The 57671-nt window shown below is 59.8% G+C and carries 45 protein-coding genes (1 of these 45 running past the window's edge); 21 read left to right on the top strand and 24 right to left on the bottom strand.

What is annotated here, in order from left to right; all coding sequences use genetic code 11:
* Positions 1–3: the 5' portion of a phospholipase D-like domain-containing protein gene (locus ACP7AJ_RS20040; protein ID WP_426061984.1), read on the bottom strand. The gene continues 1908 nt to the left of window position 1, outside the view; the window shows 3 of its 1911 coding nt (coding positions 1–3); its start codon is at positions 1–3; the stop codon falls past the left edge of the window.
* A gap of 20 nt (positions 4–23) precedes the next feature.
* On the opposite strand from ACP7AJ_RS20040, the gene ACP7AJ_RS20035 reads away from it, so the two are divergent.
* Entirely contained in the window at positions 24–209 is a 186-nt protein-coding gene (locus ACP7AJ_RS20035; RefSeq protein WP_426061983.1) for a hypothetical protein, read from the top strand.
* 355 nt (positions 210–564) lie between these two features.
* Here the strand turns inward: ACP7AJ_RS20035 and ACP7AJ_RS20030 are convergent, their stop codons facing one another.
* Positions 565–1575 carry a fibronectin type III domain-containing protein gene (locus tag ACP7AJ_RS20030; RefSeq protein WP_426061982.1) on the bottom strand — a complete coding sequence of 337 codons (1011 nt, stop codon included), beginning with the start codon at positions 1573–1575 and terminating at the stop codon, positions 565–567.
* A gap of 121 nt (positions 1576–1696) precedes the next feature.
* Positions 1697–2737: a UDP-N-acetylmuramate dehydrogenase gene (gene murB / locus ACP7AJ_RS20025; RefSeq protein ID WP_426061981.1), complete on the bottom strand. Its 1041-nt coding sequence runs from the start codon at positions 2735–2737 to the stop codon at positions 1697–1699.
* A 69-nt stretch (positions 2738–2806) separates the two neighbouring features.
* Here murB and ACP7AJ_RS20020 point away from each other — a divergent pair, with 69 nt between their 5' ends.
* A complete protein-coding gene (locus ACP7AJ_RS20020) occupies positions 2807–3352 on the top strand; it encodes an RNA 2'-phosphotransferase (protein WP_426061980.1) in 546 nt (181 codons plus the stop codon).
* 130 nt (positions 3353–3482) lie between these two features.
* Here ACP7AJ_RS20020 and ACP7AJ_RS20015 read toward each other — a convergent pair whose 3' ends face one another.
* Positions 3483–4886 (bottom strand): sugar MFS transporter, encoded by a 1404-nt coding sequence (locus tag ACP7AJ_RS20015; RefSeq protein ID WP_426061979.1) that lies wholly within the window; start codon positions 4884–4886, stop codon positions 3483–3485.
* 71 nt (positions 4887–4957) lie between these two features.
* Between ACP7AJ_RS20015 and ACP7AJ_RS20010 the strand changes: the two genes are divergently transcribed.
* The 7 genes from ACP7AJ_RS20010 (at position 4958) to ACP7AJ_RS19980 (ending at position 12861) form a co-directional block, all read left to right on the top strand.
* Positions 4958–6181 carry a THUMP domain-containing class I SAM-dependent RNA methyltransferase gene (locus ACP7AJ_RS20010; RefSeq protein ID WP_426061978.1) on the top strand — a complete coding sequence of 408 codons (1224 nt, stop codon included), beginning with the start codon at positions 4958–4960 and terminating at the stop codon, positions 6179–6181.
* Positions 6182–6283: 102 nt separating this feature from the next.
* A complete protein-coding gene (locus tag ACP7AJ_RS20005; RefSeq protein WP_426061977.1) occupies positions 6284–6745 on the top strand; it encodes an endonuclease domain-containing protein in 462 nt (153 codons plus the stop codon).
* Positions 6746–6761: 16 nt separating this feature from the next.
* On the top strand, positions 6762–8993 hold the full coding sequence (gene recQ, locus ACP7AJ_RS20000; protein ID WP_426061976.1) for a DNA helicase RecQ: 2232 nt from the start codon (positions 6762–6764) through the stop codon (positions 8991–8993).
* Positions 8994–9106: 113 nt separating this feature from the next.
* Positions 9107–9781: a DUF2306 domain-containing protein gene (locus ACP7AJ_RS19995; protein ID WP_426061975.1), complete on the top strand. Its 675-nt coding sequence runs from the start codon at positions 9107–9109 to the stop codon at positions 9779–9781.
* Positions 9778–10641, top strand: a complete 864-nt coding sequence (locus tag ACP7AJ_RS19990) for a hypothetical protein (protein WP_426061974.1) — start codon at positions 9778–9780, stop codon at positions 10639–10641. The genes ACP7AJ_RS19995 and ACP7AJ_RS19990 overlap by 4 nt, the downstream gene beginning before the upstream one ends.
* 456 nt (positions 10642–11097) lie before the next feature.
* On the top strand, positions 11098–11931 hold the full coding sequence (locus ACP7AJ_RS19985; protein ID WP_426061973.1) for a helix-turn-helix domain-containing protein: 834 nt from the start codon (positions 11098–11100) through the stop codon (positions 11929–11931).
* Positions 11932–12138: 207 nt separating this feature from the next.
* Positions 12139–12861 (top strand): pirin family protein, encoded by a 723-nt coding sequence (locus ACP7AJ_RS19980; RefSeq protein WP_426061972.1) that lies wholly within the window; start codon positions 12139–12141, stop codon positions 12859–12861.
* Between the two features lie 217 nt (positions 12862–13078).
* On the opposite strand, the gene ACP7AJ_RS19975 is transcribed toward ACP7AJ_RS19980, so the two are convergent.
* Positions 13079–13936 (bottom strand): hypothetical protein, encoded by an 858-nt coding sequence (locus tag ACP7AJ_RS19975; protein ID WP_426061971.1) that lies wholly within the window; start codon positions 13934–13936, stop codon positions 13079–13081.
* Positions 13937–14196: 260 nt separating this feature from the next.
* Here ACP7AJ_RS19975 and ACP7AJ_RS19970 point away from each other — a divergent pair, with 260 nt between their 5' ends.
* Together ACP7AJ_RS19970 and ACP7AJ_RS19965 are read left to right on the top strand one after the other, a co-directional pair.
* Complete coding sequence (locus tag ACP7AJ_RS19970) at positions 14197–15192, top strand: fasciclin domain-containing protein (protein ID WP_426061970.1); 996 nt, start codon at positions 14197–14199, stop codon at positions 15190–15192.
* Positions 15193–15419: 227 nt separating this feature from the next.
* Positions 15420–16823 (top strand): alpha/beta hydrolase, encoded by a 1404-nt coding sequence (locus ACP7AJ_RS19965; protein ID WP_426061969.1) that lies wholly within the window; start codon positions 15420–15422, stop codon positions 16821–16823.
* Between the two features lie 149 nt (positions 16824–16972).
* Here ACP7AJ_RS19965 and ACP7AJ_RS19960 read toward each other — a convergent pair whose 3' ends face one another.
* From ACP7AJ_RS19960 to ACP7AJ_RS19935, 6 genes are all read right to left on the bottom strand, one after another.
* On the bottom strand, positions 16973–18829 hold the full coding sequence (locus ACP7AJ_RS19960) for a M2 family metallopeptidase (RefSeq protein ID WP_426061968.1): 1857 nt from the start codon (positions 18827–18829) through the stop codon (positions 16973–16975).
* 138 nt (positions 18830–18967) lie between these two features.
* Entirely contained in the window at positions 18968–19909 is a 942-nt protein-coding gene (locus ACP7AJ_RS19955; protein ID WP_426061967.1) for a zinc-dependent peptidase, read from the bottom strand.
* Positions 19910–19964: 55 nt separating this feature from the next.
* Positions 19965–21236, bottom strand: coding sequence for a hypothetical protein (locus ACP7AJ_RS19950; RefSeq protein WP_426061966.1), 1272 nt, complete (start codon positions 21234–21236; stop codon positions 19965–19967).
* 99 nt (positions 21237–21335) lie between these two features.
* Positions 21336–22616 carry a hypothetical protein gene (locus ACP7AJ_RS19945; protein WP_426061965.1) on the bottom strand — a complete coding sequence of 427 codons (1281 nt, stop codon included), beginning with the start codon at positions 22614–22616 and terminating at the stop codon, positions 21336–21338.
* A 370-nt stretch (positions 22617–22986) separates the two neighbouring features.
* Positions 22987–24426: a DEAD/DEAH box helicase gene (locus ACP7AJ_RS19940; RefSeq protein ID WP_426061964.1), complete on the bottom strand. Its 1440-nt coding sequence runs from the start codon at positions 24424–24426 to the stop codon at positions 22987–22989.
* Positions 24427–24540: 114 nt separating this feature from the next.
* Positions 24541–25491, bottom strand: a complete 951-nt coding sequence (locus ACP7AJ_RS19935) for a YihY/virulence factor BrkB family protein (RefSeq protein WP_426061963.1) — start codon at positions 25489–25491, stop codon at positions 24541–24543.
* A gap of 91 nt (positions 25492–25582) precedes the next feature.
* Here ACP7AJ_RS19935 and ACP7AJ_RS19930 point away from each other — a divergent pair, with 91 nt between their 5' ends.
* Both ACP7AJ_RS19930 and ACP7AJ_RS19925 read left to right on the top strand, forming a co-directional pair.
* On the top strand, positions 25583–26104 hold the full coding sequence (locus ACP7AJ_RS19930) for a DUF2062 domain-containing protein (RefSeq protein ID WP_426061962.1): 522 nt from the start codon (positions 25583–25585) through the stop codon (positions 26102–26104).
* A gap of 219 nt (positions 26105–26323) precedes the next feature.
* Entirely contained in the window at positions 26324–26872 is a 549-nt protein-coding gene (locus ACP7AJ_RS19925; protein WP_426061961.1) for a DUF2062 domain-containing protein, read from the top strand.
* Positions 26873–26933: 61 nt separating this feature from the next.
* Here the strand turns inward: ACP7AJ_RS19925 and ACP7AJ_RS19920 are convergent, their stop codons facing one another.
* Positions 26934–27461 (bottom strand): NADPH-dependent FMN reductase, encoded by a 528-nt coding sequence (locus ACP7AJ_RS19920; protein ID WP_426061960.1) that lies wholly within the window; start codon positions 27459–27461, stop codon positions 26934–26936.
* 101 nt (positions 27462–27562) lie between these two features.
* A complete protein-coding gene (locus ACP7AJ_RS19915) occupies positions 27563–28792 on the bottom strand; it encodes an MFS transporter (RefSeq protein WP_426061959.1) in 1230 nt (409 codons plus the stop codon).
* 223 nt (positions 28793–29015) lie between these two features.
* Between ACP7AJ_RS19915 and ACP7AJ_RS19910 the strand changes: the two genes are divergently transcribed.
* Positions 29016–30188: an MFS transporter gene (locus ACP7AJ_RS19910; protein ID WP_426061958.1), complete on the top strand. Its 1173-nt coding sequence runs from the start codon at positions 29016–29018 to the stop codon at positions 30186–30188.
* 92 nt (positions 30189–30280) lie between these two features.
* On the opposite strand, the gene ACP7AJ_RS19905 is transcribed toward ACP7AJ_RS19910, so the two are convergent.
* From ACP7AJ_RS19905 to ACP7AJ_RS19895, 3 genes are all read right to left on the bottom strand, one after another.
* Positions 30281–31036 carry a succinate dehydrogenase/fumarate reductase iron-sulfur subunit gene (locus ACP7AJ_RS19905; RefSeq protein ID WP_426062030.1) on the bottom strand — a complete coding sequence of 252 codons (756 nt, stop codon included), beginning with the start codon at positions 31034–31036 and terminating at the stop codon, positions 30281–30283.
* Between the two features lie 157 nt (positions 31037–31193).
* The gene (locus tag ACP7AJ_RS19900; RefSeq protein WP_426061957.1) at positions 31194–33128 is read right to left on the bottom strand and encodes a fumarate reductase/succinate dehydrogenase flavoprotein subunit; all 1935 of its coding nucleotides are present in this window, start codon (positions 33126–33128) and stop codon (positions 31194–31196) included.
* A 101-nt stretch (positions 33129–33229) separates the two neighbouring features.
* Positions 33230–33985: a succinate dehydrogenase cytochrome b subunit gene (locus tag ACP7AJ_RS19895; RefSeq protein WP_426061956.1), complete on the bottom strand. Its 756-nt coding sequence runs from the start codon at positions 33983–33985 to the stop codon at positions 33230–33232.
* Positions 33986–34281: 296 nt separating this feature from the next.
* Between ACP7AJ_RS19895 and ACP7AJ_RS19890 the strand changes: the two genes are divergently transcribed.
* The 3 genes from ACP7AJ_RS19890 (at position 34282) to ACP7AJ_RS19880 (ending at position 39572) form a co-directional block, all read left to right on the top strand.
* On the top strand, positions 34282–37251 hold the full coding sequence (locus ACP7AJ_RS19890) for a gliding motility-associated C-terminal domain-containing protein (RefSeq protein WP_426061955.1): 2970 nt from the start codon (positions 34282–34284) through the stop codon (positions 37249–37251).
* 143 nt (positions 37252–37394) lie between these two features.
* Complete coding sequence (gene fabD / locus ACP7AJ_RS19885) at positions 37395–38330, top strand: ACP S-malonyltransferase (RefSeq protein ID WP_426061954.1); 936 nt, start codon at positions 37395–37397, stop codon at positions 38328–38330.
* The gene (locus ACP7AJ_RS19880; RefSeq protein ID WP_426061953.1) at positions 38331–39572 is read left to right on the top strand and encodes a hypothetical protein; all 1242 of its coding nucleotides are present in this window, start codon (positions 38331–38333) and stop codon (positions 39570–39572) included.
* Positions 39573–39741: 169 nt separating this feature from the next.
* Here ACP7AJ_RS19880 and ACP7AJ_RS19875 read toward each other — a convergent pair whose 3' ends face one another.
* The 4 genes from ACP7AJ_RS19875 to ACP7AJ_RS19860 all read right to left on the bottom strand — a co-directional run bounded on the left by ACP7AJ_RS19875 (position 39742) and on the right by ACP7AJ_RS19860 (position 47187).
* Positions 39742–40713, bottom strand: a complete 972-nt coding sequence (locus ACP7AJ_RS19875; protein ID WP_426061952.1) for a PorP/SprF family type IX secretion system membrane protein — start codon at positions 40711–40713, stop codon at positions 39742–39744.
* 74 nt (positions 40714–40787) lie between these two features.
* Entirely contained in the window at positions 40788–45323 is a 4536-nt protein-coding gene (locus ACP7AJ_RS19870; protein ID WP_426061951.1) for a gliding motility-associated C-terminal domain-containing protein, read from the bottom strand.
* A gap of 485 nt (positions 45324–45808) precedes the next feature.
* Complete coding sequence (gene folK, locus ACP7AJ_RS19865; RefSeq protein WP_426061950.1) at positions 45809–46330, bottom strand: 2-amino-4-hydroxy-6-hydroxymethyldihydropteridine diphosphokinase; 522 nt, start codon at positions 46328–46330, stop codon at positions 45809–45811.
* Entirely contained in the window at positions 46327–47187 is an 861-nt protein-coding gene (locus tag ACP7AJ_RS19860; RefSeq protein ID WP_426061949.1) for an alpha/beta hydrolase family protein, read from the bottom strand. The genes folK and ACP7AJ_RS19860 overlap by 4 nt, the downstream gene beginning before the upstream one ends.
* Positions 47188–47311: 124 nt before the next feature.
* Between ACP7AJ_RS19860 and ACP7AJ_RS19855 the strand changes: the two genes are divergently transcribed.
* Entirely contained in the window at positions 47312–48319 is a 1008-nt protein-coding gene (locus ACP7AJ_RS19855) for a polyprenyl synthetase family protein (protein ID WP_426061948.1), read from the top strand.
* A 170-nt stretch (positions 48320–48489) separates the two neighbouring features.
* Here ACP7AJ_RS19855 and ACP7AJ_RS19850 read toward each other — a convergent pair whose 3' ends face one another.
* Entirely contained in the window at positions 48490–48786 is a 297-nt protein-coding gene (locus ACP7AJ_RS19850) for a hypothetical protein (protein WP_426061947.1), read from the bottom strand.
* Positions 48787–48940: 154 nt separating this feature from the next.
* Between ACP7AJ_RS19850 and ACP7AJ_RS19845 the strand changes: the two genes are divergently transcribed.
* On the top strand, positions 48941–50356 hold the full coding sequence (locus tag ACP7AJ_RS19845; RefSeq protein WP_426061946.1) for a cytochrome P450: 1416 nt from the start codon (positions 48941–48943) through the stop codon (positions 50354–50356).
* Between the two features lie 350 nt (positions 50357–50706).
* Here the strand turns inward: ACP7AJ_RS19845 and ACP7AJ_RS19840 are convergent, their stop codons facing one another.
* The 3 genes from ACP7AJ_RS19840 to ACP7AJ_RS19830 all read right to left on the bottom strand — a co-directional run bounded on the left by ACP7AJ_RS19840 (position 50707) and on the right by ACP7AJ_RS19830 (position 54124).
* Positions 50707–51582, bottom strand: a complete 876-nt coding sequence (locus tag ACP7AJ_RS19840; RefSeq protein WP_426061945.1) for a universal stress protein — start codon at positions 51580–51582, stop codon at positions 50707–50709.
* A gap of 243 nt (positions 51583–51825) precedes the next feature.
* Positions 51826–52683 carry a universal stress protein gene (locus ACP7AJ_RS19835; protein WP_426061944.1) on the bottom strand — a complete coding sequence of 286 codons (858 nt, stop codon included), beginning with the start codon at positions 52681–52683 and terminating at the stop codon, positions 51826–51828.
* Between the two features lie 139 nt (positions 52684–52822).
* The gene (locus ACP7AJ_RS19830; RefSeq protein WP_426061943.1) at positions 52823–54124 is read right to left on the bottom strand and encodes a peroxiredoxin family protein; all 1302 of its coding nucleotides are present in this window, start codon (positions 54122–54124) and stop codon (positions 52823–52825) included.
* 262 nt (positions 54125–54386) lie between these two features.
* Between ACP7AJ_RS19830 and ACP7AJ_RS19825 the strand changes: the two genes are divergently transcribed.
* Together ACP7AJ_RS19825 and ACP7AJ_RS19820 are read left to right on the top strand one after the other, a co-directional pair.
* The gene (locus tag ACP7AJ_RS19825) at positions 54387–56678 is read left to right on the top strand and encodes an aconitate hydratase (protein WP_426061942.1); all 2292 of its coding nucleotides are present in this window, start codon (positions 54387–54389) and stop codon (positions 56676–56678) included.
* A gap of 104 nt (positions 56679–56782) precedes the next feature.
* A complete protein-coding gene (locus ACP7AJ_RS19820) occupies positions 56783–57238 on the top strand; it encodes a hypothetical protein (protein WP_426061941.1) in 456 nt (151 codons plus the stop codon).
* Positions 57239–57671 lie beyond the last annotated feature (433 nt).

Below are 57671 nucleotides of genomic sequence, written 5' to 3'. Positions count from 1 at the left end.
CACAAGCTTCCGCGTACGCGGCGGTGAAGTTGGCAGTGGTGAAGACCACCGGCGCCGGCAGCGGCCGGTTGCCGGCCAGCACATCCAGCGAAATAACCGGGTCTATTTCCAGCAGGCCCCGGAACATCTTCAGCCCACCGGTCACGATGATGCTGTCGCCGGGCACCAGCGCACTCACCAGCGGCCCGCTGGTGCCGCCCGCCGAATAAACGGCGATACCAGCCGAGCCGTCCTGAATGTAGCGGATAATGCTCACCGATGAGCCCAGCTCCTGGCCGTTGGTCACGATGCCCCGCACCGTGACGGTGGGACCCTGCGTGCCGTTGGTTGCAGGAGCCTGAGCCCGGGCCGCGGCGATGGAAATAGGAGTTTGAGCTTGTGCCGCCTGCCACGAAGTAGCAAGCACCAGCAAGGTCAGCAGAGTAAATTTCTTCATATGGACTGAGAAAGGGTTGGGGTAATAATCTGAGAATGAGGCCGAATTACGAATGCGCTGAATTGGAGCCCACCCAGCAGCCCCAGGCTTGGTGTGCACCGGCACAGTGGTCTTAAGTTGTGGCGGCGTTAATTTTTGGAGGTGGTGCGGCCGCGATTGCCGCTGCTGGTGCTGACCGGCACGAGCGGGGCCGTTTCGGTGCCAACCGCATTGCGCGAGCTTACTTTCACGTAGTAGGTGGTGCCCGGCAGCAGGCCGGTCAGGGTGAGGCTGTGGCGGGTGGTGAGGGCCGCATCGGTCTTGCTTTCCTTGAGCTCCTTCGGGTTCAGTCCGTAGCGAATGCGGGTATCTCCTGGGTTCAGGGTGGAGTATGCGATGGTAAAACCGGTCGGGGTGATGTCAGCTGGCACAGGCTCATTGGTGAGGCGGGGCAGGCCGCCGCCCAGCACTACGTCGGTGGCCAGGCGGGGCAGCAGCTGATATCCGCCGGTGCCACCGGGTGCAAACTGACTCATCACGCCGCGCACGTCGAACGTTTCGCCGGTGGGGAGTGCGGTGTCAACGAGCCCGTTGGGGCCGGTGCTGGCCGACCCCACGCGCAACAACGCGTCGGGCTGGCCATCGAGCAGGTAATTGGCATTGGCGGCAAGCCGGGTGGCGGGGGTGCCGGCCATGTTGGCCAGACGACTCACGCCTTTTATCTCCAGCAAGCGGCTCTCGTTCGCTTCGGCGAAGGCCGCCGTGGCCTGCTCCACGGGCACCTGCACCGCGTGCAGGCTCCGGCCAGCGGCCAATTTTTGCAACGATGTAATCGGGTCCATTTCCAGCAGGCCGTTGTAGGCTTTAAGCTGGCCCGTAACCTGGATGCTGTCGCCGGCCCGGAGCTCGCCGTAACCCGGCAATTTGGTGGGCTGAGCGTAAAGGGCCAGCCCGGCTTCCGCGTCCTGGATGTAGCGGATGTTGCCCATTTCGGCACCGTTCAGCACCACGGCCCGCACCATAACGGTGCTGCCCGCGCCCAGGGCCCGCGCAGCTTTCACGGTGAGCACCGCAGGAGCCGCCGTTTGGGCGGGAGCGCTGCTGACAATAGAAAAAGACAAGCCCGCTAGGCAGCCAGCTAACAGCAGCAGTTTGGTCATCGCCGTAAATTGTAGAAAAAGCAGACGAACAGAATAAGCCCCATCGCAAAGTTGAGAAAAAAACCCTTATTAAGGTTAATCTTGGCTTCGCAAAGGGGGGCTAACCCAAAATGCTACTCAATCATAAAATGTTAACTTCCGGGTGAAGCTCGATGCCAAACTGCTGCCGTACGGAGGAGATTATCTCCTCGGCCAGCTGGCGCAGGTCGTTGCCGCTGGCGCCGCCGTGGTGCACCAGCACCAGAGCCTGGCGGTCGTGTACGCCGTGGGTGCCTTCGCCGGGCCCGCGGCGCAGCCCCTTCCAGCCGGCCCGCTCGATAAGCCAGGCGGCGGGCACCTTCACGCCGCCTGGCACGGGGTAGCCGGGCAGGTCGGGGTGGTCGCTTTTGAGCTGGTCGAACTTGGCTTGCGAGACTTCGGGGTTCTTGAAAAACGAGCCCGCGTTGCCCACCTGGGCCGGGTCGGGCAGCTTGGAGCGGCGAATGTGCACCACGGCCCGGCTTACGTCGTGCGGAGTGGGTTCACCTTCGATGCCCAGCTCGGCCAGCGTTTCGGTGATGGCGCCGTAACGCACGTTAGGCTGGGCCATGCGGTGCAGGCGCAGCGCCACGGCGGTAACCACAAACTGGTTTTTGAGCGTGTTTTTGAACACGCTCTCGCGATAGCCAAAGCCGCACTCGGTGGCATTGAACAGGCGCACCTCACCGGTAGCGAGGCTCAGCGCTTCGAGGTGCTCGAAAGTGTCGCGCAGTTCGGCGCCGTAAGCCCCAATGTTCTGGAGCGGCGCGGCGCCCACCGTGCCTGGAATAAGCGAGAGGTTTTCAATGCCGCTCAGGTTCTGGTCGAGGGCGTATTCCACGAGGCCATGCCAGCTTTCGCCGGCGCCGGCCCGCACCAGGGCGGTGTGGGTGTCGGCGTCTTCGCTGATGATTTCCAGGCCGCGGATTTCGTTTTTGAGCACCACGCCGTTAAAATCTTGGGTGAACAGCAGGTTGGAGCCGCCACCTAGAATCAGCTTCTCGAGGCCTTGCACTTCGGGCAGCTGCAGGAGTTGGCGCAGCTCATCGGCCGAGCTGAAGCGGGCGAAGTAGCGGGCCTGCACGTCGAGGCCGAAGGTGTTGTAGGGGCGGAGGGAAACGTGTTGTTCGAGCAGAGGCATCATGCCGTAAAGGTAGGAGCGGGGCTTCGGCCTCGTTGCTTTGCCACCGTTTTTTGCCCCAACATTAGCCCCATGGACACCAAAGAAGCCATTCGGTTGAGCAAGTTTCTGAGCCGGCACCTGCGCCACTCACCCCAAGCCATTGGCCTGACGTTGCAGGAAGGCGGTTGGGTGGGCGTAGAGGAGCTGCTGGCCGCCTGCGCGGCGCACGGCGTGCCAATCAGTCGCGAGCAGTTGGCAGCGCTGGTGGCCGGCAGCGACAAGCAGCGCTTTGCCTTCGATGCGGCTGGCACCCGCCTTCGCGCCCAGCAGGGCCACAGCATAGCCGTTGATTTGCAGCTTAAGCCCACGACGCCCCCGGCGGTGCTGTATCACGGCACGGCCCCGGCCGCATTGCCGGCCATTCGCCGCGAGGGCCTGCAAAAGATGAAGCGCCATCACGTGCACCTCTCGCCCGATGTCGAAACGGCCCGGCGCGTGGGCGCCCGCCGTGGCAAGCCAGTTATTCTAACTGTGGACGCCCAGAGGCTGCATGAGGCCGGTGGGATTTTCTACCAATCCGGCAACGGCGTGTGGCTGGTGGAGCAGGTGCTACCGGAGTTTCTGCGGGAGCTGTGATTGCAGTAAGAACATTTGTAGAGACGCCACACTTGGCGTCTCGGCGTCCGCGCCGTTATAGAATCGTTTGGGTACCGTTCAACGACGAGACGCCAAGTGTGGCGTCTCTACATCGTAGTAAACTGCTACTCTACCGCACGCGGTAGCCCCGCAAAGCGTAAAATAGTAGGTATAGGTAGCACAGCGCTGGGACTACAAACGCCACGCGTAGACCGCCACCGTGCGTGGCGAGCCAGCCCATGAGTAGGGGAAGTAACGCACCTCCTACTATGGCCATAATCAAATAGGAAGAGCCCTGTTTGGTGAATGGCCCCAGGCCTTTAATAGCTAATGGGAAAATAACAGGCCACATGATGGAATTACATAGGCCGCAGAGTACAATAAGCCACAAAGCAGTTTCGCCCTGTGTGAAAATTGAAGCCGTTACTAGGACTGCGCCCATGGCGCATACTCCAACCAACATAGGCCGGTCCGGGTAACGCCGCAGTAAGGGGATACCGACAATACGACCCACCATCAGGCCAAACCAATACGAAGCGGCCATTACGGCTCCTACGGCTGCCGTAAAACCGTGGGCGGTGTCAATAGGCAATGGTTTCTGACCAATTAGAAAGCGGCCGTAGTCAGTGATAGCATTAAGCTTCTGCACGAGCACCTGAGTGAAAGGGCTGAGTTGCGCAATATTCTGCGACTGCCCATAGCGAATCATAAAGTCGCCAAGGCCTACTTCGACCCCTACATAAACGAAGATGGCCCCAACCCCTAGCACCAAGTGGCGGAAATCTAGCGCAGAGTGCCGGCCGGCTAGTAGCGCCGCATCGGCTTGGTCGGTTTCTTCATCGACTGGAATGCTTTCCAGCTTGGGCAGGCGCACTACGAAGAAGAGCAACGCCAGCGCAGTCAGAAAGCAAGCTAAACCAACATAAGGCATCCGAACCAAATCAGCTTCCTGCGCCAGCCGTTGGCTAATGGGTAAGGCAGCTAACTGTTTTTTCAGCAGCTCGGTGCTGCCAAACAGCAACAGCCCCCCTACCAGTGGCGAGAGGGTACCGCCAAGCCCATTGGCCACGCCCACGATGCTGATGCGACTAGCGGCTTGCCGGGCTGGTCCCAGCACCGACACATAAGGGTTGGCGGCTACTTGCAGCAGCGTAATACCCGCACCTAGTAAACTCAATCCACCCAGAAACAGGCTGAAGGCGCGCGTTTCAGCCGCTGGCACAAATAGCAAGGCTCCGCTGGCCATTACCAGCAACCCCACTACAATGCCGCGCTGGTAACCAATGCGGTTAAGAGCCCACCCCGCAGGTAGCGACATGAGAAAGTACGCGGCGAAAAATGCGAAGGGAATGAGCGAGGATTGAAAATCACTGAGTTGGCATACATCTTTAAGGTACGGCATCAGAACGCCGTTGAAGTTGGTGACGGCGCCGAACAGAAAGAACAGCGTCGTCATCAGCACCATGGGCCCGGCGTAGGAGCGGGTGGGCGCCGTAGTAGCAGTGGAAGGAGTGGTAATAGGTGCGGTGGCCATACAGGGAGTTTTTGGGATGCTAAAGGTAGAAATAAGTGGCACTCCGTCTTCGCTACCCGACCTTTGTAGTTATGCACCTTACCGCCACCACCCAGTTCGGCCTGGAAGAATTGCTCGCCGACGAGCTCTACAGCCTCGGGGCTGACATCACGCACATTGGTTCGCGCGCCGTTGAGTTCATTGGCGACCAGCGCCTGCTCTACGAAGTGGCCCTGTGGAGCCGCCTCTCCATGCGCCTGCTACGCCCGTTCGCGGCCTTCTACGCCGCCGATGAAAAGGCCTTATACCGTGAGGTGAGCCGCATCGACTGGCAGGACTTCATCGGCCCTGGCCAAACCTTCGCCATCACCTCGGTGGTCAACCGCTCCACGTTCGAGCACTCGCTCTTCGTGGCCCAACTTACCAAAGATGCCATCGTGGACCAGTTCCGTGAGCGCACCGGCGAGCGGCCCAGCGTGGACACCCGCACCCCCGATATCCGTCTGCACCTGCGCATGTCGGAAAACGAAGTCATACTCAGCCTCGACGCGGCCGGCGACTCCCTGCACCGCCGCGGCTACCGCCAGCACACCAACGAAGCGCCGCTCAACGAAGTGCTGGCCGCTGGCCTGGTCATGCTCTCCGGTTGGGACGGCAAAAAGCCGCTCATCGACCCCATGTGCGGCTCAGGTACCATCCTCACCGAGGCAGGCCTACTAGCTCAGCGCATTGCCCCTGGCCTGTTTCACCAAGGCAAGTTCGGCTTCGAAAACTGGTACGACTTCGAGCCTGAGCTCTGGAATCAGGTGCGCGAAGAAGCCAAAGGCCAGCGCCTGGAAGAACCTCAGGCTTACATCGCCGGCTCCGACCTCGACCCCAAAGTCATCGACATGGCAGCAGCCAACATCACCGCCGCGGGCCTAGAGGACTTCATCCGCCTCTCGGTGCGTGACGTGAAAGACGCTGTGGCCCCGGCCAAGGAGGAGCCTGGCATCGTCATCACCAACCCGCCTTATGGCGAGCGAATAGGGGAGGAGGCAGAGATGACCGCGCTTTACAAGACCATTGGCGACTCGCTGAAGTCTAACTTTCAGGGGTACGATGCCTTTGTGTTTACCGGAAATCTGGAGGCGGCGAAGAGCATTGGGCTAAAGGCGGCTCGGCGGACGCCGCTGTTTAACGGGCCGATTGACTGCCGGCTGTTGAAGTATGAGCTGTATCGGGGGAGCCGGCGGGCGCCATCACCTCATCCCCCGGCCCCCTCTCCCGCGGAGAGGGGGAGCCACGGCGGCGCAGTAGAAGAGGGTGGAGAATAACAACGCAGGAATAAAAATAAAAAAGTCGTCAGGCTCCCCCTCTCCGCGGTAGAGGGGGCCGGGGGGGGGAGGTGAGCCAGTCGCGCCGCATTATTTACCCCCATGGAAACCCCATCCGGCCCCGAAGACATCGCCAGCTTTGTTTTCACCACGCAAGTACGTCCATGGCGCAAGCAGCTGAAAGAATATGCACGCCAAAACCGGCGTCAGCCCACGGACGCCGAGGCTCAATTGTGGCAAGCATTACGCGGTTCGAAGCTAGGCGCTAAGTTCCGCCGCCAGCACGCCATTGGCTTTTTTATTGTCGATTTTATCTGCGTTGCCGCCAACCTTACCATAGAGCTTGACGGCGAAATACACGCCACTCCCGAGCAGGCCGAATACGACGCCGGCCGTACCTTCACACTAACGGAATTAGGATACCGCGAACTGCGTTTCACCAACGAACAAGTGCTAACTAGCTTGGACGAAGTCCTTGCTGCCATCACCGAAATTCTACAAGACATAATACTCCCCAACGAGTCATCTGGCTCCCCCTCTCCGAGGGAGAGGGGGCCGGGGTGAGGTTACCCAGAATACCATGCCTACAACCCTTGCTGCCGCCAAACCCGACCTGCTGCCCGCTGCCCGCCAGGCCCTGAAACGGTATTATGGCTACGACAACTTCCGCCCCATGCAGGGCGAAATCATCCAGCATATCCTGGCCGGCAACGATACCGTGGTGCTCATGCCGACCGGTGGCGGCAAGTCGGTCTGCTTCCAGATTCCGGCGGTAGTGTCGGAGGGTACCTGCATTGTGGTTTCGCCACTCATCGCCCTGATGAAGGACCAAGTGGAGGCGCTGAAGGCGAACGGCATTGCAGCCGCCTACATCAATAGCAGTGTGGGCCAGAGCGAGGCGAATGACATTGCCCGGGCAGCTGTGGGTGGCTACCTCAAGCTGCTCTACGTTTCGCCGGAAAAGCTGCTTTCTGAAGGGTTTTTGCAGTTTTTGAACCGGGTCAACATCAGCCTTTTCGCCATCGACGAGGCGCACTGTATTTCGAGCTGGGGCCACGATTTCCGGCCCGAATACACCCAGTTGGGCGCCTTGCGGACGCACTTTCCCAACACGCCCATTATTGCCCTCACGGCCACGGCCGACCGCCTCACGCAGCGAGACATCAAAACCCAGCTCAATTTGCACGAGCCCAAGGTGTTCCTGTCCAGCTTCGACCGGCCGAACATCAACATGCTGGTGCGCCCCGGCCAGGACCGGGTGGGCTCGGTGCTCGACTACATCACCCGCCATCCGCAGAACCCCGGTATCATCTACTGCCTTTCTCGCAAAACCTGCGAGACCATTTCCCAGAAGCTGCAGGCAAAGGGCATCAAGGCTGCGCACTACCACGCCGGCCTTACGCCCTTGCAGCGCGGCAAAGCCCAGGAAGCCTTTTTGCAAGATGATATTCAAGTAATTGTGGCTACCATCGCCTTCGGCATGGGCATCGACAAAAGCAACGTGCGTTGGGTGATGCACTACAACCTGCCTAAAAACATCGAGGGCTACTACCAGGAAATCGGCCGCGCCGGGCGCGATGGTGCGCCCTCCACAGCTATCCTGTTCTACAGCTTTGCCGACGTGATGCAGATGCGCGAGATGGTAACCAAAGACGTGCCCGCGCGCCAAGCCCAGCTCAACACCGCCAAGCTTGAGCGCATGCAGCAGTTTGCGGAAGCCGCTTCCTGCCGCCGCAAAATTCTGCTCAACTACTTCTCCGAAACCCTGGGCGACGACTGCGGCAACTGCGACATCTGCCGCAACCCACCCACTACCTTCGACGGCACCCTAATTGCCCAAAAAGCCCTTTCGGCTGTGTTCCGCAGCCGCGAGCGGGTGGCCATCAACCTGCTTATCGACATCCTGCGCGGCATGCGCAACCAGGCCGTGCTGCAAGGCGGCTACGACCAAATAAAGACCTACGGCGCGGGCCGCGACCTGCCTTACCTCGACTGGTACAGCTACATCCACCAGATGCTGAACGACGGCCTGTTCTACATCGCCTACGAGGAAGGCTACGCCCTGAAAATCACCGAGCGCGGCCACCAGGTGCTGAAAGGCCAGCTGACTTTGCCGCTCAAGAAATTCCAGCCTTCGGAGAAAGCCGAGAAGCCCACCCGCGCTAGCAAAAAAGCCGCCTCCACCACGGCCACCATCGGCACGCCCGAGGCCCAACTGTTCGACAAGCTGCGTAAGCTCCGCAAACAGATTGCCGACGAGCAAGGCGTGCCGCCCTATGTGGTGTTCTCCGATGCCACGCTGCAGGAAATGGCCGCCGAGCGCCCCGTGAGTCGCGTGGGCATGCTGGGCATCTCGGGTGTGGGCATGAAGAAGTTCGAGACCTACGGCGAGTCCTTCATCAAGCTGATTCTGGAGCACGGCGGCGCCAACGCCACGCCCTCTGATTCCGACAACGTGTTCGTCCCGCCGCCACGCCCCCGCACCCCCGTGGGCGAGCAGCCTGTGAGCGACTCGGAGGATGCTACCATCCAGTTTCACCAAATGGGCCTCACGCCCGAGGATATTTCCGAGCGCCGCGGCCTAGCCCTTAGTACCGTGAAAACGCACCTCTTCAACGCCTACGCCAAGGGCCGCGAGCTGCGTATCCACGACTTTGTGAGTGACGCAGAACTGGCCGAAATCTTCACCGCCCGCGCCCAGCTTGGCGGCGACCCCACGCTGCGCGACCTGTTCGACCACCTGCGCGAGAAGTACGACTACTTCCAACTGCGTATGGCGGCGCTGTACCACAAGCGCTTGCGGGGACAGTAAGCATTGACTGGGTTGAATCTCAAGCCGCTTTGGATACCCTGGAAACGGCCTGACCCCCGCACAAGTACTCCGCGAACTTCTGCGTTACTCTCCGCGCACCTCAGCGAGAAAATATGCCCCGACGTCTGCTCCTCGCCCTCGCGGCTATACTCATCGCTGCCTTCGCGGGGCTGATGCTCACCAAAACGCTGCCTTACTACACCTTTGAGAAGGGTGTTCACTTTCTCACTACCAAGAGCGACGAAACCAACGACAACCCCGTTTTCCGGTTGGGGTTCTACGTGCACATCACCACCAGCCTTGTGGTGCTGGTGCTGGGGCTGCTCCAGTTTCTGCCGGTGCTGGCGCGGCGCGGGCCGGGGCTGCATCGGCAGCTAGGCAAGGGCTATATCATCGGGGTTTTGGCGCTGGCGGCTCCTTCGGGCCTCATTCTGGCCCGCTTTGCCAATGGCGGGCTGGCGGCGCAGGTCGGCTTCTCCTTGCAATGCCTGGTGTGGTGGCTCTGCACTTGGAAGGCCTACCAGGCGGCCCGCCAGCGGCAGTGGAGCCTGCACGTGGAATGGATGCTGCGCTCCTTTGCCGTGACCTTGGCTGCGTTGGCCCTGCGGGGCGAAAGCTATGTGATGTACTATGTGTTCGAAACCAAGCCCATTGAAACGTATTTGACCGTAACGTGGCTCTCGTGGGTCGGCAACCTGATTCTGGTGGAATTGATGATTGAGATAGGGTTAGGGCGGTATTTTCTGCGTGAGTTTATGCCGGAATTGCGGGGTAAATTGGCAGCATGAAAAAGTGGGTCTATCTATATTTATTGGCCTTGCTGGCCTTGGCGTGTCAGCAACAAAAACCAGTTGCAAATGCTTTGAAGGACGCCGAAGTGCGCACCACAACGGCAGACTCGATAAAGACGGGGACCGTTTCGACGGTATCTTCTGTAGCTGCCGATTCGCTGATGCCCGCAACACGGACCCTGTTGCAGCAATACGACTTAGCTCCGCTCTGGAAGGGCTACGCACAACAAGGCCGTGCAACCCAACCAATGGAAGGGTTTTACGGCCCGCCACACTATCGCATCTCATTTTACTTTAGCAAAGTAGAGCGCGACCCGGCTCAGCCAAACGTCTTCCACGTCATGGGGCTCGACCGATATAAAAAAGTCATCACGCCTTTTAGCGGTACCATTACGGTGCACTCGCTCCGGCCCTTCAGCAAGGAAATGTTTATTGATGCCGAGCCGGCCGACTCGGTTGCGCCGGCTTACACGGCTGTTGCGCGGTTTGTGCTCAAGGAAGACCCCAGCACCAAAGGCGCCGGCAATTACAGCGGGCAAGCCTTGCTTGATTTCTACATCGATGGCCAGCAACACCTTAAACTGGCCGTCAGTCATCCCATGGCCAGCGAACACAACCCAACCGGTGGTGCTGGACTCATTTTCAAGGGATACCACATTAGTAACCAGACAGGCCAGCGCAAGTCAGTAGCATTTTCTGCCGACTATAGCGTGGTGGTGCCCCAGACTTTGGCCAAACTGGGCATCGGTGACCGAAGCGAAGGAGTAAATCCTAACCTGGCCAAACTGGGCTGGAACGAAGCCTGGGAAAACGACGAATGGTGGGCTAAGTCGCCTAAGCCCTCTTTGAATCTCTAGGTCTGGTCAATCCCTCGTTCCTCAACCCTCTAGCATGAAAACAGCGCTTTCCTTTTGCTATATGCCATGCAGGGTTGGAACAGCTATTGGGAGAACGAGGAATGGTGGGCTGGCTCGAAGCGCTTGGTCCCGCCTCAGATGCCACACGTACCGGTTGGCATGGCAGCAGAGCCAACTGTTGTGGCCGATAGCGTCATATTGCCGTGAAAAATCACCCACTGCCACGCTTCGTAATCATGTACGGTGAGACGTTAAATCAACCCTGAATAGGCTGGCGTAGGCTGGAAAACAGTGCCGAAAACAAAGAAAGTTGGCTTAATAAATTTGTAGCTTAACGCTAAAGTGGTGGGCAGAAAATTATTAGCTAAGTGAATTAGTAACTTTGCGCTTGCGTTGCTAACTTCACCAGCCGAATCTGCGTTGAAACCAACGCCATTCCCGGCTGCTGCCTCCCCGATGATTAATACTAACCTCAAGTTTTGCCGGCGCGAGCTCGCCCTCACGCAGGCCCAGATGGCCGATAAGCTCGGCATCAAGCGCTCCTTGGTGGGAGCCTACGAAGAAGGCCGCGCCGAGCCCCGCCTCGCTACCCTTGTCAACATGGCCCGCTTGTTCGGCATCACGCTCGACCAACTCGTGACCACTGACTTTAGCAAGCGCAAGAACGCCAAAGCCATCGGCGCCATGCGCGCCCAGGAGCCCGCCGCTGCCGGCACCGATACCGACGACGATACCGACCCGCCCACGACGCCCGCTGGCGGCAAGCTCCGCATCTTGGCCCTTACCGTGGACAAGGACCAAAACGAAAACATTGAGCTGGTGCCCCAAAAAGCCGCGGCTGGCTACCTCAACGGCTACGCCGACCCCGAGTACCTGGAAGTGCTGCCCAAGTTCCGGCTGCCCATGCTCTCGCAAACCGGCACCTACCGCGCCTTCGAAATTGCCGGCGACTCCATGCTGCCCATTGCCAGCGGCACGGTCATCGTGGGCCGCTACGTCGAGGATTGGGCCACCATCAAGGACGGCACGCCGTGCATCGTGGTGAGCAGCAAGGAGGGCATCGTGTTCAAGCGCGTCTTTAATAAGCTACGCTCGGGTGCCATGTTTGTCCTGCACTCCGACAACCCCAGCTTCTCGCCTTATGACATTAACGTCGACGATGTGGTGGAAATCTGGGAAGCCAAGAGCTATATCAGTAGCACCTTCCCCATTGCCGAGCTCTCGCTGGAGCGCGTGGCCAGCCTCGTGCTCGACCTGCAGCAGCAGGTGGCGCAACTGAAAAAGGCGTAGAGAAACAAGGACGTAATGCCATGCTGTCCTGCTTATAGGGCATCCTGAAGAAGGCAAACAGCGATAACTGCATAATAGCATAGAGCCCAACTTCCTCAGTTTTGCAAGCCCTTCCGTATCCACGGGAGGGCTTTGCTATTTGGGGCCTTTAACTAAGGCGCACGGAACCGCGTATGCGAAGCACGACCACTCTCTTGTTTCAGCTCTATGCTTAAATACATCTCCGCCGCCGACCGCCATCATGCTGCTCCTGCCGCCTGGCTGAGCAGCTACTTCTTGTTTTCGTTCGCCGATTACTTTGACAGCGACAACATGCATTTTGGCCCGTTGCGGGTCTTCAACGACGACAACGTGGCGCCCCAGTCCGGCTTTCCGCAGCACCCGCATTCGGAAATGGAAATTGTAACGCTAGTGCTCGAAGGCGAAGTGACCCACCAGGACACGATGGGCAACAAAACGACCATCAAAGAAGGGGAGGTGCAGCGCATGACGGCCGGCACCGGCATGGCCCACTCCGAGTTCAACCGGCAGGATAAACCTTTGCACTTGTACCAGCTCTGGTTTATACCTGGTCAGAAAGGCTTGGCCCCCAGCTACGAGCAAAAAGACCTGGGCTTTACCAGCGGCAACAAAAACGAGTTGGTGCCGCTCGTGACCGGCCAGAAAGTGCTGGAAGACGTAGTATACATGAACTCCAACAGCACGGTTTACTGGTCGAACCTGAACGAGGACAATGAAATATCGTTCAAGACCTTTCCCATCCGTCTCACCTTCATCTACGTGAAAGAAGGAGTCATTTTCGTGAACGGAACCGAACTTGGCCCCAACGACCAAGCCCGTATGACCAATGACGACGTGGTGCACATCCGCGCCACCAAGGATTCGCAATTCATCCTGATTGACTTGCCCGCTTCAGAAGCCAACTACTAGGGCGGTTCCCAGGTCCGGAAATGGGCAGGTAGTAACGCGAACTACAAAGTTCGCGCTAATACCTGCCCTCTTGAAAGCGGCTGCCATAAGCCGAAAGCCCCGACTCTGCTCAGAGCCGGGGCTTTTGTACGCTAGGGGCGGCTACTGCGAACAGGCCGTTTCCGCTAGGTGAATGGTGTGCGGTGCCCGCAGCTTTCACTTTAGCCACCCCTGCGAATTAGAAATTATAAGAAGCACCCGCCGAGTAACCCGTCGACTTGCCAATGTTGCGGCCGAACACGTAGGTGCTCACCCCAAATACCACCCCAATGCCATTGGCCAGGGGCCGATAGATGCTGCCGCCCAGGCGAACGAAGTTGACGCGAGTGGCCGGGAAAAAACCGTTGAATCCTTCCTGCGAAATGTCGGTGCCGCCGTTGGATTCCTGAAAGGAAGCGAAGCCTTCGAGGTAGGTTTTGGGACCGGCGTAACCAAGCTTGGCTTCGCCTACCAGGGCATGGGGCACTTGGCCCGTGCGCAGGCTGTAGCCCACTTGGCCGGTGGCGAACACGCCGGAGCTGGTTTTGAGGTGAGCCACGCCCGAGGCGGTGTACTTGGTGGCGCGGTTGCCAATGGCAATGATGTAGCCGTAGCCGGTATTGGTCTGGTAGTCGCTGACCGGGGTACTAAAGCTGGCCACCCCCAGCAAGTCGAGGATGCTCGTGCCAATCTCGCGGGTGTAAGTCTTGAACTTGAGCAGCGCCGTGAGGTCCTGCAAGCCTTGGCGGACGTTGGTGTAGCCCTGGGTAGAGTAGAGGGCGTTCAGGTCGCTGATAACCGTGCCTGCCGCTTTGCCCTTCGACTGAATGTAGGGCAGGCTGACCACGGCGTCAATCTTGTCGCTGAGGCCATAGGTGCCGTAGAGGTTCAGCGAGTTCACGCGCACCTCCTGGAAGATGGGCACGCCGTCAATCTTATCGGGGGCGAGGTATACCGACTCGTAGCTCTCGGTGGTGCCCGACACCACCACCGAGCCGTGGCCTTTGCCCGCCATGAAGCCGCTTACCAAACTCTGCGCTTGTGCGGCAGAAGTCATGCCGACGATAAATAAAGTGCTTAAAACTGCCGAGGAAAAGTTTCGCATAAATAGGGAATAGAGAAAACCAAAGGGCCTTATAAAAACCTGTTTGCCAAGTAGCATCCGCGCTTCCTATAATGTGGCCACGATGCAATTTACGGTGAGGTTTGGCCCTTCGGATTTACCTTAGCGAAATCCAAGTGGCTGCCAAATTCGTTTGTTTTCAGTGATTTGAGATGAATACACTGATAGTCTCGACAAAGCCAAGTTTTTACACGATGAAAAAAAATTACATATTGACAGCTGCTGTAGCGTTCAGCTTACTAGTAGCTGGTGGATGTGCCAAAAACACCGAAGTCGACCCGTCCATCACCAACCTGGCGGTGTCGAATCCCGATTTTCAAACCTTAGAGGATGCAGCCTTGCGCGGAGACGTTGCCATTCTGCTGGGCAACAGAAATTTCGGCGACCCCGAGGGCAAGTTCACCGTGTTTGCGCCTACCAACGCGGCCTTCGCCCGGCTGGGATTAAACTCGGCCCAAGACCTGACGGCGCTGACGCAGCCTTTCCTGCGCAGCACGCTGTTCTACCACGTGTTCAGCGGTACGCTGCCTGGCTTGGCCCTCATGCCCAATAGCACATCGCCCTCCGCAATGGGGTCGCAGCGGCGCATCATCCGGCGGGCTGATAACAGCTTGTATGTGAACGGTTCCAAAATTATGGATACGGACGTACGTGCCTCCAATGGCCTGATTCACTCCATTGATAAGGTGCTGCTGGCTACCGGTGCCGACGTGTTGAATTCGGCGCTGGCCTTGCAAAAAGGCGACGTTTTTGTGCAGCCTGAGTTGACCTTTCTGGTCGAAGCCGTGCTGTACACCAACCTGGCTGGGGCCCTCACGGGCTCGCCGGGTAGCGCGCCACTTACTGTGTTTGCGCCTACCGACCAAGCCTTTAGAGAGCTGGGCGTAATTCTGAAAGAGCCCCTCAACCAACCGAGCGACATCCGCAAGCTGCCCATAGCCACGGTGCGCGCAGTGCTACTCAACCACGTAGTGGGCGGAGCGCAGGGCGGCAAGTTCACCAGCGAGCTTCCGGAGAATGCGGTTGTGGCTTCGGCCGGGGGGGCGCCGGTCACTATGGGTGCATTCGCCAACGGCGTTCTTACGGTGCGGGGCAGCGGCAATAGCGCCAACGTGGCCAATATGGTTATTCCCGACGTGCAGTGCACCAACGGCGTAGTGCACGTTATCGACCGGGTGATACTGCCTTAGGCTCTTCGTTATTATCGTATTCAGTAAAAGCATAAAACCTCGCCCAAGTGGGTGGCGGGGTTTTATATCCGATTTCAGCTATGTTAAAGATGATGCCCCGTAGTATGGGGATTGGCGTTTTGGTTGGGTGGCTGCTGCCGGCATTGGTGTGGGCACAAGCCAGCTTTCCGCCAGTGCCAGAGCTCGCAGGTGTTTGGAGAGGGCCTCTGGCTATTCCCGGGGGCAGTTTGCCGCTTCAACTTACCATCACGCAGGCCGGCGCCAACAAGCCAGCTGCCACTCTGGACCTGCCCGCCAAGCGCATTACCCGCACTCCGGTCTCGGTAACGTTTCGGGGCGATACCCTGGTTTTTTATGCTGCCACGGTCGATTTGCGGTATGCGTGCGTACGCAGTGCCAACGGGCAGCAGCTGCGCGGCATCTGGGTACAACCTGGCTTGCGGGTGCCCCTCGTCCTCAGCCGACAGGAGGAGGGCAGCGCGTCGGTGGTGGCTAGCGGTGCCGCGGCCCCGGTGGCCACCACCTACCACACCGAGCAAGTAACCCTCAGCAGCCAGCCCGGCAACGTGCAACTGGCCGGAACCCTCAGCATTCCCGATGGCCCGGGGCCATTTCCAGCCGCCGTGCTGCTCTCTGACTTTGGCGACCACGACCGGGACGCCCGCCAGGGGAATTACCGTTTTTTTGCCGCAATGGCTACTGCAATGGCTCGCCAGGGCATTGCCGTGCTGCGCCTCGACGACCGGGGCGTGGGGCAGTCCTCGGGCGACGGTAGCCAGGTTAGGGACCTCGACCGCGTGCACGATGCCCAGGCTGGCCTTAGCTACCTGCGCCTGCGTCCCACCATCGACCCCGCAGTTACGGGCCTCATTGGCCATGGCGAAGGGGGCAACATAGCGCTGCTGGCGGCCGCTCAGCCAGTGCAACCCGGTTTCGTGGTGACCCTGGCAGCCGCCGGAGTCGAAGGGCTAGAGGTGCTGGCCAACCAGGCCGAGCCCATCACTAGCCCCGCCGACACAACCCAGGCCGGAGCTGTCCGGCGCCAGGCGTGGGCCGATGTGCTAAGCAAGGCCGCCCAGCTGCGAAGCAGTGGCTCCAACGCCGCCCAGGTAGAAACCTACGTGTCGCAGCAGCGGCTGAAAATGAAGTCCGAAGACCGCAAGCAGGCCGAAGCAACCCGCAAATTCCGACGGAGCATGTTCGAAATAGTGCATCAAACCATCAACAACGACCAAGCTCAGGCCATTGTAGTGAACATGCTCCGCCAGCGCTACCCTAACCAAGACCCTGCCCTGACCCGTCGGCGCGCCATGGACCTTACCACGCCCAAGTACCGGTCATTCCTCGCCTTTGACCCGCAGCCCAGCCTAACCGACGTGAAGTGCCCGGTGCTGTTGCTGCACGGCACCGATGATGCCGAGGTGAACGCCGCCAGCAACTTAACCAGCCTCGAAAAAGGGCTTAAAGCCAACAAGCGCGTAACATCGCGCCGGCTGGTGGGAGTCAACCATTGGTTTCAGACGCCCGCCGCGGAGCTTATCCCGAATCCGGATGGCACGGTCGACTCGGTTATTTCCATGCCGATGTTGGATACCGTGCGGGATTGGGTGCAGTTGCAGGCCGGAAGGTGATTTGACCCGGTAACCAACATAGCGCCTTAACAACAAGCCGGATACCCAAACAAAAGCGTCATGCAGTTTCCTGCATGACGCTTTTGTTTATTCCTGTAACCATATGCTTGGCAGCATCGTGAGAAAAATGCACCTCTGTCTGGCTGTGGCTACATCGTGTATTTCCGGCCTTTGTTTTGGGCCTTCAAATAGGTCATCAGCGGCTGAAAATAGTCAACCATGGCGCGGGCCGAGAGGTCCTCACCGGTTTTCTCTTTCAGCACCACGCGCCAGTCGCGGCTGGAGCCGGGGCGCATGATGTCGCGCAGAAAGTCGCCCACTTCCTGGCTGCCGTAGTAGTTGGTGGCACGCGGGTCCTGCTTCAGAATGTTCTTGGCAATGTGGTCGTGCAGCTGAAACAGGATGACGTAGCTCAGGGCGTAGTCGTAGTACTGTGCGGGGTCGTCGTTGATGTGGGTTTTGGTAGCGGGGTCGAGGTAGTTTTCGCCCCGGTTGGTGGGCGGCACTATGCCCTGGTACTGCTTGCTGAGCGCCCACCACTTGGCATTGAGCTGGTCGGCGGGCAGTTTTTCGGCGTAAAAGGCGTTTTCCCACTCGCTCATCACGCCCGAAGCAAAGGGGATGAACACCACGTAGCTCAGGGCCTCTTTCAGCAGCTGCTGGGTTTGGTCGGTCTTGGTTTTGGGGTCAATGAGGCCCAGGCCGGCCAGGAAGGGCTTTTGCTTAGCGGCCAGGCCCATCATCGAGCCAATGGCTTCGTGGTAGGCGCGGTTGGCGCCCTGGCGCAGCAGCGGCGGCACCTCGGGGTTGGAGTAGGTCTGGTAGTAGAAAATGTGGCCCAGTTCGTGGTGCGAGGTTTCATACCACTCGGTGTTGGCCTCCACGCTCATCAGGCTGCGGAGGTCGTTGCCCAGGTCCATGTGCCAGGCCGAGGCGTGGTTATTCTTCTTGTAGGTGGCGTCCTTGGGCAGGGGATACAGGCTGCTTTTGGTGTAGAACGACTCGGGCAGGGCCGGAAAGCCCAGGCTTTGGTAGAACCGCTCGCCCTGCTTCACCTGCCACTCGGCACCTTTTTTGGCCAGCGTGGCGTCCAGGTTCAGGCCTTTCACGTCGACCATCGAGCCCCAATCCTGGCCCCAACGGTTGGGCAGCCAGTGGGCCGGGAGGTAGTCGGGCACCTGCTTCACCTTGTATTTCTTAGCCAGCTCGTAGCGGGCATAAGTGTGCAGCTCGCGGTAAAGCGGCCGCAGCTCGGTGTTGATTTTGCGCACCAAGGCCATCATTTCGTCCCGGGTCAGGCCGTAGTCGCTGGCCTGGTAGGTGAAATAGTCGGGGTAGCCGAGGGCCTGCACGGTTTCGTTGCGTAGGTCGCGCAGGTTCAGCAGGCCTTCTTTCAGGGTGGGGCCGATGGCTTTGCTGGTTTCCCACACGGCCTGGCGTTTCTGCGGGTTGGTTTCCTTGCGCAGCAGCTCGTCGAGGTCGTTGGTGGTAATGGACTTGCCGGCGTACTTGTAGTCGAAACCGTAGAGCTTCTCGGTCTGAGCAGCTTCGGCGGCGATGCGGCGCTTTACCACCTCGGCCACCGTTTGGGGGTTGTTGGCGGCGTTGTAGAGCGCGGTTTCCAGCTGCTTGGTCTGAAGCTCGGTGAGGTCTGCTTTGTGCTCGAGCAGCTCACGCAACTTTTGAATATTTTCGGCGCTGCCCGTGAAGGCGGCCATGCGCTGGTTGGCGCGGGTGGTAGCGCCGCTGTTGGCCGTATCGCCGGGCACAATGCGGGTGTTGGAGCGCCACTCCGCTTCGCTCGAGGCGGTGTAGAGGCGCACGTACTCGGCGTTGTAGCCTGCGAGGAACTGCTCGGCCTGGGCGCGGTAGTCAGGTGGGGTAGCTTCCGCTTCCTGTTTCGTCTGTAAAGGTGTTTCTGGATTATTCTTATTGTGGACGGTCGCGGTGGGCGCGCAAGCGGCCAGCGAGGCAGCCGCCAGAATGGAGAGCAAGGGTGTTTTCATAAAGCAAGATTACTGAATTTCGACCTCACGAAAAAAGAACGTCATGCTGAGCTTGTCAAAGCATCTCTACCACGAGAGTAATTAATTCCTTGCGCGGTAGAGATGCTTCGACAAGCTCAGCATGACGTTCTCTATATTCTACGCCGCCTGGGCCTGACCCAAATGGCACTCCTTGTACTTCTTGCCGCTGCCGCAGGGGCAAGGGTCGTTGCGGCCCAGCTTGCGGCGGCTGCGCAGGGTCTTCAGCCACTCGCGCGGGTCGGTGGCAAAACGCAGGAAACGCTTTTTGGGATTCTGGCGAAAGGCCCGGCCCAGCAGCTCATACAGCTCGGGGTGGTTTTCCTGCAGCTTCTCGGGTTTCTCGAAGAAATACTCCGTCACCACTGCAAAAAATTCGGCTTCGTTGGTGGCGGCATAAGGGTTTATTTCCGACTTGCCGGCTTCAATGGCCGCGATTTCGCGCTTCATCACGGCGGCCCAGGGCTCTAGCAACTCGGGGGGCAGCGCGGCTTTGGGAACGCCGTCAATCACGCCGTCGGCCTCGTCCAGCATGTGCGCAAACTCGTGAATGCCCACGTTTTGGCGGTCGAGTCCATCTTTAAAGCCTTGCTCTAGCGAGGCCTTGGACAGGCGCATGTAGTGCTGGTTCTGGAAGCCCTGTACCGAGCCGAGGAGGGTGCCTTGCAGCGGTTTTACTTCCTTGCTGGGGTCATCCTTTAGCTTCCAGGCATCGGGCACGATTAGGACTTCGCCCAGGTTGGTGTATTCCCAATCGGGAAAGCCAAACACCGGAATCAGGGCCGAGGAGGCAACGAGCAGGCGCGTGGTGTCGTCTACCTCGGTTTGCACGCCGGTAATGCGCGTGCCGGCCAAAAACACCTGCACCTGCTTCTCAAATCGAACCTTCTCTTTCTTTGTGAGCGAAAGGTAGAAGGCTACCCGCTCGGAAAGGATTTGCCGCCAGGCAACCGGAAATTCTTCGGCAATGGCCGCGGTGCGTTGGCGGGCGTCGGCAGTGGCATAGCGATAGAAAACGTAGATAATGGCGACCAGCGCGGCCAGGCTAAGGATATAGGGCATGGCCCGTTTAAACGCGTCCGGCAAACGCGAGGTTGGCTGCTTTAGACGACTTTGCTTACTTTTTTTGAGGCAATTCGTCGCGATTGCGACTTAGGCGATAAGCTGTACTGACCCTTACTACACTGGATGTCCCGAAAAAGGTACTGCTTATGTTTCCTTCCTTATCGCGGGAGCGGTATAATTGGCCATCTAGGCTAAGAGTGAAGCGGCTGCTGCGCCAGCCCACTGCTAAGTTGGGAAGCCATGTGGGCTCCGCAAAAACCAAGTCTTCTACATAGGGGGCTATTTTCGGGCCAGATGTAGTGGCGTACCTAAGTCGCCATATAGAATTCAATTCCAAACCCAATCCCAGTAGCAATTGCTGGTCGCGTGGGAGCGGGAGGAAAAACCGAGCGCCTAAGCGGGCAGTACTGAGCATGCCTTGGTAGTCGAAGTAGCTTAGTGGAGAATTGCCCCCGTACCCCGAAGTAATATCATAGGCAACGCCCGTGTTGCGAAAAGAGCTCAGGCTCAACTCACCATATACTGCAGACGTGCGACCGGGTAATAGCATTTCGCCGTAGAAGCCGCCAAAAGGCCGCACACGGCAGTCGGTGCAGTCGGTATTTAATGCTCTTGCCGGGCTTTGAATATTGTTGTAGCGCACGCCGGCCAACACTCCGCCCTGTATTGAGGTGGTGGGTTGGCTCAAAGCTGCTTCCACCAAGCGGCTGCGGCCGGCTTCCCGTGTAGAGCTGCAATTCTGGTTGTAAGCCTGTACCACGCCCACCAGCGCTTCGGGAGTAAAGGGCGCCGCGAGGGCTGCCGTGCTGGCCGCCGCACATTCTGAGAAATAAAGAGCCAATTGGCTATGATAATTGTTGCCATCGGCAATCTCATTTGCTCCACGGGCATTAAGCCGCAGGTATTTGCGCTCGCACAAGTCCAACACTGGCTGGCCGGGGCCGCGCAATAAGTAGTGAACAGACCCACGCGTAGCCACACGAAACAAGCTGACAGGGCCTTCCAGCAATACTTCTGCCAGCACAGAATCGGTGTGGATGTTCACAATGTTGCTCGTTGGCAACCTGTCCAATCGAGTATTTGCGGCATGGTCAATGGGCAGGATTTCGTACCGGAAATAGCGGCCTTTGTTGAACACTACAGCCTGTAGCTGCCTTGGCTGAAAGAGCTGGCTAGCGCCTTGCGCCGAAGCCCGGAAGCGAATAAAGGGGGGCGGCTCCTCCCAGAAACCGTTTTCAATCTCGCCGCTCAACGTGTCGCCGTTGCTGCGCACCAACAGGCCTGGTTCGTAGGCCTGCGCCAGTGCCTGAGAAGAATAAAACAAAAAAGCGAGTAGAAGTAAAAGTAAGCGTGGCTGCATAGAGGGTAGAATTCTATTGTTGAAGTAGAGGGCTATGTGACCCAAGGTCTTGGGTGGACCAGATTAGGGTTTGGTCGGTATGCGGTCTAGGTCTGGGTGAGAATTCAGGCGGTAAGCAAGGCCCAGCCGGAAAGCGTAGAGAGCACTGGTGAAATACACGCCATCAATGGTGCCTGTTAGGTGCTGGCGGCGCCAACCCAAACCAATCAGAGGTACTATTGGCGGGACATGGCTGGTCTTTTCAAAGTAGTTGGGCCTTGCTGGCGGACCAGCTGTGGTCGTGAAGGTGGACCTCACCGGTATATTGGTCTCGAGCCCAAATCCGAAAAAACACCTCTCCTCGCCCGGCGACGTAAAGAAATACCGCAAGCCCAAGCGAGCGGAACTCACCCAGGCATGAGAATCAAACGAGCTATAGACCGGTGAATAAGAATAGCGGTCGATGCCGTTGACAGAAGTGACGGTTCGGTTGTAATAGGCTACTGTAGAGCCTTGGCCACTGGAACTGTTTATGCCCAGCTCACCATACACGGCGACGGTACGGTTGGGCAGGAGCAACTCGCCGTAAGCGCCGCCATGAGGCTGCCATTGGCCTGACGGTTTTTCGCCGGCGAAACTTTGGTAGCGCCCGCCCAACAACAGGCCGTATAGAAAAGCTCTCTTTCGGCGTGGAGTGGCCTGTGCCACTAAAACGCTGCCTGGTTGCGGGATTGGGGCACAATTTTGATTGTATTCCTGCAAAATCCCAACCAATGCCCCGGCCGTGAAAGGAGCCGCTTGGACGGCCTTGCCCACGGCAGGGCAATCGCCGAAGTAGAGCTCTAATTGGGCTTTGTAGTTGTTGCCATCAGTGATTATAAACTTGCCATTTTGACCAGGGCGCAGGTACTGCCGCTCGCAAAGGTCCAGAAAAGGCTGGTCGGGACGTCGGACCAAGTAGTGAGTTGTGCTGAACTTTGCCACCCGCAGCAGCGTAGCCGGGCCTTCCACCAGCACCTCTGCCAATATTGAATCGACGTGAATATTAGGGTACAGGCCCCGGGGCAAACGCTCAAAACGGGTTTCGGCGGCGCGGTCAATCGGCAGTGCCTCGTAGCTGAATTTCCGGCCTCCCGTAAAGCTGACTACTCGGAGCTGGCGGGCCCTGAATAATTGGCTGACACTGTCGGGCGTGGCCCGGTAGCGGATAAATTTGGGCGGTTCCTGCCAGAAGCCGTTTTCAATCTCGCCCCGCAATGTGTCGCCGTTGCTGCGCACCAGCAGGCTCGGCTCATAGGCCTGCGCCAGGGTTTCAAAGGAGTAAAATAGAAGAGCGGGTAGAAGAAAAAGTAAGCGTAGATTCATAAGTATAGCTATTGGGGAAGCTAAAGTAATAGCAAATGCTCCGCTAGCTTCTGCCGCAGCAAAGCCACCAGCTGGCTATCCCCAAACTTGTACTTATCAGGAATCCGAAGTATTACAATCGGCTTGCTTCCCAGTGCATCCGCAAACCTCTCCCGCAACCGGTCGGCGTGCCGGCGCTCCATTACAAAAACTACTTCGGCCCATCCCAAATGGCCGGCCGTAACGCGCACCCGCGCGCCCGGCTCGGTGCCGGCCGAGCGCGCTTCGTAGTGCGGATGATTATCAAAGAGCCGCTCGGCCGTGAGGCTGCGCCACTTGTTTTGGCTGCAGATAAATAGCAGCTTTCGAAGGTCGGGGCCGGCTGACAGAACTACCGAATAATGGCCACTTTCACCTTTTTGCCCTTCACCTTGGCGCCCTGCATCTTCTCGAGCACCTGCTCGGCCACGGCTTCGGGCACGGCCACAAAGCTGTGGTGGTCGAACACCTCGATGCGGCCCACCGCGTCGCGCTCCAGCTCACCCACGCTCACAAAAGCCCCAACCAGGTCGCCGGCGCTGATTTTCTCGCGCTTGCCCGCCGACACGTGCAGCGTAATGGTGCTGGGCCGCGGCGCCTTGGGCGCGGCGGCCGGCAAGGCCGGGGGCCGCAGGCCCGCCCATTTCACGGCACTGGCCGAGGGCCAGTTTTGCAGCTTCTGCTGCTCGTGGGGCGTCACGATGAGGTGGGCCGTGCCCACCGCGCCGGCACGAGCCGTGCGGCCGGCGCGGTGCTGGAAGGTTTCGGCCTCGTGGGGCGGGTCGAACTGCACCACCGTGTCGAGTTCGTTCACGTCGAGGCCGCGAGCGGCCACGTCGGTGGCCACCAGCACGGTGGCCGAGCCATTGCGGAGCTTCATCATGGACTTGTCGCGCTCGGGCTGCAGCATTTTGCCGTGCAAGGCTTCGGCGGCCAGGCCGCGGCCCTTTAGGAAGCGGGTGAGCTCCTCCACCCGGTCGCGGGTGTTAGCGAACACCAGCGAGCGGCCGGCGTCAGGCTGCGTGATGATGTGAAACAGGGCCGCGGGCTTCTGGTCAGCGGCATTCACCACGTGGCCGCGCAGCACCAGGCTCTCCGGCAGGGTGGTGGCGTTAGACCCGCCCACGTTCATCACCCGGGGGCGGGTAAGGTACTCGCGCACCAGCGTCAGCACTTTGTCGGGCATGGTGGCCGAGAACAGCAGCGTCTGCCGGCGTACCGGCAGCCGGCTGATGATGGTGGCCATTTCTTCCTGAAAGCCCAATTCGAGGAGCTTGTCGGCTTCGTCCAGCACCAGCACTTTTAGCCTGTTGGGGATAATGGTGCGGCGCTCAAGGTGGTCGAGCATGCGGCCGGGAGTGGCCACCACCACGTGTGGCGTTTGCTGCAAGCCTTTTACTTCCTCGCGCATGGCGTGGCCGCCGTAGTAGCCGGCTACGCGCAAGTTGTGCATGTGCTTGCCCAAGCTCTTGAGGGCATCGCGCACCTGCAGCACCAGCTCGCGGGCAGGCACCAGCACCACGGCCTGCACAGTGGCGGAGGTGGGGTCAATCTGTTGCAGCACGGCTAGGCCGTAGGCCGCCGTTTTTCCCGAGCCCGTGGGGGCCTGGCCCGCCACGTCCTGCCCCTCAAGAGCAGGGGCCAGCACCAGCTGCTGCACGGCAGTAGGCTGGATGAAGTTTAGTTCGGCCACGCCCGCCAGCAGGGCAGGGGAGAGAGCGAAATCAGTGAATTGGAGGTCGGCTTTGGCGGCGTTGGCGGCACCAGCGGCGGAGGAATCAGGAGTTTGCACGGTGCAAAGGTAACGGTTGCGACAAGGGAATGCTTTCTACGAGCGTGGATGCTTCGGCAGGGGTGGGGTTGAGTACATGCGGTGCAAAGCCACTTCCCGAACGCAGTTGTGCCTCTAAAAACCGGCTTCCTCTTCCGTGACATTCACCAGCCGGTACCGCACTGCGCTTTTCTTGGGTCGGATGTCCAACCCAATGCGGTGGGCGTAGGCTTTGGTGAAGGCCGCGCCAAAGTAGAATATCATGGCGCAGTAGAAAACAAACAGCAGCACCAGCACCAGGCTGGAGGCCGGACCGTAAACCGGGCCCAGGTCGCGGGCTACCAGGAGCTTGCCCAGCACCACCTGCCCCAGACTAATGAGGAAAGCCGTGAGCGCCGCGCCGCGCGTAACGGCCCGCCAAGGCACCTTAGCTAAGCTTAGGGTGCGGAACGTAACGCCAAACCAAGCGGCCAGGATAAACCAGGCAATCACGGCATTAAGGGTTCGGATGACAAAATAGCCGAAGGTGGGGTCGAAGTCGTTGATGCTCTCAGAAAATAGACCCAGGGCCGAATCGGAGGCAAAAGCCAGCAGTGTCAGTGCGGCCGTTACCAGCAGGAGGCCCAGTGAGCGCACCCGTTCGCGCAAGGCCTGCGACACCTGCCCCGAGTCGCGCTTCGGCCTGATTTGCCACAGCTGGTTGAGCGAGTGCTGAATGATGGTAAACAGCGTAGTGGCCACAAACAGGAGAAAGACAAAGCCCACCCACGTCACCAGCCGGCTGCGGCTGGGGTCGGCCACGTTCATCACAATCTGGGCCACCAGCCCGGCTGCGGGCGCCCCCACTAGGCTGCTGAGTTTATCGAGCAGCATCAGCCGCACCATGGAAGTGCTATAGAGCGAGCCCAGGAGCTGAATGAGGATGATGAGAATGGGCGGCAGCGCAAACGAGGTGAAAAACGCCGTGGCCGCGCCCAGCCGCAACGGGTCGTTGGCGCCGAGCTCGCGGGCCGCGCGGTGCAGCAGAATGGGCAGTTCGCGCCACCAGGGACCGGGCAACTCAGCGGGCGGGGTTACTTTTGTCATCAGCAAAAAAAGCCGGAGCGGCCATCCAGAGCATAGTGCTTTAAGCAGGTCATGCCCGGCGAAGATACGGGGCCCTGGCTCCGGCCCCCTCATGCCTACGCCGCTCCCGCCTTCTCTTCCCGAAACTACCCCGGCCCCGCCGGCCAGCTGGCTGCGCCGCCGCGTGCTGGCGCCGCTGCTGGGCCTGTTGCGCCAGGGCTTATCGCCTTCGCAACTGGCCCTGACCGTGGCACTGGGGGTGGCCATTGGCGCTATCCCGCTGATGGGCGCCATCACTACGGTGGCCACGCTGGTGGCCCTGCGCCTGCGCCTCAACGTGGCCGCCCTGCAGCTCACCAGCCATTTAATGACGCCTTTGCAGCTGGTGCTCATCATCCCGCTGCTCCGCCAGGGAGCCCGCCTCATGGGCAACACGCAAGAGAATGAGTTGACTTTGGCCAACGTGCGCCACCTGTTTGCCACCGACTGGCGGGCCGCCCTCCAACTCTTGTGGCGCGCCGAAGTAGGCGCCATGGCCATCTGGCTGCTGGGCGCAATCCCGGTGGTGGCCGTGGTGTACGTGGTGCTCAAGCCACTATTAAAGCGGTTTATCAAAGAGCAGAAAGCAGCATAAGCCAGAGGGTATTGGCAGAGCGACAGTTATCGTCCATCCATTAGTGGACATTCTGTGATTGAAAAACAGCTATTGCTTCGTAAAGGGGCAAGGCAACCAAAAACTAATAATGCCTTAACTTTTATTTGGCAACATTTTGAGGCTCAGCCGTAAAACAGGTAAGCCTCGCCAGCATACGGGGCAGTGCGTGGTCCAGAAAGGACCCTTCAACTTTTCGCTATGCTCGCTCCCGAGCCCTTGCCTTCTTCTGCGGCTGTGCCGCCACCGGCTCCCCCTCGCTCGTGGGTGTACCGTCGCGTGCTGGCGCCATTTCTGAATTTGTTGAAGGCGGGCCTGTCGCCCGAAAAGCTGGCCCTGACCGTGAGCCTGGGCGTGGCATTTGGCCTGGTGCCCACCTTTGGCGTTACCAGCGTGGTGAGTGCCGCCACCGCGTTGCGCCTGCAACTCAACGTGCCCGCCATGCAGCTGGTTGCGCACCTCATGAGTGCCTTCCAGTTGCTGTTGCTGGTTCCGTTGCTGCGGGCCGGAGCCTTCATTTTGGGCCACGGCCACGAAGTGGCCAACCTCACGCTGGCGGGCCTGCGGCGACTCATCACCCACGACGGTTGGGGCGCAGTTGGCCAATTGCTTTGGCGTGCACAGCTGGGCGCCCTCCTGATTTGGGCCGTAGCAGCGGTGCCACTGGTAGCAGGGCTGTATTATCTCTTTCGGGCAGTGTTCCGGCGGGTAGTGGCCCGGCAGGCTGCAAAGAAAATGACCGAAGGCTAGCGCTTCGTCCGGGCCGGAGCTGGCAACAAGGCGCTCTGATAAGGGCTGCTTGCGGCGGCGCTTAAAAAGCCAGAAGTGCTTCGGCTTGCTCTCGTAAAAGCTGGCGCGAAAGGTCGTGGTTCAGGCCATCGGCGGCGTTTAGGTCTTTGCCGATAAACGGCAGCCGAACGCGCTGGGGCAGCACGGCCGAGCCCAGATACATGAGGATGTCGGTGAGGTGGGTCATGGCCAATAAGCCGCCCTGGCCTCCGTTGCTAAGGCCAATCAGGGCAGCTTTTTTCCCGCGGAAGGCGCTGGGGTAGGGCAGGCCATCAATAAAGGCCTTGAGCACTCCCGGAAAAGAACCGTTGTACTCAGGCGTCACGACAACCCATTTGTCGTTCGTGTTCAGCATGTCGGCCAGCCGATTGAATTCAGGGTTGGTGCCCGCATTATCGTACAGCGCCGAGATAATGAAGTCAACGGGAAGCTCCGCCAAATCCAAGATTTGGCTTTCGGCGCCTAGCTCAGTAAGTAGGGCGCGGTAATAGTTGGCAATGCGGCGGGCGCGGGAGTTGGGCCGGTTTGTACCGACGAGGAGGGTTATCAAAACGAGAGGGAGCAGTGATGACTATGCAAGCAGACAACAGGAAACAGAAGGCGAGGTTTTCACTATGATACGCAGAAGGCACTGCCGGCCTGGAATAGCCTTTAAACAACGGCCGGCTCCAGGGGTTCGGGCCGCGCCGCCAGCCACGCCACTGCCCCTAGGCACAGCGCAAACCATGCCCAAGGCAGCCGCAAATCCAGCACCGAGAGCCCACTAAAAACAAGCGCCGTACCAAAGCTGGCCAGGGCCTGAAAAGCTTGGTTAAGTCCGAAAATCTCGCCCCGGTCCACCTCGGTTGTGCGGCGGGCCAGCCGGCCCTCCAGCAATCCCTGAATCAGGGAAAGAGTAAAGCAATCGAGCGTAACCAAGACGTAGAACGTGGCCTTCGACGTGCCCACCAGGCCGTAGCCAAGCAGCACCGGCGTGCCCAGCAGGGCCAGCCACACAATGGCCCGGCGCTGGTTGAGGCGGTCGGCAAAGTAGGTGTAGAACACGTAGTTCAGCACAATGCTGAGCGCCCCAAAGTACATAAAGAGGTATGAAATGCCGCGGGCATCGAGCTGCAGCTCGCCCATGCTCACAAAGGGCACAAAGTAGAAGTAATATCCCAGGCTTAGCGTGAGGGCCACTTGCGTGAGCACAATGCGGCGGATGCCGGGGTTGCTGGCGTTCTTGGCTTGCAGACGCTTCCATAGCGTGAGGGGGTTGATGGCCAGCCCCAGTTCGGTACGGAGCTCGGCGCCACGCACGCCGTTGCGCTGCTGGTGCGTTTCCGGCAGCCATAGGCTCAGCAGCACATTGAGTGCGCCCAGGGCCACGGCCAGCCCCACCACGTAGCCCGCCTGCTGGCCCGGCGGCACCTGCAGCACCGTGAGTAGCAGGCCAGCGGCCATGGGCCCCAGCACGAAGCCCAGCGAAATAATGGCGCCCTCAATGCCCAAGTTGCGAAACAGGTGCTCGGGCGGAGACATATCGGTGATGGCCGAGCGGGCCGTGGCATACATGCCATTGGTAAAGCCGTCGGACACGCGGTTAACGAAGTACAGCCCGGCCCGCACCGGCAGCAGCAGGGCGTTGGCCGCCAGCGTGCCCACTGCCGACAGAATAAAAATAGGCCGCCGCCCGTACCCGTCGCTCAGCCGGCCCAGCAACGGGGCCGAAAAAAGCTGCACACCCAGAAAGATGCCCGTGCCCACCGATAGCCATAGCTGCGGCTCGGGTAGCCCCCGCACAAAATCCGGCATCACCGGTCCCACTGCGGCCCCCACCACCACATCGAGCAGAATGATGGCGTAAAGCAGCGGCAAGGTGCGGGTGGGTAGGGGAGGCATAAGACAAAATAAGGCCTTAATCGCAGCAGAGAGCCAGGCTTGCCGCTGCTGCAGCCAATTAAGGGAACATGTTTTGGCTTCGGCTCGTCTAAGAAAGCTTTTGCTGCCGGCCGAACCAATTTACTAGCCAGCCCATCTATTTCTATACCAAGCCCCGACGACACCCAGCCGCTTGCAATGCTTTCGCAGAAGTGAAGAGGATAGTTCGGTTCGTATCTGCTATATGAGTGAAGTATTAACCCTGCCCCGTACGTCTCCCACACGGGCGCGCATTGCCATTGCGCTGTTTTTCTTTGTTTCGGGCTTTGGATTTGCCACCTGGGCATCGCGCATCCCCATTATTCAGCATCAACTGGGCCTCAACGAAGCCCAGTTGGGAGCCGTGCTGCTGGCCCTGCCAGCTGGCCTGATGCTCACCCTGCCAGTGACCGGCAAGTTGCTCCAGCACTTCAGCAGCCGACAGGTAATGATGGTGGGCGCTGTGCTTTTCAACCTTGCGCTGGGCCTGCTGGGCTTTGCCGAGCATACTTGGCAGCTCGCCGTCCTGCTGTTCTGCTTTGGCTCGTCGCGCAACCTGCTCAACCTGTCAGTAAACGCGCAGTCGGTGGGCGTGCAGGCCCTTTACGACCGGTCCATCATCGCCTCTTTTCACGGCATCTGGAGTGTGGCAGGCTTTGCCGCGGCTGGCTTGGGAGCTCTTTTTATTCGCAACGAGGTGTCTACCGGGTTCCACTTTGTGGCGGTGTCGGTGGTGCTTACGGGCGTGGCACTGGCCTTCTTTCCGGGTAGCCTGGCCTTGCCGCCCTCGCCTCCTACCAAGTCTATTTTCCCCTGGCCAGATAAAACGGTATTCAAGTACGGCCTCATCACGTTTGCTTCAATGGCTTGCGAAGGCACTTTTTATGACTGGAGCGGGGTATATTTTTCCCAGGCTGCGCACGCGCCCAAGGCCATTGCGCCATTTGGCTTCACCCTCTACATGGTGGCCATGACCACCGGCCGCTTTCTCGGCGACAAGCTGGTGGAGCGCTTCGGCACCAAGCCCCTGCTGCAGGCCAGCGGCGTGCTGATGAGCACCGGGTTGCTGCTGGCCGCCGCTTTTCCTACGCCGCTAATGGCAGGCATTGGCTTTGTGCTGGGGGGCTTTGGAGTGTCCTGCGTGGTGCCGCTGGTATTTGGCCTGGTAGGCAAGGCAAACCCGCTAAGTGCGGGCACTGCCATTGCTTCTGTTTCAACAGTCAGCTATTTTGGCTTTCTGGTAGTGCCGCCACTGGTGGGTTTTGTGGCCAAAGCAGCAAGTCTGCGCTGGTCGTTTGCGCTGGTGGCGTTGTTAGGAGGAATGGTAGTGTGGCTGGTGCCCAAACTGCGGGACGACCCCCAAGAGGGAGTAGGGTAAGTCAGAAAAGAGAAGGCTTTGCCCGTCATGCAGAGCCACAAAAAAAGCGCGACGGATATCCGTCGCGCTCTCTCATTAAACAACCAGGGCTCTTAGGCCAAGTTGTTCGACGTAGCCTTAGCGGCTATGTACTCGCGGTTCAGAATGGCAATGTTCTCGAGCGAAATACCCACGGGGCACTCCGCGGCGCACGAGCCGATGTTGGAGCACGCCCCAAAACCTTCCTTGTCCATCTGGGCGACCATGTTTTCGACGCGGGTTTTGCGCTCGGGCTTGCCCTGAGGCAGCAACGCCAGCTGCGACACCTTGGCCGATACAAACAGCATAGCCGAGGCATTCTTACACGCCGCCACGCAGGCGCCGCAGGCAATGCAGGTAGCCGCTTCAAAGGCGCGGTCAGCAATGTCCTTGGGTACTGGGATTTCGTTGCCGTCGGGTACACCGCCGGTGTTCACGCTCACATAGCCACCGGCCTGGATGATGCGGTCGAACGCCGAGCGGTCCACGCTCAGGTCTTTGTTCACGGGGAAAGCAGTAGCGCGCCAGGGCTCGATGGTGATGGTGTCGCCATCCGAGAACTTGCGCATATGCAGCTGGCAGGTGGTAGTGCCCTTCTCCGGACCGTGACTGCGACCGTTGATAAACAAGTCGCACGACCCGCAAATGCCTTCGCGGCAGTCGTGGTCGAATGCCACTGGGTCCTGGCCGGCGTGCAGCAGGTCTTCGTTCAGCACGTCGAGCATTTCCAGAAAAGACATTTCGGGCGAAATATCCTTCACATTGTATTTCACCATTTGACCTTCGGTGTTGCGGTTGGGTTGCCGCCACACGTTCAGGGTCAGGTTCATCGGTTTGGCATTGGGGTTGGAGCCGGCCATAGTTTTATTTCTCGTTTGTCATCCTGAGCCCAGCGAAGGACCTTATCACGCCGGCGCCCGTTGGGTTAGTAACTTAATTAAGCGCCAGCGTGAGAAGATGCTTCCTTCGTCAGCATGACAGGTGTGCTTACTTGTAGCTGCGCTGGGTCAGCTTCACGTTTTCGAAGGTTAGTTCTTCCTTGTTGAGTTTCTCCGGCTGGTTATCGCCCTGATATTCCCAAGCCGCCACATAGGCGTAGTTTTCGTCGTCGCGCAGGGCTTCGCCCTCCGGCGTCTGGTATTCCTCGCGGAAGTGACCGCCGCAGCTTTCGTTGCGGTTCAAGGCGTCATCCACCATCAGCTCGCCGAGCTCCAGGAAGTCGGCTACGCGGCCAGCGCTTTCCAGCGCCTGGTTCATCTCCTCACCAGTGCCGGTGATTTTCACATCCTGCCAGAACTCAGCACGCAGCTTGCGAATCTCGGCTTTGGCGTGCGTGAGGCCTTCAGCATTGCGAGCCATGCCGCAGTATTCCCACATGATGAGACCCAATGCCCGGTGAAACTGACCCGGTGTGCGCGTGCCGTTGATGCTGAGCAGCCGCTCGGTGCGGGCCTGCACAAACGCCTTGGCTTCCGCAAAGGCGGGGTGGTTGGCATCAACCGGCTTAGGAGCCGTGTTGGCCAGGTAGTCGCCAATGGTGTAGGGAATCACGAAGTAGCCGTCGGCCAGGCCCTGCATCAGAGCCGAGGCGCCGAGACGGTTGGCGCCGTGGTCCGAGAAGTTGCACTCGCCCGTGGCATAGAGGCCGGGGATGGTGGTTTGCAGGTTGTAGTCAACCCAGAGGCCGCCCATGGTGTAGTGCACCGCAGGATAAATCCGCATGGGCAACTCATAGGGGTTCTCGTCGGTGATTTTCTCGTACATGGCAAACAGGTTGCCGTACTTCTGGCTCACTGCTGCCGCGCCGGTACGCTGAATAACGTCGGCAAAGTCGAGGTACACGGCCAGGCCGCTGCTGCCTACGCCGCGGCCTTCGTCGCACATCTGCTTGGCATTGCGGGAAGCCACGTCGCGCGGCACCAGGTTACCAAAAGCAGGGTACTTGCGCTCCAGGAAGTAGTCGCGGTCCTCTTCTTTGATGTCAGTGGCTTTGATTTCGCCCTTGCGCAGACGCTCGGCAATTTCTACCGTTGCCGGCACCCACACGCGGCCGTCGTTACGCAACGACTCCGACATCAGCGTGAGCTTTGACTGGTAGTCGCCGCTCACCGGAATGCAAGTAGGGTGAATCTGGGTGAAGCAGGGGTTGGCGAAGAGAGCACCCTTTTTGTGGGCTCGCCACGGGGCCGTTACGTTGCAGTACTTGGCGTTGGTGCTCAGGTAGAACACGTTGCCGTAGCCGCCGGTGGCCAATACCACGGCGTGCGCAGCGTGCGTTTCAACCTCGCCAGTAATCAAGTGGCGCGTTACGATGCCGCGGGCCTGACCGTCGACCACTACGAGGTCGAGCATTTCCGAGCGGGTGAAGAGCTTCACTTTGCCGTAGGCAACCTGCCGGCTCAGCGCCGAGTAGGCGCCTAATAGCAGTTGCTGTCCGGTTTGACCGCGGGCGTAGAACGTGCGGCTTACCTGAGCGCCACCAAAGGAACGGTTAGCCAGCAGGCCGCCGTATTCGCGGGCAAAGGGCACACCCTGGGCCACGCATTGGTCGATGATGTTCACCGATACCTGCGCCAAGCGGTACACGTTGGCTTCGCGGGCACGGTAGTCACCGCCCTTCACGGTGTCGTAGAACAGGCGGAATATGGAGTCGCCGTCGTTCTGATAGTTTTTAGCAGCGTTGATGCCACCCTGCGCGGCAATGGAGTGCGCGCGGCGGGGGGAGTCGTGATAGGTAAAGGCCTTCACGTTGTAGCCCAACTCAGCCAGCGAGGCGGCGGCCGAAGCGCCGGCCAGGCCGGTGCCGACCACAATCACGTCGTATTTCCGCTTGTTGGCGGGGTTGACAAGCTTGACGTTGAACTTGTGCTTCTCCCATTTTTCGGCAAGGGGGCCTTCGGGAATCTTGGAATCCAGCAGCATAAAGTAACGGTGTGAAGGTGTGATTATTGACCTATAGAACAGCCAAGGGGCGAAGGTGTTCTGCGCCTAATAAATATTCTACTGGTGTGTAATCAAAACAATTAGAAGGCGGAGGCTACGCTTTGGAAAAACGCTGGCGCATTGGAAACAACATCGCCCCGCTCGTTGGTAAACAGGAAAAAGTACAAGGGCATGGACGCGAATCCAGCCGCTACCACTACCGAGAAAACGTAGCCAGCGTACTTAATGAGGGGCATGTACTTGCGGTGGTTCAGGCCCAAGGTTTGGAAGCCCGAGCGGAAGCCGTGCCACAAGTGGTAGCCAAGGCTGATTTGAGCGGCTACGTACAGCGCCACGTACCACCAGATTTGGAACGAGGAAACGACGGCCAGGTACAGGTTGTCGTAGTCGCGGGTGAGGGGGTCGGCACCGCCCATTTTAGGCAGGTCGCCAGCAAAACGGGCGCGCCAGAAGAAGTTGTAGAGGTGTACTATCAGGAAAATCAGGATGATGGTGCCCAGCAGGCTCATGTTGCGCGAGGTCCACTCGCTGTTCTGTTCGGCCTTCCACTGCGCGTAGCCTTGGCCACGGGCAGCTTTGTTGCGACGGTATAAGGCCCACGCCTCGTAAATGTGGAAGCCAAAGCCCAGTACCAAGCCCCACTCAATGGTGCGGATAATGGGGTTGGTGCCCATGAAGTGAGAGTAGGCGTTGAATGCTGCGCCCCCGTCGTGCTTGAACAGCTGCAGGTTGCCAACCAGGTGTACTACCAGAAACGTGCACAGAAACAGGCCCGTAATCGACATGATGAGCTTCCGGCCGATGCTGCTGGTTAAAGTTTTTGTTATCCAACTCATAAATTAGCCAAACTGGCGAAGTGAAGAGGGTTGTTTTATTAGTGCCCAAAGGTAGGTTCCACCCGCTAACCGAACAACGCGCGGGCTCGATTCTTGCTCATCTTGCACCTTTCAAGAAAAAATCTTGGCGAAGCGCAGTGAATCTATCCGAACCGAGCATCGTTTTCACACACGGGCGCGTTATTACACGCAAATCGATAACCCTTCGGTCTGGCAAGTGTTAGGCCTGTGGATAGTTCTGGCTTGTCTGCCCAAGGCGTTCTTTGCTTCTCTTTATCTCTTCTTACCAAGTTGCTATGACACAATTTACTCTGCTGTGGGTTAGGGCGTGGGCGCGCATTGCGCTACTGGTAGCGGTGCTAGCGGGTGGATTGGGCCTGCAACCACAGGCGGCTTGGGCTACGCATATCCGGGCAGGCGACATTCAGGCCAAACCCGACACGACGCTGCCTGTGGCAAACCGCAATCCACGTCGTATTTTTTTCAAGATGGTGTTGTATACCGACATCGCAACGACCAATGTGAAACAGCCCACGGCTACCATCTTTTTTGGCGACGGCACTTCCAGCTGCCTCGAAGGCGTGCCCCGGCTGGGCGGCGAGCGCACCGTACCGGGCAGCCCCGATACCAGCCTGAACATTTACTTATTTGAGCACACGTTTCCCTCGTCCGGCAGTTTTGTGGTGAGCTTTATTGGCGAAAACCGCAATGCGGGCGTGTTGAACATGGACCGGTCCGTTGACCAATCTTTTTACATCAGCACCACCATTACCCTGGACCCCGCGTTGCTGGGCAACCGGTCGCCAGTACTCACTTCGCCGGCTGTCGACAAAGGGGGCGTGAATCAGGTGTTTTTGCACAATCCCGGTGCTTTTGATGCCGATGGGGATTCCCTGGCCTTTGAATTGCGCGTTAGCCAGCGTGACAATCGTTCTCTTCAAAGTATAGTCGGCAACCCTTGCCAAGGCCCGGGTAACAACACCCCTTTGCCAACTCCCGTACCCAACTTTCGCTACCCCAACGACCCTAGCATCTCGCCCGGCTTTCGGCCAGTGCAAGTGGCCTATAACGGAGTCCCAGCCGGAAGGGACGGAGATGACGCCATCTTCGTGCAGGATGTGCGCACCGGCCAGATTACCTGGAACGCCCCTATCAGGGTGGGTATCTACAACGTGGCCATGGCAGTGCGGGAGTTTCGGCGTACCCCTGCCGGCTTCCGCGAGATAGGCGTAGTCATCCGCGACATGCAGATTATTATCTCGGGCACGGCCAACCTGCGCCCACTGCTGACGCTGCCGCCGGACCTATGCGTGATTGCCGGGGAGACAGCCACCGGCGTAGTGACGGCCACCGACCAGTCGTCGCCCACGAGCCCGGCCACGGCTGTGGACCTTTATGCCTACTCGGGAATTATTCCTCCGGCCACCTTCCGCCAGACCCAGTTTGGCCCACCTACGGCCTCGGGCACCTTTACATGGCAGACCGAGTGCAGCAACGTGGCCCGGTTGCCCTACCTGGTGGTGTTCAAAGCCCAGGATAGACCCGTCAATCCCACTGCTGCCAACCCTCCGCTTATCGACGAGCAGGTCTGGCGCATTACCGTCGTCGGGCCTGCACCTCAAAACCTGCGCGCCACACCCATTGTCGGCAGCGGCACCGATTTGAACCGCGTTCGACTCGACTGGAACCTTTACCAGTGCGCCAACGCCTCGCGCATCCTCATCTACCGCAAGGTGAACCCGTCAAATTTTGTGCCGGGTCCTTGCGAAACGGGCATCCCTCCGTCGGCTGGCTACACCTTGGTGGGCTCAGTGCCCGCCAATGCCACCACCTACACTGATAGCAATCCCAACGCCAGTGGCAACAACCAGGGCCTGGAGCGTGGGCAAAACTATTGCTACCGCATCTACGCCGAGTTCCCGCTGCCGGCGGGCGGGGCCAGCATTGCCTCACAGGAGGCCTGTGCGGCCTTCCCCGGTAGTCCGCTTCGGTTGGTGAAAGTTGACGTGGAAACTACCGGCGTCACCAACGGTCAAATCCAGGTCTGCTGGACTCGTCCGCTCCAGAGCGGCGGCGGTGCCCTGGAGGGTACCCCCAGCTATGTGCTCTCGCGTGGGGTGGGCCTGACGCCCACGACCTTTACGCCCGTTGCCACGCTCACCTCGCTGGCCGATACCTGCTATACCGATACCAACATCAACACCGAGGAGCAGCAGTTCACGTATCGGCTGGAGTTTGTGCGCACCTTCCCGCCCAGCGATAACCGCGCCCCCATCCGGGAGGTAGCCCCTACGGCTAGCAGCGTGTACACCACCGCTGTGCCAGCCAACCCCGAGGCCACGGCCGTGACTGTGCGCTGGACCTATCAGGTGCCGTGGGATAACAGCTTGCGGCCGGTCGTTATTTTCCGGCGCACCGGCAACACCGGACCTTTTGTTCAGTTGAGTACGGCCCCGACAACTGCCACCGGCGGCGTTTATACCGACAACGACCCCGCTCTGCGTAGAAACCAGACGTACTGCTACTACGTGCAGACCAATGGGCAGTACCCCGGTGTGCCCTTCCTCAGCTCGCTGATAAACCGCAGCCAGGTACGATGCCTGCTGCTCAGCACGCCACTGTGCCGACCCGTTCTGACGCTGGCGCCCACCGACTGTGAAGAACTGGCCAACCGGCCCGTGTTTCCCACTGCCAGCGACCGCTACACCAATCAGCTAAGCTGGAGGCTGAGCAACCAGCCTGCGGGCTGCGATACCACCATTGCCAGCTACCGGGTGTACTACCGGCCGGGGCCGACCGGGCCCTTCACTTTGGTGGGCACCCCCACCGAGCGGCGCTTCGCTCACTCCAACCTGGAGTTCAATGGCGGGTGCTATGCGGTGCAGGCCGTGGCGCCGGGCGGGGTGCGCTCGGACACGAGCAACGTGGCCTGCCAGGACAACTGCGTGTTCTTCATGCTGCCCAACATCTTCACCCCCAACGGCGACGAGCAGAATCCCGTGTTCCGGCCCAAGAACCACAGCCCCGTGCGGCGGGTGCGCTTTCAGGCTTTCAACCGCTGGGGCGTGAAGGTCTTCGAGAACGTGACCACGCCGGCTGACCCGGTGCTCATAAACTGGGACGGCGGCGGGCCCGCCGGCGAGTCGGGCAACGGCAAAGCAGCGCGTGTATCGGACGGCATATATTATTACCTAGCCGAGGTGGAGTTTGCCGACTTTGCCAACACCAAGCGTACTTACAAAGGCTGGGTTGAGATTAGGCGCTAATAGGAAGCGCTGATGCAAAATAGACGGGAAGGCCACTTCGAGAGGAGTGGCCTTTTCCGTGCTTGATTTGTGAGGTTGGCCGGTTTATGTGCAGCTTGCATCTCCAATTGCTGCGGTGGTTGGCTCGGCTTTAGGCCCCGGAAATGCCTTCTCATTTATCTCCAAGTGTCCTCGTGAACCCCACCAACTCCTCCGAATCCCTCAAATCTGCCATTGTTTTTCCCGGCCAGGGCAGCCAGTTTCCGGGCATGGCCCGCGAGCTGTTCGAGCAAAGCCTGGACGCCCGCGCCTTGCTCACCCAGGCCAACGACATCCTGGGCTTTAGCCTGACAGACATCATGTTCGGGGGCTCCGAGGAAGACCTGCGCCGCACCAATGTAACCCAGCCGGCCATTTTTGTGCATTCGGTGGCTCAGTTTGTGGCCCGGCCCGAGCTGCAGCCCGCCATGACGGCCGGTCACTCCCTGGGCGAGTTCTCGGCCCTGGTGGCGGCCGGGGTGCTACGCTTCGAAGACGCCCTGCCGCTGGTGGCCCGCCGCGCCCAGGCCATGCAGGCCGCCTGCGAAGAGCAGCCTGGCACCATGGCCGCCATTCTGGGGCTCGATGATGCCACCGTGGAACGCATCTGCCGGGAAATTTCCGACGCAGGTTCGGTGGTGGTGGCTGCCAACTACAACTGCCCCGGCCAGTTGGTTATCTCCGGCTCGGCCGAGGGCGTGGCCAAGGCCTGCGAAGCCCTGAAGGCCGCCGGTGCCAAGCGCGCTCTGCCGCTGCCCGTGGGCGGGGCTTTCCACTCGCCGCTCATGCAAAGTGCTGCCGCCGCCCTGGCCGAAGCCATTGAGAAAACGACCTTCGGCGAGGCCCGCTGCCCGGTATACCAGAACGTGGACGCGCTGCCGCACTCGTCGCCCGCCGAAATCAAGGCCAACTTGTTGCGCCAGCTCACCGCCCCCGTGCGCTGGACCCAGTCGGTGCAGCAGATGGCGGCCGATGGGGCGACCGAATTTGTAGAGTGCGGCCCCGGCAAAGTGCTGCAAGGGCTGGTGAAGAAAATTGTGCCCACGGCCGTTCTCGGCTAAGTGGGGCTGCGCTGGTTGGAGCCCTCGGGGTGGCCGCGGTGGTTTGGCTGGTCAGTAGCGCTGGCGGTGCTGGTGCAGTTGGGGCTGTTTGTCCTGGCCACCGCCCCGGGCCTGGCCGGCACCGCCGACTCGCGTTACTATGTGCATGCGGCTGGCACGTTGCGCACCGTTGGCCTCCTGCTGCATCCCGATGGGTCAGCCTATCGCTACTGGCCGCCGCTGTACCCCGTGCTGGTGGCGCTGAGTGGCGGCCTGGGAGCGCTGCGCGTGCTGCATGCCCTGGCCCTGGTAACCAGCTTGCTGGCCTGGAGCCGGCTGGGCCGCTGGCTGCTGCCGGGGGCGCTGGCGATGGTGTTTCCGTGGGCGTTGGCCTTGGCCACGCCTTGGCTGGTGGTGAGCAAGTTTGTGTGGGGCGAAATGGTGTTTGTGGCTTTGGTGACAGGGTACACCGTGGCGTTATTCCGATGGCTGAACACCGGACAAGTGCGCTGGTGGGGGCTGGCCACTGCCTTGGGGTTTGCGCTGCCCCTGCATCGGACGCCAGGCTTTTTCCTGCTGGCCGGGGTGGGGCTGGGCTTGTTGCTGCAAGCCCGGGTGCTGCTCCCGAAGCAGCGCCTACAGGTGCTGGCCCACTTGGGCCTGAGCGCGGTAGGAGGGCTGGCTTGGCACTACTACTCGCTGCTACTGGCGGCGCCCAGCGTTTACCGCTACAACAAGGGATGGACTCAGTTTTTCAGCTCCTGGGCTGACTATGGATTTGTGCTGAGCCGCTGGCTACTGCCGGTGCGAGCTGCATGGCGCCCCGAAGTGCCTTGGCTTTGGGTGTTGACCCTGTTTGGGGTGATGGCGCTACTGCTACCGCAACAGCCAGCCCTAGCGCTGCCGAACGGTTCAGGCGCGCCAGAAGTAGCTAAGGAGTGGCGCACGCGTTTCCCACGGGTGCTGTGGGTGGCGACGGGTTTCTTTATTCTGCAGTTAATTATTGCTACCACCTTTACTCGCAGCGCCGCCGGCCTCTACGATGGCGAACGGTATGGCAGCGTGCTTTTCGGGCCGGTTATGCTATTGGCCTTCCAAAGAATAGGGCGCTGGACTACAGTTCAGCCAGGAAGCAGAAGCTGTTTGTCCTGGCTGGTTATCGGCATCGTGGGTCTGTGGCTGGCGTATGCCGCTGGTCGCTCTATCAGCAACGCAATGGCCCTGCGCCAACTCGCCCCGCTGGAGTGGACGGCGGCGCATTAAGAAGCTATTCGGAAAATACCCTAACGGTCATGCTGAGCTTGTCGAAGCATCTCTACCTCAGTACTAAACCAATCGGCTCAATGAAGCGGTAGAGATGCTTCGGCTGCGCACAGCATGACCGTGCTTTTTGCCTGTTCAGGTGGCCACTTAAAAAACCCGTTGCTGTTTCCTACCAGAAGCGGTTGGTACACACCACCTGGGCCTTTTTCTTGAGGCGCAAGCCCAGCAGCACCTCATGGCTGCCGTTGTGGTAGCCGGCCAGCTCAGAGAGGCCAGCATCGTAGGAATAGCCCAGGGTGAACTGCTCGTAGTTGAGGCCCACCATCCCCACGAACGCATCGGTAGCGCGCCACGACACGCCGGCCCACAGCAGGTCCTGGTACTTGAGCTTGGCATTCACGTCGAGGGAGAGTGGGGCCGGGTTCACGGCCTTCACCAGCACCGACGGCACCAGCGACCAATCGTCGTTAATCGGTAGCCGCACCCCGGCCGTGGCAAAGTAATGTCGTCTTAGGGTGTTGCCGGACGCGCCCACGTCCATCTGGCCGGGGCCGTAGGAGAAGTTGAGCTGATTGCCCAACAGCTGGGCGCCCGATATGCCCAAGTAGAATTTGGAGCTGTACATCCACAAGCCCACCGACCCATCCAGGACCCGCGAGGCGGCGCTGGGAGCAACCGTGGTGGGGTCGAAGAAGCGCAGCCGCTGCCCATCGACGGCAAACTGCTGCATGCCGGCCGACATGCCCAGCGCCAACCGCAGGTCAGACGTTAGCAGGAGGTTGTAAGCATAGGACAGGTAGGCACCCGTCCGGCTCGTGGGCCCGGTCTCGTCTTTGTAGACGAGGCCGCCCACCGCGTGAAACGGCCGGCGCCGGTCGCGGATGGTGCGCTTGGGCGTGCTGCGCCACTTGCCCAGCGAGGAGCTGCCGCTGGCGTAGTAGGTTTTGGGGGCTCCCTCCAGGCCCGTCCACTGGGTCCGGTGGCTGAACTTTATGTCGATGTAATCCTCCACGCCGGTTGCGCCGGGGTTCAGGATGTAGTTGTTGTTCATGTACTGGCTGTACTGGGCCTGCTGCTGGGCCAGGGCTGGCGCGGCGGCCAGTAGCAGCAGCGGAAACAGGAGCGTTAGAGCTCTTCTCATAGCATTTGGGCCTAATTGTCTAGCTAAGAAAGAGCTGGCTTTGCTTCGGCCAGCTCCGTGTGACGCACTATTGATTAATACAAAACCGTAATCGAACCACTGTAAGACTTGCCCAGCGGGCCCTTAGTGACGACGACGTAATAGTAGGTGCCCACCGGCGCGGGCTGGCCGTTGATGTCGCCGCGCCACTCATTGGCTCGGCTGTAGTTTTCGGCCGAGAAGACACGGTTGCCCCAGCGGTTGAACACGCTCACAGTGTTCTCGGGGAATTGCTCGATGAACTCAATCTGCCAGGTGTCGTCGCGGCCATCACCGTTGGGCGTGAAGGCATTGGGGATGCGGATAGGCGGACGCACAGTTACCGTAACCTGGTCAGAGTCGGCGCAGCCACCTTCGCCGGCCGATAGGGTGTAGGTGGTGGTTTCGAGGGGCGCGGCCACGGGCCGCAGCGGGTTGTTGCCGGGGAAAGTCAGACCGATAGAGGGCGTCCAGGTAACAGGGTAGTTGCCATCGGCGCGGCCTTCCAGCACCACGGACGTGCCAGCCAGAATCTCCTTGTCGGGGCCAGCATCCACATCAACCGGCGGCAGAATGCGCACCGTTATGCCATTGGAAACCACCGTGACCTGCTGTGCGCAAGCGTTGATTGTGCGCAGGCGCAGCGTCACGATTTGGCCTTCGCGCAGCGTGGTGCTAGTGAAAACCGGGCCCGTGGCGCCGGCCACGTCGTTGCCATTAACCTGCCACTGGTATTCGGGAGCCGGGCCGGCCTCGGTCACGCTCGCGATGCTGAACGTAAGCGGCGCGCCCAGGCACACCGCACCGCCCGGCTGCACGGCAATAGCCAGCGTGGGCAACGGTGTGGGTGTGCGCGTCACCGTGACTGAGGCCACGGTTGGACCCGTGCTGCACAGCCCCGCCGTGGGCGTTACTTCCACGCGTACAACATCGCCGGTAACCAGCGTGCTACTGCTGAATGTGGGCCCACTAGCTACAGCCACGTTGTTGACAAACCATTGGAATGTGGGGGCAGGGCCCGCGTTGGTGGCTACGGCCGTGAAGTTCAGGGCAGTGCCGGGGCACTGCACGGGCGGGGGCGTCAGGCTTACCGTGGGCGTCACGACGGGCTGCACTTGCATCGTCACCACGTTGGAAACCGCCGTTGAGCAGGTACCGGTACCCGAAGTCACCTGGCGCCGGAAGTACGTGGTGGCCGTGAGCGGGCCGGGCGCAAAAGTCGCGCTGGTAGCGCCACCTACAGCAGTCCAGTTAATGTTATCGGCCGACGATTCCCATTGGTAGGCAAACGTGCCCGTGCCGCCGCTGGCCCCGGCCGTGCTGGTTAGGGGCGCTGGTGCGGTGCCGGAACAAATGACCTGGTCGGCTGCAATGCTGCCAGCCGTCAGGGCGGGCAACACCGTCACAACAACGGAGGCCGTAAACTCCGGCCCGCAAGGCCCTGAGGTTACCCGACGGCGGAAGTAGGTGGTAGACGTAACCACTCCGGGTGCATAACCCGCGCCGGTAGCGCCGGCAATGGCCGTCCAGTTCGCGTTGTTTCCCGATGATTCCCACTGGTAACTGTAGCTGCCGGTGCCGCCGCTGGCCCCAGCCGTGCTGGTGAGGGAAGCAGGCGTAGCGCCCGGGCACACCGTCTGGTCGGTGCCAATGGTGCCGGCTACCAGCGTCGGGGCTACGGTAATGGTAATGACATTGGACACGACCGGGGCGCAGGCGCTAACCGAAGTTGCTTGGCGCCGGAAGTAGGTAGTCGCATTCAACTGGCCCGGTGCGTACGTCGAGGCGCTGGCCCCACCAATCGGCGTCCAGGTATTGTTGTCTAGCGAGGACTCCCATTGATAAACGATGTTGCCCGCGCCGCCGGCCTCGCTGGTGCTGGTGAGAGGGGCCGGTGCGGTGCCAGCACAAATGTTTTGGTTGGTCGCAATGACGCCGGCAGTCAGCACCGGCAACACCGTAATGGCGACAGGCGGCGAAAATTCCGGACCGCAAGGCGCTGAGGTTACGCGGCGGCGGAAAAAGGTGCTGACCGTGAGCATGCCAGGTGCGTAGTCGGCACTAGTGGCACCGGGAATAGCAGTCCAGGTGCTATTATCGAGCGAGGACTCCCACTGATAAGCGAACGTGCCGGTGCCACCCGTAGCCGGGGCAGTGCTCGTGAGCGGTGCCGCAGCACTGCCAATGCACACCGTTTGGGCAGCAGCGATGGTGCCAGCCGTAAGCGCCGGGGTTACGGTGATGGTAACTACATTGGAAAAGACTGGGGCACAGGCACTGCCCGAGCTAGCCCGGCGCCGGAAATAAGTAGTGGCGCCCAACTGGCCGGGCGCCAACGTTGCCCCGGTAGCCCCGCCAATGGGCGTCCAGTTCGTGTTATCGGCTGATGCTTCCCACTGATAATCGATGCTTCCTGAGCCGCCCGTGGCCGGGGTCTCGCTGGTGAGGGGAGTAGCAGGAGTGCCAGCGCAAAGCGCTTGGTTGGCCGCAATGCTGCCGGGTGCTAAGGAAGGTACTACGGTTATGGTAACTACATTGGAAAAGACCGGGGCACAAGCACTGCCCGAGCTAGCCCGGCGCCGGAAATAAGTAGTGGCGCCCAACTGGCCGGGCGCCAACGTTGCACCAGTGGCCCCGCTAATCGGTGCCCAGGTTGTGTTATCCGCGGATGCTTCCCACTGGTAGTCGTAGGTGCCCGTACCGCCCGTGGCTGGCGCGGTGCTGGTGAGCGGTGCTACGGGGCTGCCAGCGCACACGGTTTGGTCGGCGGCAATGGTGCCGGCCGTCAGAGCTGGGAGGACAGTAATCGCTACCGAAGCAGTGAAGGTGGGGGTGCAATAAGGGCCTGAGAGGTCGGGCAAGAGCAATTGAACACGCCGCCGGAAAAAAGTCTGGCCGGGCGGCAGCGTGGCTGCTGGCTGGTAGGTTGGCCCGGTGGCCGCGCCAGGGGCATTCGTCCAAGTAGCGTTATCCGTCGACGTTTCCCACTGGTAAACGAGCGGCAGAGCGGCATCGCTCGAAGCATTGGTAGCACTGGTAAGAAGGGCAGGCGTTTGACCGGCGCACAGCGTCTGCGGGCTGGCAATGCCACCCGGATTCGGCAAATCTGGCACCTGAATAATGCCCGAGCTTTCGCGACAAAAACACTCGGTTGTGATGCGCAGCGTTACGGTGTAGTTGCCGGGCGTGGCGTAAGTATGAACGGGATTCTCTTGGGTTGAGGTAGTGCCGTCGCCAAACGTCCAGGAATAGGTCTTATTATCGAAGTCAATGGGCGGGGCCCTGAAGGTAATTTGCCGACATCCCGTTATCTGCGCACTGGGCCCCACGCGCAAGAGGGAGCTTTGGTTGAAGTTAACCAGGCCCAGGCCACTTAAGCGGCCACCTAACTGCAGGCTGTCGTCGGCGTAGCCGACCTTGGCCCCTAGCGAGTCGGGGTAGGGAATGAAGCCCAGCGCGGGCTGGTTGTCGCGGGCCACGTAAATCTTACCATCAGGCGCGGCCTGCATCGAGCCCAGGTCGACGGGGGTTTTCTGCTTGAGCGGAATATCCTCCTTCGTAACCGGCCCGTTGCCACTGATATCGAACTGCAGCAGCTTGGGCGGGTTATTCACCGTGGCGTAGAGATAGCTACCGGGCGAAAAACTCACCCCATAGTATTTACCGGCGCCGCTATCCACGATGAACGGAACCTGAGGGTTGGCGCTTACTTGGCCCGAGCCAGTGTCAAACCCAAACAGTTCGACAGTGCTGCTGCTGTCGCCCACCACTTCGCTGTAGCGGGCCAGGGCCAACCGCTGGCCATCGGGGGTCACCTTCATCTGACCTTTGTAGCCCAGGGCTGCCACACTCCGCGTGTGCAAGCTGCCGACGGCCGAAATAATGGGGGTAGGCTGTACCCCGGCCACCGTAACGCGGTAGGCCAGAAAAGCATCGCCCCGGTTGTTATTGCCGGTCTTGGCATCGCCCCAGCCGTGGGTGATAACCCAGATATCGCAGCCGTTTTTATGGAACACGCCCGTTATTTTCTCCGCCGTGCCGCGGACCAGGGCCGTGTTTTTGGTAGCAAGTATGACGGTGCCCGGCCCACCGCCCGCGGGAATCTCTATTTCCGAGTAGCTCAGGCCCACGGTGTCTTTCAGGGTGAAGAGCAGGTAACGCATCGGTTGGCCCGGCAGAACTATGCCCGGCTTCTTAATGGGCAGGGGGCCGTCGGTGGTGAAGCGGTTGCCCGCCAATCCCGTGCCGTTGGTCATCACGGTGCCGTCCCCGTTCCAAACGGTTTCGCCGTTGCTATAAAAGAGAATATTCCCGTCCTTATCCGACATCACCCCTGAGCCGGCGGGGGCATCCATGGCCCCATTAGTGAGCACCTTCGGAAGGGAGTCATTAGAGGCTTGGTTGAAGTCCAGCCCCGCCTTGAAGCCAAAGTACCAGGTGTTGGCAAACTTCTCATCGGCCGCGCACTCCGGGGGGGACTGTCCTTGGGCAAAGGCCGAGGTAGCCGCGCCGCTCAGCAACAGGAGCAGCAGTGTGAGCAGCCAGCCAGTGGCCAGCCGCACCCGTCCGGCCGTTCGGCCGGTTTCAGACAAATGAAAGGAAAAAACGCTGGTACTAGATGGGGCAGGATGCGATAGCTCTGCGGGCATAGTCGGGCGAGTAAGTGGGCGGACAGGTAGGGCAGGTACTTCAAAATGAAAAGTACCGCTCCCGCCCTAAAGAAAAGGGCCTGGTGGCTTACTATTGCTAAAAAGCGTTTGCCAAAAAGCTTTGCCAGCCGGTTCTAGTAAAGCTACGCACTACCAGCCACGTTTGTGCAAGGCAATGTCGGAATAGTAATGAAGGCCGGCACCAACCACCGGTTTTGGTGCTGCATGGCCAAGCAGCCTCTGGAGTCTGTTCTAACGCTCGCCGGTTTCCTAAATATTTGGCCTCTATACCCTGCTAGGGGGTTTTTGTGCAATCCATCACGCTTGCAAACGGACACCGGATGACCACGACGGGCCATAAAACGGTGAAACTGTCTCAGTAATCTTAGCAAAGCGTTTTAAAGCCAAAACAACATTTTAATCATTGTTTATGCACCTAATTCGCCCGGCCACGGCCGTACCGGAAGCGGGTCGGGGCAGTGTGCCAACAACTCAGTCACGGTCAGGCCCAGCTGCGGATGACGCAGCGCTTTAGCAATCTCGGCCAGTGGCACTAACGCAAAACGGCGTTCGGGCAGCCGCGGGTGCGGAATGGTGAGGTCAGGCGATTCAATTACTTGCCTACCATGGAAAAGAATGTCGACATCAAGTGTGCGGCTGCCCCATTGCTCCACGCGCCGACGGCCGGCCTGCTGCTCGGCCGCTTGGCAGGCCGCTAGCAATTCTTCGGGCCGCAGCCACGTACGCACGGCAAGGGCTTGGTTCAGGAAAGCAGGCTGGTTTTCACGGCCCCAGGCAGCGGTTTCGTAGAGGCCCGACTGCGCCACGATATCGCCGGCGGTGGTGGCCAGTTCTTGACGAGCCGCAGCAAGTAGCGCGGCGCGGTTGCCGAGGTTACTGCCCAGCAGCAGATAGGCCAAGGTAGGCGAAGTGGGTGCACCGAAACTCACGCCTGGCGATGGAAAAAGTCGGCGGTGCGTTCAGCAATGAAGCGTGCCGTTTCGGGCAGAGTAGTTTCGGGCCAGGGGTGGGCGCCGCCAAACATATGGCCCGCCCCAGGCACGAGCAGCAATTCGGCGTTGGGCTTTAGCTCGTGCAGGGTATGGGCGGCATTTACGGGCACGGTTCCGTCCTCATCGCCGTGAACGAGCAGCAGGGGCTGGCGCAGTCGGCGGCGCACGTTGTGCGGGATATCGAGCCGCGGGCGGTTGGCGATGTAGTCTTCCACAATTTGATACTGCAGGGGCAACTGCTGGCCGGTGCGTAGGTTGGGCACGTGCAGGATGCCGGTGCGCTGCCACTCCTCGAGCATGGGCTGGGGCCAGCGCTGGTCTACGTCGGCAATGCCGGCCCAGGTAGCCACGGCGCGCACGCGCGGGTCTTCGGCCGCTTTCAGCAGCACCAGGCCGCCTCCGCGGCTGTGGCCGACTAGGTAGAGGCGGCTCAGGTCCATTTCCGGGGCGGGCACGGGCGTGGCATCGGGCGTGAACAGGGCGTCGATGAGCTGGCCAATGTCATCGAGCTCAATGCTGAAATTGTTGCGGCCAAAGGCGTCAAGGTCTTCCAGGTCGCCGGTGCCGCCCACCACGATGCCGTTGTGCGAGAGGTTTAGTTTTACGAACACAAACCCACGCTCCGCAAAAAAATCGGCGAGCAAGGGAAAGTGGCCCCAGTCCTTGAACCCCTTGAAACCGTGCACGAAAACGACCACTGCTTTAGGCTGGCCAGTGGCTTGATAAGTGGCGTCGGCTTCGAAAGCCCGACCGTGGTGCGTGCCGGTGAGTAGAAAAGGCGAGTGAATGAGCATAGGCGAAGGTAGGGGAGAGGCTAGCCAAACAGTCGTTCCAATGGTTACAATCGGCAACCAGGGCGAAAAGTTGGGAGCCGGCAGGTCGGCCTCTCCACTGTTCTGCCGTATCATTGTCGCCGCAATGCCCCATACTCCGACCTTCTCCCTCGACCAAATTCAGGCCCCCATCGCGGCCGAAATGGAAGAGTTTGAACACAAGTTCCGCCAGTCGATGCGCACCAAAGTGCTGCTGCTCGACAAGATAATGGGGTACATTGTGAAGCGGAAGGGTAAGCAAATCCGGCCGATGTTCGTGTTTCTCACGGCCCGGGCGGCGCGGCCCGAGCCCGCCACCAACGAGCCTCTGCCAGAGTCGTCATTTCGCGGTGCGGCGCTTATCGAGCTGCTGCATACTGCCACTCTCGTGCACGACGATGTGGTGGACGAAAGCAACTACCGCCGGGGCTTCTTCTCCATTAATGCGCTGTGGAAGAACAAGATTGCCGTACTGGTGGGCGACTACCTGCTGTCGCGCGGCCTGCTGCTGGCCCTGGAAAACGATGATTACGACCTGCTGAAAATTGTGAGCAACGCAGTGCGGGAATTAAGCGAGGGCGAGTTGCTACAGATAGAGAAAGCGCGCAAGCTGGACATCACCGAGGACGTTTATTTCGACATCATTCGCCAAAAAACTGCTTCGCTCATTGCCTCATGCACGGCCGTGGGCGCGGCCTCCGTGGGTGCCGATAAGGAGGTGATTGAGCGGGCCCGCCTGTTTGGCGAGAAGGTGGGCATCGCCTTCCAAATCAAAGACGACTTGTTCGACTACGGTACTGCCGAAATTGGCAAGCCCGTGGGCATCGACATCAAAGAAAAGAAGATGACGCTGCCGCTGATTTATGCCCTGCAGCAGGCGTCATGGCTGGAAAAGCGCAAGGTTATCTTCAATGTGAAAAACAACGAAGGCCACCGCGACCGGGTGCAGCAGGTGATTGAATTTGTGAAGAAATCGGGCGGACTGGACTATGCCATCGCTACCATGAAGCAGTACCGGGACGAGGCCCTGGCCATCCTGCACACATTTCCGGAGTCGCCGAGCCGGACGTCGTTGGAGGAGTTGATTAACTACACGATAGAGCGGGAAAAGTAACGCAAGTCATTGCGAGGCGGAGCCGAAGTAATCCGTCCTGTTCTCAGCGACCAACCCAATGATGCGACAAAGCCCTGGCACCGCGCGGTACCAGGGCCTTGTTACATTATTGTAGTGTCTGGTTTTAACAGGACGGATTGCTTCGCTGCGCTCGCAATGACAGGCGTTACTTACTGCGCCACTTGGTAGCTTACCTCCTTGGCATCGCTCACCTTGAAGGTCACGCCATCGAACGAGCTTTCTACTTCCAAAGAATGGGTGATTTCGCAGCCGGGGCACTTTATTTCTTCAATCTCGTGGTTCTCCGCGTGCTCCACTGAGTCGGCGTGCTCGTTGGGGGCGGGTACGCCGATGAGGTCGGTAAATACTTCAGTATTACACTGTTCGCACTCGAACTTGAGGCCAACGGCGCGGCCTTGCAGGTCGGCAAGCGGAGCGGGCGAGCTGGGGTTTTGCTGAATCCACATAAGGGGAAAGGGTTAGTTTGAGGAAAGGAAGAAATGCGGCGGGCCGCACTTCGCTTGGGTTTACGCGGCTGATTTGAAAAAAGATGAATCGGCCCCGGATAGCGGTTATTTTTGGCGGCCGCACCGGGTTGCGAGTCGAAGCCAAGGATGAGCTATGGAAGCATTAAAAACTGAACAGAAAGCACAGGAAGGCTCCTTTTGCTTGCCGCGAGTACCGCGCTGGCGGTCCCTGCTGCGCTCGTTTGCGCTGGCCAAGGACCCGATGCCGGTGCTGGACATGACCCTGGCCCGCTACGGCGACACTGTGGAGCTGTTCATTGGCGGAGTGGAGAAGAGCATCCTCACCCGCGACCCGGGCCTGACGCAGCACATCCTGCAAAAAAACCACCGCAACTACGCCAAATCAAAGTTTACCCAGGGCTTTTCGCGCTACGTGGGCCACGGCCTGCTCACCAACGACGGTCCCGACTGGCTGCGCCAGCGCCGGCTGATTCAGCCGGGCTTTCACCGGCAGCGGGTGGCTGCGCTCACGGGCCTGATGCAGGAGATAACCGCCGAAACCCTGGCCCCGCTGGCTGCCCAGGCCGCTAGCGGGGGAGGTGCCCTCACCGTACCGGTGCACGAGCTGATGACCCGGCTCACTTTTCGCATTATTGCCCGCTCGGTGTTTAGTACCAACTTTCCCGAAGCCGAGCTCGACCGGCTGGCCGGGTTGATTACCGAAATTCAGGCGTTTTTCGTGCGCTCCATTCGGCAGCCCTACCTCAAGCCCTGGTTTCGGCTGCGCGGCCAGTTTCGCTACCACGACGCGCTGGCCGCCGAGCTGCGCACGCTGCTTGCCCACTACATAGCTCAGCGCCAGCAGGCCAACCAAGCGCCCAACGCTCCCTCGCCCGACGACCTGCTGCAAATGCTGCTCGATGTGCGCTACGAGGACACCGGCGAGCCTATGACCCCCGACCGGGTGCTCGACGAAGCCCTCATCCTGCTCATTGCCGGCCACGAAACCAGCGCCAACGCCCTCACCTGGCTTACGTACCTGCTGGCCCACCACCCCGAAGAAGCCACCCGCATCCGCACCGAAATGGACACGGTGCTGGCCGGCCGCATGCCCATGTTTGAAGACCTCCCGCGCCTAGGCAAAGCCCTCTACGCCGTGCAGGAAGCCATGCGCCATTACCCACCCGCCTGGATGGTAGACCGCGTGGCCCTGGCCGACGATACCTACAACGGCCTGCGCATCCCGAAGGGCACGCTGTTCTCGCTCTACTTCTACGGCCTGCACCACGACGAAAAATATTGGGACTCCCCTAAAGAATTTCGGCCGGTGCGCTTCGCACCCGGGCAGGCGCGGCCCGTTCAGCCCTTCGCCTACGTCCCCTTTGGGGGCGGGCCGCGCCTGTGCATCGGCATGCAGTTCGCCCTTACCGAGATGCAGCTTGTGACCTTGGAGCTGCTCCGGCAGTTTGAGATAGAATGGGTGGACGGTCAGGCGCCCGTGACCATGCAGCCGCTCATCACGCTACGTCCTCGCACTGATTTTCAGGTGCGCCTGCGGTTGCGCAGTTGATGGTGCTGGCGCGGAACTTCACGCGAAGGAACCACACCCCTGCCGGGCACGGCCCCGGCCCCTCTCCCGCGGAGAGGGGAGCCACGGCGGCGCGTCTGTCATTGCGAGGAGGCACGACGAAGCAATCCGTTCTGTAAAAACCAGACACGTCAATGAGACGAAAAGCCCCGGCACTGCGCAGTGCCGGGGCTTTGTCACTTCTCAGAGTTAGTCGCTTAGAATAGGACAGATTGCCGCGCTGCGCTCGCAATGACAAGCGCCTTCAGCATAGCGTCAGGCTCCCTTCTCTTTTGGAGAGGGGTCGGGGCCGTGCCCGGCAGGGGTGAGGTTCCCACGGCAGGGTGCCACCCTTACGACTTCAAATGATAAGTAAGCACTGGCGGGAAAGCACTGGTAGCCACCGTTTCAGCGATGCTCGTTTGCAGGAGGCGGCTCAGGCCGGTGCGGGCGTGGGTTGGAATTACCACCAGGTCGGCTTTTACCTGCTGCGCAAACTGCTCGATGCCAGTGGAGGTACGGACTGCGTTCACGACATCAATCTTGTAGTTGGTTAGCCCAACGCGTTCGGCAAACACCTGAATGTGCTGCTCCGCGGTGGTGCCGTCGGTATTGGAGGCGACATAGAGCAGGTGCAGCGTGGCGTTGGGGAAGGCGGCCACTACCTGGCGCAGGCCTTCGATGGCTGCGGCCGCCTCTTCGGTGAAGTCGGAGGGGAACACGATGTTGCGCACGTCGAAACCGCTTTGCGGGTGCTTCACGCTTAGCACCGGGCAGGGCGCCAGGCGAATGATACGCTCGGTGTTGGAGCCGACAAAAAAGCCTTCTATGGCGCCGTGGCCCTGGGCACCCATTACCACCAGGTCGATGTCGTATTTCTCAACGGCAGTCAGGATGCCAGTGCCAATGCGCGATACTTCCACCGTGTCCTGCACCGATACGCCGGGGACCAGGGTCGCGGCCTCTTCCTTGAGCTGGTGCATCCGGCGCTTGGTCACCTCCATGAGCTTGATGGTGAACAGCTGGTCCATTCCACCGGTGCTGTTGGGCAGCTCGGCGCCGTTCACGGGCCCGCCAAAGGTGCTGAAGTTGGGCGTAGCCGACTCTGGCGCTTCAAGCACGTGCAGCAGGGTGACACTACCACCCGTTTGCTGGGCCAACTGCAGCGCTACCTCGTACGCATGGTGCGATTCGGCAGAGAAATCGGTGGGGACGAGAATGTTTTTCATCGGTAAAAGAAGAGAGGTGAAACAGGCAAAACGCCATAAACATCTATTCTCTTACGCGTATTTACCGTTTTGGGTAAGCTGCTGCATATCGCAGCTAGTGCATCATTATGAATATGTTCCCTCAAGCGCAAGCGGTGGAGGTGCTATAATTTCGGGCTCACTACCTGAACAGCATGCGTCGGACCGTAGCTTAACGATGCCAGTACCGGGTGGGCGTTTCTGGCGTCCCGGCACCGGCAGCCGCTACTGAAAATGGTAGGTGAGTACCGGCGGAAAAGCATGGGTAGCCACGGCTTCGGCTACGCTGGGCCGCAGCCAGGTGCTCAGGCCCGAGCGGCCGTGTGTGGGCATCACCACCCAGTCAGAATGCACGCTTTGGGCATATTGCTCGATGCCGGTGCTGGTGCGGTCGGCCTCTACCACGGCCGGCTGCCAGTTGGTGAGCTGGTGCTTGCGGGCAAACTCCTGAATTTGCTCTTGCTGCTGGCTAGGCTCGGTGTGGTGCCCCACCATCACTTGCAGCAGATGAAGCTTGGCATTTGGGAAAACGGCCTGCACTTGGCGCAAGCCCTCAAGCGCGCCTTCCGGATTGCCCGAAAAATCGAAGGGGAACACAATGTTGCGCACCTCAAGCTGCTCGTGCTCGTGCTTCACGGTAAGCACCGGGCAGGGCGCCAGGCGAATGATACGCTCGGTGGTTGAGCTCACAAAGAAGTGCTGAATGCCGCTATGCTCGCGGGCCCCCATCACCACCAGGTCGATGCCATACTTCTGAATGACCCGCAGAATGCCCTCGCCCACCGCGCCGGTCCTCACGGTGTGCCGAACTGACACCCCCGGCGCGCGCAGCGCGGCTTCGTCCTGCAGGGTCTGCAGCCGGCGCTTGGTGGCCTCAATAAGCTTTATGGGGAAGATTTGGTCAAGCCCGGCGCCACCAACCGGGCCGCCCACCGTGCTGAAGCCGCCTGCGGTGTCGCCGAGTTCTTCGAGCATGTGCAGCAGCATTACGCTGCCTCCCGTGTGCCGGGCGAGCTGTAGCGCCACCTTGTAGGCGTAGTGCGCCTCAGGTGAAAAATCAGTGGGTACAAGTATATTTTTCATAACTAAAAAAGAAAGGTGAAAAATTGTAATAACCCGGCGCAGCCACTCCCCGCCATAACCTTATACGCAAGAGGGTTGCCGGCGGTAAGCCGCTGTGCGACGGGTTATTACAATTTAGCCTTTCTTTTTTAGCTATGCACTATTCTTTCAATAGTTTATCTACTTCCCGGTTGAAGCCAGCAATTTCTTCTTCGTAATATTTGCCCGTGCCAGGGCCGGCAAAACCGGTGTGAATTTTCCGAACGTTGCCCTTTTTGTCAAGGAAAATAGTGGTGGGGAAGGCCAGTACCTGCTTCAACTGGGGCAACGATTTGGCGGCCGAGTCCTTGTTGGACACGCCGGCCACCGCCAGTTCGTACTTGATGTTATAGCGCTCGCGCAGCTTGCGCAGGCGGGCCGATGCGACTTTGTAGTCGGGGCTGCGCTCGTAGCCCAGGCCGATTACTTCCACGCCGCGGTCTTTGTTTTTCTCGTACCAGGGCGCCAGGAAAGCGGTTTCGTCCATGCAGTTGGGGCACCAGGAGCCCAGCAGCTGAATTACCACCACCTTGCCCTGATAAATAGGGCTGGAAGGGGAAACCACTCCGCCCTCAAACACGCTGGGGAATTTGAAATCGAGCTTGGTTTCGCCTGCTTTGAGGGACGTCAGCGAGTAAGCGTCGGGGAGTTTGGCGTTGGGGTCGAGCACGGCGGTCCAGGTTTCGTGGCCGCCCTTGCCACTGTAAAAATCGCCTTTGAGGGTACCATCGGGCTGCTTGGTGGCCTGAAAGAGAAAGCCATGGTTGCCGTCGAACGTCGACATGCCCATGCCGCTGGGCAGCACCGAACCGGAGAGGTAGCGGTAGTCGCCAGTAGTGGTGAGGAAGGTGCCCCGGATGGCCGCCCCTTCCTGCTTGAAAACGCCAACGGCGGGGTAGGTCTTGCCCTCGTCTTCCTTAAACGTGACCCGCCAGGTGCCGTTGAAGTCCGGAGTTCCGGCCGCGGCCGCGGGCTGGGGCCGCTCGCCGAAGAGCGCTACCACCGGCAGGCGGTAGGGGGTGGCGGCGTCGTACTTCACCCAGGTGCCGGTGAGCTTGTTCTCGCCATCGGGCCGCACCACCAGCGCAGCGTCGAACACGTGCAGACGGATGGTGGCCGAGTCGCCGGCGGCCGAGATGTCGTCGCAGCGCAGCCGCTCTTCGCCGTCGAGGCCTTTGTTTACCAAGTAAACTACCGGCTTACCGTTCTCCACGGCCACGTCCATTGTAAAATTGATGGCCTTGTTCTGAGCTTTTACAAACCCATCCCAAAGGCCGGGCTTGAGGCCGGCGGGCAAGGCCGTGCCGGCAGCAGCGGCGTTGGTGTCGGTACCTTCTTTTTTAGTGGAAGAGGAATCGCAGCTGGCCAGCAGGCTCAGGCCCGCGGCGGCCGTGGCCAGCAAGCGGAGGGAAATCGTAGTCATAATAGTGCAAAAGTGCGAAGAGAATGCTGGCAGTGCCAGCCGGGGGCCACAACTGCTAATTGCATCAATAAGTTGTGCCGCTCTGCTGTTCTAATAGGGGAGAGGCTTTACTAAAGCATTGTGGCAGCAGCCCAACGCTAGCCCAAAAACCTACGTTACCTTATAGTTGTACTCTCCCAAAAGGGTATTCCCACGTTCCGGCTAGGTACAACTTAGCGCAGGTACTACATTTGCACAACCACTTTTTTTACTACTGCATCCTATGGCTTTCGACCTGGAAATGATTCGCGCCGTGTACGACGGCATGGGTTCCCGCATCGAGGCGGCCCGCGCCGCGGTGGCGCGCCCGCTCACCCTCACCGAGAAAATCCTCTACGCCCACCTCTATGGGGGCGAAGTAAAGCAAGCTTTCGAGCGCGGCGTTACCTACGTCGATTTTGCCCCCGACCGGGTGGCCATGCAGGATGCCACGGCTCAAATGGCTCTGCTCCAGTTCATGCAGGCTGGCAAGCCCACGGCTGCCGTGCCCAGCACTGTGCACTGCGACCACCTCATTCAGGCCAAAGACGGCGCCACGCCCGACCTCGCCGAAGCCAACACCGAAAACAAGGAAGTGTACGACTTCCTGGCCTCGGTTTCCAATAAATACGGCATCGGCTTCTGGAAGCCCGGCGCCGGCATTATTCACCAGGTGGTGCTCGAGAACTACGCCTTCCCCGGCGGCATGATGATTGGCACCGACTCGCACACCCCCAACGCGGGCGGCTTGGGCATGATTGCCATTGGCGTAGGCGGCGCCGACGCCGTTGACGTAATGGCTGGCATGGCTTGGGAATTGAAATTTCCCAAGGTGATTGGCGTGAAGCTGACCGGCAAGCTCAGCGGCTGGACGGCTCCCAAAGACGTTATTCTGAAAGTAGCTGGCATCCTGACCGTGAAAGGCGGCACGGGTGCCATCGTGGAGTACTTCGGCGAAGGTGCCGAAGCCATGAGCTGCACCGGCAAAGCCACCATCTGCAACATGGGTGCTGAAATCGGGGCTACGACCTCGGTGTTCAACTACGACGAGAAAATGGCTGAGTACCTGCGCGGCACCGGCCGCGCCGACATCGCCGACGCTGCTTCCGCTGTAGCCGAGCACCTGCGTGCTGATGACGAAGTGTATGCCCAGCCCGAGCGTTTTTACGACCAGCTCATCGAAATCAACCTATCCGAGCTGGAGCCGCACGTAAACGGCCCCTTCACGCCAGACGCAGCCTGGCCCATCTCGGAGTTCGCCGCTGCTGTGCGCGAGCACGGCTGGCCCGCTAAGCTGGAAGTAGGCCTCATCGGCTCCTGCACCAACTCGAGCTACGAAGACATCACCCGCGCCGCTTCCATCGCCGCTCAGGCCGTGGAAAAAGGCCTGCACGTGAACGCTGAGTTCACCATCACGCCCGGCTCGGAGCTGGTGCGCTACACGGTGGCCCGCGACGGCCTCCTCGATACGTTTGCCGAAATGGGCGGCGTGGTGCTCGCCAACGCCTGCGGTCCGTGCATCGGTCAGTGGGCCCGTCACACCGACGACCCTAAGCGCAAGAACTCCATCATCACGAGCTTCAACCGCAACTTCGCCAAGCGCAACGACGGCAACCCGAACACCCACGCCTTCGTGGCCTCGCCCGAAATCGTGACGGCCTTCGCCATTGCCGGCGACCTGACCTTCAACCCCCTCACCGACACGCTGCCTGGTACCAACGGCCCCGTGAAGCTCGACGAGCCCCAGGGCGTGGAGATGCCGCCCCGCGGCTTCGCCGTGGAGGATGCCGGCTTCCAGGCGCCCGCTGCCGATGGCAGCACGGTGCAGGTATTGGTAAGCCCTTCGTCTGACCGTCTTGAACTGCTCGAACCCTTCAAGCCTTGGGAAGGCACCGACCTGAAAGGGTTGCGCCTCCTCATCAAGGCCCAGGGCAAGTGCACCACCGACCACATTTCGATGGCCGGCCCGTGGTTGAAATACCGCGGCCACTTGGACAACATCTCTAACAACATGCTCATCGGAGCCACCAACGCCTTCAATGGCAAGGCCAACGAGGTGCGGGAGTTTGTGACCCAGGGCGACGGCACCACCACCGTACCGCAGGCTGCCCGCTCCTACAAGAGCATGGGCATCGGCACCGTGGTAGTGGGCGATGAAAACTACGGCGAAGGCTCCTCCCGCGAGCACGCCGCCATGGAGCCCCGCCACCTGGGCGTGCGCGCCGTGATTGTGAAGAGCTTCGCGCGTATCCACGAAACCAACCTGAAGAAGCAAGGCATGCTGGCCCTCACCTTCGCCAACAAGGCCGATTACGACCTGATTGAAGAAGAGGACACCATCGACATCCTCGGCCTGACCAACTTCACGCCCGGCGAACCCCTGCAGGCCCGTCTGCACCACGCCGACGGCGACACCGACCTCATCACCCTCAACCACACCTACAACCAGGGTCAAATTGAGTGGTTCAAAGCCGGCTCGGCCCTGAACTTGATTCGGTTGAAGGAAAGTGGCTCTGCTCAGATGTCGCAGAAGTAGTTTCTTCGTTTTAGAAGCGTAAGCAACAACGGCCGCCCCAGGAATCTGGGGCGGCCGTTTTGGTTTCTGACAAGCTGCGCTCTGTTCTACAAATCAATTTTCGTATGAGTCATAGCGATAACAGCAAGGCTTTTAAATGGATAATTATCGTAAGCAGCATGGCCTTGTTTGCCATTTCGTTGACGCAGTATGCCTACTGCACTGAGGCGGACCAGAATGGGGAATGCACACAGGCAGTTAGTGTTTTGCTAGTGGGATGGCTGGGGATAGTTGGAGGGGGAGTTGCACTCACTTGGTTTGCCAATCCATTCTTGCTCCTATCTTGGATGTTGGCTTTGAATTTCACCAAATTTGCAGTGCTTACGAGCGGCTTTGCATTGCTACTGATGCTTTCATTCCTGGCTTTTAGAGAAGTGATGGTCAACGAGGCAGGAGGCTATTCGAAAATTGCTGAAACTTGCTCAGGGTATTGGTTATGGATAGCAAGTGCGTTGGTAATGCTTGTCGGTAATCTTATAGTTATGCGCAAGGAAACCAATAGGGCAGCCGCGACAATTTAGTTGCTTGTTCCGTTAAGGCCCGAGGGCATTACGGTAGGCCTTCCCCGAAATGGCGCGAGTTTAGCATAGCATAACTGGTGACTAATCATGACGTGGGGCTGAGCCTCCATTGCGGCACGACCGGTTTTTACTTAGAGGCCTAAGTAACAACGGCCGCCCCATAATACTGAGGTGGCCGTTTTTATGTAATTCTGGGCATCAACGTTTGACGGAACTTCTTTTATGGAATAAGTTTACTCGGTTTGCGCCGCTGAAAACGTCCCACTTAAAGTGGTGCCGGTAAAGGAGGCAGCAAATGTGCCATCCGCAAATTTGGTGATAGTATTATTAACAGCACTCCCTTTGATAGAATTTCCGGCAGTGGTCTAAGTTAAGGTGGTATTGTGATTGTCGATGACAATTTTAATTCGCGCGGAGTGCATGGCCAATGACT

The organism is Hymenobacter sp. B1770, from assembly GCF_049896385.1.
In the GTDB taxonomy this organism is placed as follows: Bacteria; Bacteroidota; Bacteroidia; order Cytophagales; family Hymenobacteraceae; genus Hymenobacter.
Note: the sequence above shows the minus strand (reverse complement) of the source record. Positions and strands in the feature narration are given on the sequence as shown.

Bases quoted from the DNA above. Each gene is read 5' to 3' on its own strand.
- ACP7AJ_RS20030 (WP_426061982.1), bottom strand. From the start codon at position 1,575: ATGACCAAACTGCTGCTGTTAGCTGGCTGCCTAGCGGGCTTGTCTTTT.
- murB (WP_426061981.1), bottom strand. From the start codon at position 2,737: ATGATGCCTCTGCTCGAACAACACGTTTCCCTCCGCCCCTACAACACC.
- ACP7AJ_RS20020 (WP_426061980.1), top strand. From the start codon at position 2,807: ATGGACACCAAAGAAGCCATTCGGTTGAGCAAGTTTCTGAGCCGGCAC.
- ACP7AJ_RS20015 (WP_426061979.1), bottom strand. From the start codon at position 4,886: ATGGCCACCGCACCTATTACCACTCCTTCCACTGCTACTACGGCGCCC.
- ACP7AJ_RS20010 (WP_426061978.1), top strand. From the start codon at position 4,958: ATGCACCTTACCGCCACCACCCAGTTCGGCCTGGAAGAATTGCTCGCC.
- ACP7AJ_RS20005 (WP_426061977.1), top strand. From the start codon at position 6,284: ATGGAAACCCCATCCGGCCCCGAAGACATCGCCAGCTTTGTTTTCACC.
- recQ (WP_426061976.1), top strand. From the start codon at position 6,762: ATGCCTACAACCCTTGCTGCCGCCAAACCCGACCTGCTGCCCGCTGCC.
- ACP7AJ_RS19995 (WP_426061975.1), top strand. From the start codon at position 9,107: ATGCCCCGACGTCTGCTCCTCGCCCTCGCGGCTATACTCATCGCTGCC.
- ACP7AJ_RS19990 (WP_426061974.1), top strand. From the start codon at position 9,778: ATGAAAAAGTGGGTCTATCTATATTTATTGGCCTTGCTGGCCTTGGCG.
- ACP7AJ_RS19985 (WP_426061973.1), top strand. From the start codon at position 11,098: ATGATTAATACTAACCTCAAGTTTTGCCGGCGCGAGCTCGCCCTCACG.
- ACP7AJ_RS19980 (WP_426061972.1), top strand. From the start codon at position 12,139: ATGCTTAAATACATCTCCGCCGCCGACCGCCATCATGCTGCTCCTGCC.
- ACP7AJ_RS19975 (WP_426061971.1), bottom strand. From the start codon at position 13,936: ATGACTTCTGCCGCACAAGCGCAGAGTTTGGTAAGCGGCTTCATGGCG.
- ACP7AJ_RS19970 (WP_426061970.1), top strand. From the start codon at position 14,197: ATGAAAAAAAATTACATATTGACAGCTGCTGTAGCGTTCAGCTTACTA.
- ACP7AJ_RS19960 (WP_426061968.1), bottom strand. From the start codon at position 18,829: ATGAAAACACCCTTGCTCTCCATTCTGGCGGCTGCCTCGCTGGCCGCT.
- ACP7AJ_RS19955 (WP_426061967.1), bottom strand. From the start codon at position 19,909: ATGCCCTATATCCTTAGCCTGGCCGCGCTGGTCGCCATTATCTACGTT.
- ACP7AJ_RS19945 (WP_426061965.1), bottom strand. From the start codon at position 22,616: ATGAATCTACGCTTACTTTTTCTTCTACCCGCTCTTCTATTTTACTCC.
- ACP7AJ_RS19935 (WP_426061963.1), bottom strand. From the start codon at position 25,491: ATGACAAAAGTAACCCCGCCCGCTGAGTTGCCCGGTCCCTGGTGGCGC.
- ACP7AJ_RS19930 (WP_426061962.1), top strand. From the start codon at position 25,583: ATGCCTACGCCGCTCCCGCCTTCTCTTCCCGAAACTACCCCGGCCCCG.
- ACP7AJ_RS19925 (WP_426061961.1), top strand. From the start codon at position 26,324: ATGCTCGCTCCCGAGCCCTTGCCTTCTTCTGCGGCTGTGCCGCCACCG.
- ACP7AJ_RS19915 (WP_426061959.1), bottom strand. From the start codon at position 28,792: ATGCCTCCCCTACCCACCCGCACCTTGCCGCTGCTTTACGCCATCATT.
- ACP7AJ_RS19910 (WP_426061958.1), top strand. From the start codon at position 29,016: ATGAGTGAAGTATTAACCCTGCCCCGTACGTCTCCCACACGGGCGCGC.
- ACP7AJ_RS19905 (WP_426062030.1), bottom strand. From the start codon at position 31,036: ATGAACCTGACCCTGAACGTGTGGCGGCAACCCAACCGCAACACCGAA.
- ACP7AJ_RS19900 (WP_426061957.1), bottom strand. From the start codon at position 33,128: ATGCTGCTGGATTCCAAGATTCCCGAAGGCCCCCTTGCCGAAAAATGG.
- ACP7AJ_RS19895 (WP_426061956.1), bottom strand. From the start codon at position 33,985: ATGAGTTGGATAACAAAAACTTTAACCAGCAGCATCGGCCGGAAGCTC.
- ACP7AJ_RS19890 (WP_426061955.1), top strand. From the start codon at position 34,282: ATGACACAATTTACTCTGCTGTGGGTTAGGGCGTGGGCGCGCATTGCG.
- fabD (WP_426061954.1), top strand. From the start codon at position 37,395: ATGCCTTCTCATTTATCTCCAAGTGTCCTCGTGAACCCCACCAACTCC.
- ACP7AJ_RS19875 (WP_426061952.1), bottom strand. From the start codon at position 40,713: ATGAGAAGAGCTCTAACGCTCCTGTTTCCGCTGCTGCTACTGGCCGCC.
- ACP7AJ_RS19860 (WP_426061949.1), bottom strand. From the start codon at position 47,187: ATGCTCATTCACTCGCCTTTTCTACTCACCGGCACGCACCACGGTCGG.
- ACP7AJ_RS19855 (WP_426061948.1), top strand. From the start codon at position 47,312: ATGCCCCATACTCCGACCTTCTCCCTCGACCAAATTCAGGCCCCCATC.
- ACP7AJ_RS19850 (WP_426061947.1), bottom strand. From the start codon at position 48,786: ATGTGGATTCAGCAAAACCCCAGCTCGCCCGCTCCGCTTGCCGACCTG.
- ACP7AJ_RS19845 (WP_426061946.1), top strand. From the start codon at position 48,941: ATGGAAGCATTAAAAACTGAACAGAAAGCACAGGAAGGCTCCTTTTGC.
- ACP7AJ_RS19840 (WP_426061945.1), bottom strand. From the start codon at position 51,582: ATGAAAAACATTCTCGTCCCCACCGATTTCTCTGCCGAATCGCACCAT.
- ACP7AJ_RS19835 (WP_426061944.1), bottom strand. From the start codon at position 52,683: ATGAAAAATATACTTGTACCCACTGATTTTTCACCTGAGGCGCACTAC.
- ACP7AJ_RS19830 (WP_426061943.1), bottom strand. From the start codon at position 54,124: ATGACTACGATTTCCCTCCGCTTGCTGGCCACGGCCGCCGCGGGCCTG.
- ACP7AJ_RS19825 (WP_426061942.1), top strand. From the start codon at position 54,387: ATGGCTTTCGACCTGGAAATGATTCGCGCCGTGTACGACGGCATGGGT.
- ACP7AJ_RS19820 (WP_426061941.1), top strand. From the start codon at position 56,783: ATGAGTCATAGCGATAACAGCAAGGCTTTTAAATGGATAATTATCGTA.